Raw genomic sequence first — 46,406 nt, forward strand, 5'->3', positions numbered from 1 at the left:
CTAAGCGCGATATCTACTATCTCATTGCTGAATTAGCTGCACAAGGCAAAAGTGTACTCTTTGCTTCTAGCGAAATGAACGAAATGATCGGAATTACAGATCGGATGTATGTAATGTACGATGGACAAGTGGCAAAAGAACTTATTACAGCGGATACTTCAGAAGAAGAGATTATGTTTTATAGTACAGGAGGGCAATAGCAATGAGTGCAGTTGGGGCAAAAAAGAAGAGTTTTCAATGGTTCGATTTTCTATATAAATACGGAACATTAATTACAATTGTCGTACTGATTATATTTTTCGGTCTCGCTACAGACAATTTTTTTACTTCTAGTAATATTACTAGTATTTTGCGTGCAATTTCGATTGTGACGATTCTTGCGATAGGCTTGACGATTTCATTATCTGTTGGAGGATTTGATCTATCCGTTGGTTCGACAGCATCATTAGCTAATGCAGTCGTTATTTCTATGTTTGTGTGGCATAGTCAAAATATTTTCATTAGTATTATTGTTTCATTAGCGATATGTATTATTATTGGACTTATAAATGGTTTCCTCGTCACCAGCTTCAAAATACAAGATATGTTAATGACGCTAGCGATGATGTTTGTTATTCAGGGTGTGGCATTGACTTACACAAAAGGCGCGACTATCTCACAAAATATGATTATGCCTAGTGGTGATTATGCACAAGGCTCTATACCGAAAATTTTTGGACTATTAGGGAAGGTGCCGTGGATCATTATTGTAATGCTTGCTGTTGTATTATGTGTCCATTTATTTTTAACATATACTAAGCACGGACGTTATATGTATATGATCGGCGGTAATCCAGAGGCTGCTAAATTATCAGGTATTCCTGTACGTAAGTACCGTTTTCTTGCATACGGATTAGCTGCTATCTTTGCTGGTATTGGTGGTGTTATTCTCGCAGCTCGTGTTATGACAGCAGAGGTTAATGCTGGGGCTCCTTTATTAATGGATGCTGTGGCGGCGGCATTTATAGGATATTCTGTATTAGGTTCTGGGAAACCGAATGCGTTCGGTACATTTGTCGGTGCAGTATTGATGGGGATATTATCTAGTGGACTTATTATGATGTCAGTACCTTACTATGCGATGGATATTGTGAAGGGTGCTGTGTTGGCGCTTGCCCTGGGCATAACATACTACAAACGCAAGCACTAGCTGTAGAGGTAGGGCGAAAAGATCGCTTGTGATCACGCGGTAACGCTCTGTAGCATATTCGGCATCTAATATGCCCTCCATCGAAAGCCTAGCATAAGCTTCCGATGTATGTTTCTTGCAGAAACATTGTGGTATACGCATTGGTCAGCGGAAGCAATTCATTAATGTTCTTATTGTCTGATAACTGATTAACACAGATCGTAAATATAGAAACATTTTAGAAGCTAGTGTACCAATAACGTACACTTCACTCCTCGTTTTCTAACTTGATGGTCTCACTCCTTACAAGCAAAATTTTTATCTTAAACTAATTCGCTATAAGGTATCAGAATTCCATTTTGGGGACCGTAGTAGTAACGATTTATGAACCTGTTTTTATCAATCTTTTTGAATGTAAACGAACTAAATCCAATATGTTACGTAATATATTACGTAACATATTGGATTTTTTGTGGTATACTTAATTCAAAGTTTGGCATACTATAACGTAATAAGGAGAAGATGGAGATGGTATCAACTATGGCAAAACCGACTTTTGACGTAGATCAGTTAGTAACTTCTTCCGACGCTTCCAAAAAGTTCGGAGAACTACGCAAAAAGGCTAAAGAAATCCCGCAATATATTACGGATAATGGTAATGTGGATACCGTTTTGATTGGGTATGATTTATTTGAAAAGCTCTATGATAGATTAACTAAATTAGAAGAAGCAGAAGAAGAACGCATCTTATTACAGCGGATTGAAAGAATTGAACGGAATCCAGAATCCGCGAAGTCTTGGAGAAATGTGCGCCGGAGCATTGCGGTAGATTAGTGCAAGAAGAACGATTTGATGTCCGTCTCGATGAAGATGCTGAAAAAGAGTATAACCGACTGGACGGTTCTGTACTTGAAATAGTGAACAAGGCAATTGATGGGCTTATATTTCGAGCGGATGAAATAGGTAAAACTCTTAGTAACTATACAAATACAAAATTAGCTGGTTGCAAGGAAATTAAGCTTCGTAATGCAGGGATCCGTATTGTGTTCAGAGTGACTAACGAAAAAGTAGATGTACTAAGGATTGTTTATGTTTTAACTATTGAGCGACGTACACGAGACATGGTATTTAAAATCGCCGATGGAAAATTAAGAACTTATCGTAAACTAACGAAAGAACAAACTCTACTTTTACATGCAAAGCAAACGAAATGGTCTCCAGGCCGAAAATGAAATGTTAGTTATCGCTTTTGGGTCTACCATAATAAAAAGTCATCCCCAGCAGCTACGCACTCAAAAGTGCTATTACTAGGGATGACTTTTTTGTTACAGCTGAGCTTCCTCTAAGTAGAACTCTTTATAGCGATCGTAATCAGCGACACTACATTCCATTTCTATGCGAGTGCCTTGTTCTTCATATTCTGTCGCAAAGATTTGGGCATGTTCATTAAAGTAGGACACGATGCGCCCTTGATCGTATGGAATAAGAACAGAGCATTTCACATAATGGCTGAATAGCTGCTGACGAATGCATCCGACAAGTTCATCGATTCCTTTGGCTTCACGAACGGACATATAAATGTTTTTGCCATGAACTTCAGGATATGGATGATCGGTCAGATCGCATTTATTATAGGCATAGATCATCTCGATGCCTTTCGTACCTAGATCTTCAAGTGTTGCATTGGTTACATCAATTAGCTTCTGATAATCTTCATGTGCATAATCAACAACATGAATGAGAAGATCTGCTTCCGCTACCTCTTCCAGTGTAGAACGGAATGCTTTAACTAGATGATGGGGGAGCTGGCTGACGAAGCCGACAGTATCTGTTAACAGGAAGCTCTTGTGATCGCTAAGTTCAATTTGTCTTACAGATGTTTCAAGTGTTGCAAATAGCATGTCTTTCACGAAAACTTCTTTGCTTGTTTCAGGATCTGTATGCCTCAGCAAAGCATTCATCAGACTTGATTTCCCTGTATTCGTGTAGCCGACTAGACATACTACTGGAACCTCATTCTTCTTACGCTTCATACGCTGAATTTGACGAGTAGCTACAAGTTTTTCTAGCTCTTGCTGTAGCATGGCGATGCGATCTTCAATCCGACGACGATCAAGCTCCAGCTTTGTTTCTCCTGTACCTTTGTTACGTAATCCTGCACCACCACCACCGCCTTGACGACCAAGTGATGCACGTAAGCCGACTAAGCGCGGAAGCATATATTGCAGACGAGCAACTTCAACTTGAAGTTGTGCTTCTCTAGTCTGAGCACGTTCTGCAAAAATATCCAGAATGAGAATAGTACGATCGATAACTTTGCGATCAAGCTCAGCTTCGAGATTACGAATCTGGGAAGGTGAAAGCTCATCGTTGAAAATAACCGTTTCTGCTTCATGAGCTTCTGCAAGGAGACGTAATTCTTCGACTTTCCCTGTTCCAAGGTAATGAGAAGATGTGGGCCGTTGTGCTTTTTGTGTAAGTTGATCTACAACTGAAATATGACAAGCATCTGCAAGTGAGGCAAGTTCTTGCATTGAATAATTAAAGTCTGCCTCTTGGCGTTGACTAAGGTGCAAACCGACAATAATTGCACGTTCTAAAGGTTGTTCCATCATAATTATTAACCTCCAACTGAGTTGGGAACAGTGTAGCATATGGCACGTAGTCTTTCAATAAATTACCTTTAATCTACGCTGCCTGAGCTATGAAAATATAGCAACTCATGCTATTCTTAAAGGTGATAAATGCAGTAATGATTGGGGTTAGAAGAACAACATGAAAAAAAGATTACGTAAAAGTAAGTTAACAATAGTTCATGTTCAAAGTCTGCTTTTTGAACGTCCTTCTATATTATGCACGATGCTGCTAATAATTATGTTAGCAGGTTGCTCAATGAGCAATAGTCAAGTGAATGATGCTAATCCTGTTAACGCTGAGAATGGAGCTGTAACATCTAAGCAAGCTACATCTCAAAAGAAGGAGATTGTTGTGTCTGCGGCTGCAAGCTTGAGTGTAGTTATGGATGATATTATTGCTCAATTCGAAGCTGAGCATGCTGATATTGTAGTTAAAGTCAATTATGGTTCTTCGGGTACATTACAGAAGCAGATTGAACAAGGTGCACCAGTTGATCTATTCGTATCTGCAGCAATTATGCAGATGAGTGCTTTAGAAGAGCAGGGACTGCTTGAAGCCACTAAGCCGCTATTGAACAATGAAATCGTTATTATCGGCAATAGAGAGCTAGTTGATGTAGCGCTTGCCGAATCAGCGACGATTGCGCACTTGCTGAAGCAGGTCAACCCAACATTTATTGCAATGGGGGAGCCGGATACCGTTCCTGCGGGACAGTACGCGAAGCAAGTGTTACAGCAGGAACAATTATGGGATGTATGGACGAAGCACTATGTGTATGCGAAGGATGTTAGACAGGTGCTAACTTACGTTGAACAAGGTAATGCTGAACTTGGTTTTGTCTACTTATCCGATGCGATTTCTTCTAATAAAGTTAATATCATTCACCATATTGATTCTGCAACACATGATCCGATTACTTATCCTATAGCCATCTTGAAAAGTAGTAAGCAAATGGATGCTGCCCAGCTATTTTTCGATTATTTGTTACATGAAGACCGAACTGTTCTTTATGAGCAACATGGCTTTAAGAGAGCTGAATAGTGATGAATGAATTTGATTGGGGAGCATTTATTGCACCGATTGTCACCTCACTTAAAATAACGATAATAGCTAGTATTATTGTTTTTATATTAGCGATTATTGTGTCACGTTATATGAGTAGAGCAAAATTTCGTGGTAAAGTACTGCTAGATACTTTATTTATGATTCCGTTAATATTACCTCCAACAGTAGTTGGATTCATTTTACTATTTGCCTTTGGTAAAAAAGGCTTGCTTGGTCAATTGACGGAAATTATTTTCGGTCAATCACTTGTATTTACGTGGTGGGCAGGCGTTGTTGCTGCTATAGTTGTTGCATTTCCGCTCGTATATCAGACGATCAAGGCTGGATTTGATTCTATTGATGCTGATCTAGAGGATGTTGCACGTTCACAAGGTGCCACGGAATGGCAAGTATTTCGCTATGTCGCACTACCGCTCAATCAGCGGATGTTGGTTGTTGCTTTTATTTTAGGTTTTGCGCGTGCGTTAGGTGAATTTGGGGCAACGCTTATGCTTGCGGGGAATATACCTGGTCGCACGCAGACAATTGCGACTGCGATCTACGTAGCGATTGATGCAGACCGAATAGCACTTGCGATAGCGTGGGTTGTCATTATGATCGTGTTCTCGTTCATAATGATGTATATTGTACGTCAGCCGTCTAAGGGATAGCACGATGTAGAGAGTGTCCGGAACGGAAAGAGTTGTTATTGCTTCATTAGGTAGGCCATATTATACTTAACTATTAACTTCACCGAGGATGTTCCAAAAGCTAGCATTGGAAATAGACAAGAAGTTGAGAGAACATTCATGAGAAATGGGGAGACGAGATGAGCTACAAAATTGCTTTCTTTGATATTGATGGAACTTTGGTGAATGAAGAAAAGGTTATTCCACAGGATACGATTGATGCCATTTCCGAAATGAAAGAAAAAGGAATCGAGCCTGTTATTGCGACAGGGCGTGCACCATATTTCTTGCAAGATTTACTAGAGATTGTAGGTATTGAATCTTATGTTTGCTTGAATGGAGCTCTTGCTGTATATAAAGGCGAAGTTATTTATCGTAATCCAATCTCACCGACAACATTAGCGAAATTAGTTGAGCAATCTACTGTTCACGGACATGCTCTATGTTTCGAAGGAGAGTCACAATATTATACAGATCAAGATGAACATGAATATATGCTAGAATCGGTCAATTCGTTGAAAGTAGCATTGCCAAAAGTTAACGCGAACTTCTGGAAGGAAGAGCCAATCTATCAAATGTTTTTACACACTCTTGCAGAGGACGAGCATTTGTATGCAGCGTTAGAAGATTCCGTTACATTTATTCGCTGGCATGATAAAGCATTAGATGTATTACCAATCGGAGGTTCCAAAGCTAAAGGAATTGAAGCAATGTTGAATCAGCTCAACTTGACCAAGGAAGAAGCGATTGCATTTGGCGATAATTTGAATGATAAAGAAATGCTTGAATACGTTGGCTTCGGTGTTGCAATGGGCAATTCACATCCCGATGTTATTCCATATGCCGACTTTGTAACGACGCATGTAGATGAGAAGGGTATCCGCAATGGACTTATTAAAGCAGGAATCTTAGATAAATAATTAGGCAAACGTTCACCAATTAGTAGGTGCGGGCGTACACTAACCTAACGATGCATAGGCGTAGGAGGTTATGAATGTGATCGTACTTACACAAGGCTCGATTGATGAGCTTAATATTGAGAAGTTGCCTTTGATTGAGCAAAATATTGTTCGCTGGAAGCTGGCGAGTAGAAACGTTTATCAATACTCCTCATTGGATGCTTTATTATTCGAGTTAACGATGAGAAGACATACGGTTGAAGCATCATATGCAATGTATGAGAGTGGCGTTCAATTTGCCGTATTTTCAAATTCGAGATGTAATCCACGTTACTGGAATAGAACACCCAACGGAGGCTTTTTATTACGGAGTGATGTAACACCGGCGGATGCTATTCGCGATATATTTGAAAATGGAGAGCTATATGCGTTCGAATGCTCAGGAGCTATCATTATTTTATATTATAAAGCTGTGCTGGAGACGATAGGTGATCCGACCTTCAATTATTATTTCCAAGATTTATTTTTGCGGGAATGGCAGAAGGATTATGATCTTCGTCTAGTAGCAAGCTATGATCTTAATGATGTATATCCAGGGGATGTGTGCTATTTCCGTAATCCAGACCATCACCCTCGTCATCCTGAATGGCAAGGTGAAAACGCAGTGATGCTTGATAAAAATTTATTTTTTGGTCATGGAGTAGGCATTCAAACGAGCGAGGGTATTATTGAAAACTTGAATCGGGCACGTCGACCATTTGCACGTCGCTCGGCATATCAAGAAAATCTTATTGTTCGGCCTGATTTTGAAATGCTGCGTGATCTCATTATTCATGAGCAGCGTATCGCAATAGCGATGGGGCAATTAATACTGGTGGATGAAAGAGAACTGCAATCTGCTCAGTAGTAACTGCGTCTAGCGGATCTGCACAAGACAATAGATTTATACTGTTAATAATGTAAAATGCATCTCTTACAATAAACGTTGGTGCGCCATGAGCGTAACCAATGAATATTCTAGAGATGCATTTTTTCTATATTATTGTGATTTTGTCGTTTTACGCAGTGCTTGATATTTCTTGTACTGGTAATAGATTGTACATCCAATACAATAGCCTAATAATGCGCTAAGTGCCGCTAATGCCATTGCACCTGCAACAATATAAGCAGCTGTTGCCCAATTTAGAGAAAGACATATTAGTGATATTGATAGAAATGTAATTCCTAATGAAAGATTGAATTTCTGCAGTTCTGCAGCTTCGGTTACTTTCTTACCATAAATCTTTTGTGCAATCGGTTCTAATATAATGACAAATGTATTCGCACCAGCACCAAGTAAACGGGTCATAACTTGAACAAGCCATACAATGGCGATTAGCCAAGGCATTTGTGCAATAATCGCAATTAATAATGTAATGACAATGCCGATCTGATTGCTTCTTACTTTTGCAATAGGAATTTCATTCATACCGGTATTCTCCCCTCATCTACATTTTCTCTGGTTCTGCTAGCTCAAGACCTTTCGTATCAACGGTTACTTTAGTCATTACTAATGGTTCAAGTGGCTTATCTTCCCTATCTCGTTTCTGTGCAACGATTTCATCGACGACATCTAAGCCCTCTGTTACCATACCGAATGAAGCATATTGACCATCTAGGCTTGAAGCGTCTTCAGCCTGGACTATGAAAAATTGGGAGCCTGCGCTATCAAATGCGCCATCAATATGATTAGGAAGACGCCCCATAGAAATAACACCGCGTGCATGCGGCAATAGATTTTCAAAACCATTTGCAGTAAATTCACCTTTAATGCTGTAGCCAGGACCACCTCCGCCAGTACCTTCGGGATCGCCACCTTGAATCATAAAGCCAGGTATAACACGGTGGAAGATAAGACCATCGTAGAAACCTTGTTGTACTAGTGAAACAAAGCTGTTCACCGTGTTAGGAGCAATTTCAGGATATAGTTCCAGCTTAATAATTCCACCATTGCTCATCTCTATTGTAACTTCAGGATGCTGACTTGAATCAAGTAATTCAAGTTCTGGCTCAGGAGTAGGTGTTGCAGTTGCTGAGTTAGAGCCAGTAGTTCCTGTGTTATTGTTGCTTGGAGCAGGTTTTTCACCGCATGCACTAAGTACAAGCAGCATTACAATTAATACGGTTAATTTTTTCAAATGCATTGAGTATTCTCCTTTATGTATATGCTAACTAGTATTTTAACACAAATGAGTATCCGAATCCTAATGCAGTTATATGACCATGGCGAAACTTGTTCCAATTTCATATCTTATTATGAAGCTATCTGGGGAGGGGACAAAATGTTTATGATGAATTGGGGAAGGCAAGTACGAATAACAGCTAAGAGAACTAGACGGAAATCTGACAAAATGATTAAAACTAATATTTTATTAGGTAATAGCTATATTAAGTCACATATTCCTGTGACGAAGACATATTCTCATTCAACGCTACAATTAATGCTAGCAAAGTATGGCATGGTATATATTAAGCCGAAAAATGGCTCACTAGGTAGAGGGGTCATTCGGGTCACGAAAAAAAACGGTGTATATAGTAGTCATATTGATAAAGCAATAGTAACATATACTAATTTTGAAAGCTTAATACGGGCGTTAGCACTTCATATAAATGGTGAAACCTATATTGTTCAGAAAGGAATCTATTCCCTTCGATATCAAGGAAGATTATTCGATTTTCGTGTAGTCGTTCAGCGTAGTCCATTTGGCGGATTTGAAGTTACTGGAATAGCGGGACGTATCTCGCCACGTGGACGTGTTGTAAGTAATGGTGGAAGCGGCGGAGCGATAGGAACTATAGATAGTCTACTGTCTCCAAGACAACAGAGAATTGTTATTCCGCAAATTGAAAAGTTAAGTCTAGCCGTTATGCATCAAGTTCGCAAACATTTCAAAGGACAAAATGAGATTGGGATTGATATAGCGATTGATCATCATCTTCGTCCGTGGATAGTAGAGTTTAATACTCATCCAGATCATCGGATGTTTGTTATTATGCGCGATCGAGTTATGTTAGCGAGGATTATTCATTATGGGGCTAGGTATGGCAAGAGATATCGATTAAACATTTATTGATGGAATAAGATAAATACGCCAACTGGTATGGAGGACGGTTATCCTCTCTATCAGTTGGCGTATTGTATGTTCAATAGTTATCGTAATTAGTCAAGTACAGCGGCGATATGTGCTTTTGTTACTGACCAATGTGTAGTGCTCCATACTTTTTCTTTTTTATCGAGCATCATAATTTGTGGAGATTCATGTTTGATACCTGTATCCTCAGCAATTTGCAAAGAAATTGGGCGAGATTCGATAACTTTTACCATTAGATATTCAACGTCCTCACGAGGCTTGTCAGATAAATATTTGTTGAATTCATCATGAGCGTTAGCGCTAACAGGACAAGTTGTACTATGTTTCAGGATAACGATGGGGTGGTCTTTGGAGCGTTCAAAAGCTTCTTCCCATTGTTGTTGTGATGTAATTTCATTATATGTCATTGATATTCTCTCCTTTGATGTGAAATAGTATATGTACATTATATCGTTATTCATGCATAAGTGCCAATGTGCAACTGCTGTTAGAAAATAATGAACAAAGATTATGAAAAGCATTGAAAAAAAATGAAATACAATATATAATAATACCGGTTGACCAATATAGTTATTCGGTCATTCGGTCTAGTGATCATTCAGTCATTAGTCTACTAAGTCAACAAATAGACAGCATATTACGTTATTGTAACTCATTAATTCGGAGGTGATAACTTGTCCATTGATAGGCGATCATTAATTGTAGATGCCGCTTCAAAGTCATTTTCTTTATTTGGCTACAAAGGAACGACAATGGAACAAGTAGCCAAAATTGCTAATGTTGGTAAAGGTACGATCTATACGTTTTTTGCTAATAAGGAGCAATTGTTTCAAGAGGTAATGAATAAATTATTGTTAGAAATGAAATTTGTTGCTGAAAAAGTAATTAGTAATGAACGTTCATTTTTTGATAATTTAACAGAGGCATTGAATGAATTATTGGAATTCCGCAAAGATCATGAATTGGCATTGAAATTAACACAGGAAGTAAGAGAAATTGGTACGCCAATGGCCAATGAAGCGTTAGCGCAGATGGAGCAGGTTATCATTGAGCATATTGCAGCGAAAATCGAGCGCGCGATCGAGCGTCAAGAAATTAAAGCTTGCGATACGCAAATGACCGCATTTGTTATGCTTCGCTTATATACCGCCCTTGCTGTCGAGTGGAGTGCAAAACATGAGAAATTGCAGAAGCAGGAAATTGCTCAACATTTACGGTTTTACTTGGAGAAGGGCTTGGCTATCTCATAGAGAAGCCTTTTCTTTTGAAACAAAATGACCAATTGAGGGAAGTGGTCATTTGGACGAAAGAGCGTATAGAGCAGTATGTATAGCAAGAGCAGCACAGACGAAAAAGGTAGAGGTGGACGAATGATGTCAAGAGGAAGTCAAATCGGTTCAGAGCTAAATAGTATTGTTCGGAACAAAAAAGTTGTCATACCAGTAATAGCGGTAATGTTGATCCCATTATTATATTCCGCACTATTTTTAGGAGCATTTTGGGACCCTTATGTTAAGCTAGACAAAATTCCAGTAGCGATTGTGAATGAAGATGCTGGAGTAGAATATAATGGAGAGCAAATGACAATTGGTGATGAGTTTGTCGATCAATTGAAAGAGTCGGGAGATTTTAATTATGAATTTGTAAGTAAGCAAGAAGCAGTTACAGGACTGAAAGATAATTACTACTATATTATGATTGAAATTCCTCAAAAGTTTTCAGAACAAGCGGTATCACTAGCAGGTGATAATCCTGAACAGGCACAATTGATCTATACACCGAATGAAGGATATAACTTTTTAGCAGGTCAGATTGGCGGTACAGCCGCAGCTCAGATGACAACATTGCTTAATCAACAAATATCCAAAACATATGTTTCTTCTATCTACGATCAGATAGGAGAATCGCTTGAAGGTATGCAAGCAGCAAGTGAAGGAGCACATAAAATAGCGGACGGTACAGATTCTGCTAAGACTGGTGCTACTAAATTGCTTGATGGTCAACAGACTTTAGCGGATGGTTTGATTGAATTACAGACTGGTGCTGCTCAATTAAATACTGCTGGAACGCAATTATCAGGTGGCCTTGCTACTTTACAAGCTGGTGGTACGAATCTTAATAGCGGCATGTCTCAATTAGCTGAAGGTGCAAAAGACTTGGATGGTGGTATTTCTCAGCTAGCCAAGCAATATGCAAGCTTAGATACGGGACTTAATAATATTAGTGAAGGAACAACATCGTTGAAGCAAGGTGCGATGCAAGTACAAGCAGGTTTACAGCAGTTAGCAAGCGAAAATAGTGAATTAGCTGCTAGCGAGTCATTCCAACAATTAATTGCGGGTAGTGAACAATTGGTTAATGGTTTGTTGGCACAAGAGGAAGGTGAGAGTCAATTAATAACTGGATCCTCGCAAGTTGTTAATGGATTGAGTAGCTTGTCCGCTGGGTCAAATCAATTGGTTACGAAATTTACTGATGCTAAGCAAGGGGCCAATCAATTGGCTGGAGGAATCACTTCTGCATCAGAAGGATCTTCCGAATTAGCAAAAGGTTTGCAGTCACTTAAAGGTTCTAGTGATAAATTTGTATCTGGTAGTAAGGAATTGGTTACAGGTAATAAGGAATTAGTTACTGGTTTAACTACGCTCGATGAAGGAGCGAATGAACTTGCAACAAAATTAGGTGATGCTAATGGAGAGTCACTTAATCTTACATTAACTGAGCAGATGAAGGATCAATTCGTTGAGCCTGTCGTATTAACGACAAGTAGTTATTCTAATGTACCTAACTATGGTACAGGATTTGCTCCTTACTTTATCTCACTTGGCTTATATGTTGGATGTATGTTGCTTACTGTCGTATATTCTATGAGAGAGCCATCATTGAAACCGCATAGCGGTAGAAGCTGGTATGCTGGAAAAACAGCTGTTGTTGGGTTAATATCGATTATTCAAGCTATTATTCTTGGGCTATCTATTTTACCGATTCTTAATTTAGAGGTAGTAAATCTTGGAGCATTCTTCTTATTCACGATTATTACAAGTTTGACTTATATGATGTTAATTCAATTATTATGTGTGACGATGGATAATGTCGGAAGATTTATTGCAATCGTCTTGCTCATACTTCAATTAACTAGTTCAGCTGGTACATTCCCGATTGAACTTGTACCGAATTGGTTACAAGCCATTAATCCATTCTTACCAATGACATATACGGTAACGGGATTCAAACAAGCTATTTCAAGTGGCGATATGGGCATATTCTGGAGTAGTGTGTGGCCGTTATTAGCATTAATGATTGGTTGTTCATTATTAAGCTACATTTATATGAAGGTAAGCTTCAAAAAGAAATTTCAAACAATAACTGAATAGATTATTGAAGCGCCTCATCTCGGGCAGTACTTACTGCTCGAGATGAGGTTTTTTGCGAGCTTGTACCATTTAATGTGAAAAATAGATAAGAGTTTGTTGATTCGATACATGCTTTTGATGAATTATGTAGAAATTAAGTAAATAAAGAACGTAGCTGTCTAATAATGAACACAAGAAGTTCATTATCATGTATAATCACCTTAATTGCAAAGTTAAAGGAGTCAAAGAAATGGAACAAACGATTATTCGTTTTGAAGGTGTTTCAAAACAATATGCTGAACGTGATCCAGCCGTTCTGAAAAATGTCAGCTTTGAAATCGAGCGTGGTAAGTTTTATACGTTGCTAGGTCCTTCGGGCTGTGGTAAAACGACTATTCTTCGCTTAATTGCGGGGTTCACAGCGCCTACTCAAGGAAATATTTATTTCAATGGAAAAGTAATTAATAACTTGCCAGCCAATGAGCGTCAAGTGAATACAGTGTTTCAGGATTACGCTTTATTTCCTCATCTAAATGTGTTTGAAAATGTGGCATTTGGTCTACGGATCAAAAAAATGAAGGAAGCAGTTATCAAGGAAAAAGTGGCAGAAGCTTTGAAATTTGTTAACTTGGTAGGCTATGAAAATCGTGAAATTACAGAAATGTCTGGTGGTCAACGTCAACGTGTTGCGATTGCTCGTGCCATAGTAAACGAACCACAGATTTTGTTGTTAGACGAACCATTATCTGCATTAGATCTTAAGCTTAGAACAGAAATGCAATATGAGTTAAGAGAGTTGCAGCGTAGATTAGGCATTACCTTCATCTTTGTTACACATGACCAAGAAGAAGCGTTAGCGATGTCGGATGAAATTTTTGTGCTCAACGAAGGGATTATTCAACAATCAGGCACACCTATCGATATTTACGATGAACCGATCAATCGTTTTGTTGCTGATTTTATCGGGGAATCGAATATTGTGAAGGGGAAAATGATCAAAGATTTCGAAGTCGAAATATCTGGTAAAGTACATTCATGTGTGGACCAAGGGTTGAGCGTCAATGAAACAGTCGATATTGTTATCCGTCCTGAAGACGTTGAGATTGTCGGCCTGGATCGTAGTCAGTTACATGCTCGTGTAGATTCTCAGTTGTTCCGAGGTGTTCATTATGAAATTTGTTGCTATGACGACAACAATAATGAATGGCTAGTACATAGTACTCGAAAAGCAACAGTAGGGGAACGTATTGGTCTATACTTCGAGCCGGAAGCGATTCATGTAATGCGACTTGGTGAGACAGAGGAAGAATTTGATAAACGACTGGAATCTTATGAAGATAGTGAAGTTGATCATAAGGAGTTAGCATCTCCGAGTAAGGAGATGAATCATGGAAACTAAAGCACGTAATATATATCTAGTTCCGTACATGCTATGGATCGTTTTATTTGTAATAGCACCGATTGTGCTTATTGTGTATTACTCTTTCTTCAATGTTGAAGGGGCATTCACATTCGATAACTATAAGAAGTTTTTCACACCAGTCTATATGAAAATGACATTAAGTTCATTTTGGTACGCCTTGCTCATTACAATTATTTCATTAGCGATAGCGTATCCTACGGCATATTTATTGACGAAAACGAAGCATAAGTCATTATGGTTATTGTTAATCATATTACCTAGCTGGATTAATTTATTGCTTAAAGCGTACGCATTTATCGGGATATTTGGTACGTACGGCGTTGTTAATGCTTTTCTCGAGACGGTTGGTATAGGTAATCGTCAAATACTATTTACGGATTTCAGCTTTGTATTTGTCTCAGTATATATCTTTATTCCGTTTATGATTTTGCCGATCTTCAATGCACTAGAAAAAATGAATCCATCGCTTATTTATGCAGCGCGAGATTTAGGCGCCTCTTCGATGGGGACATTCCGTAAGGTTATTTTCCCGCTGACAATAGATGGAGTTAAAGCTGGTTGCATTGCAGTATTTATTCCAGCATTGTCACTGTTCATGCTAACTCGTTTAATCGCGGGAAATCGAGTAATTACACTTGGTACCGCTATTGAACAGCATTTCCTAGTGACGCAGGATTGGGGCATGGGGGCAACCATTGCAGTATTTTTAATTATTATTATGGTCGCTGTCATGTTGCTTATGGGCCTTAGAAAGCGGGGGCTAGATCTTGTTAAACGATAAATTGAAATTTTCTCGAATATATCTCATTGCTGTCTTTATCGTGCTGTATGCTCCGATTGTATATCTAATGGTATATTCCTTTAATGTTGGCGGTACGATGACAGAATTTGAAGGCTTTACATTAGAATTTTACAAAGAGGTCATGCAAGATACACGTCTGTTAATCATTGTGCTGAATACATTCATTATTGCGTTGTTATCAGCAGCTATTTCCACGATTATCGGCGTATTTGGTGCGATCGCGATTCATTTTATGCGGAGCAAGTCGAAGCAAACGCTGCTTACACTTAACAATGTATTGATCGTTAGTCCTGACGTTATTATCGGGGCATCGTTTTTAATTTTGTTTACTATTGTAGGTGTGAAGCTTGGATTTGTTTCCGTATTGTTATCTCATATTGCCTTCAGTATTCCAATCGTAGTCATTATGGTACTGCCTAAGTTGCAAGAAATGAATGACTCCTTAATTGATGCAGCGCGTGACTTAGGGGCAAGTACTTGGCATGTGATTGCGCGTGTTATTATGCCGTTTATTAAGTCGGGTATTTTTGCAGGATTCTTTATGGCGTTAACCTATTCAATGGATGACTTCGCGGTAACATTTTTCGTAACGGGTAACGGTTATTCTACTTTAGCGGTAGAAATCTATTCTCGTGCGAGACAAGGGGTATCGCTTTCGATTAATGCACTGTCCACGCTTATATTCTTATTTACGGTATTACTGGTCATTGGATATTACTTCATTAACCAACGTAATAATCGATTAGAAGATAAGGGGGCAAAACAATGAAACAAATAGCACGAATGTTTCTAGTCGTTTTTATTGTCTGCTTCGGCTTAATCTATCTCGTTAATTATATGAATAAGAGTGCAGGATACTCTGGAGAACATACATTAACGGTTTATAACTGGGGAGATTACATCGATCCAGAACTAATTACACGCTTTGAATCAGAAACGGGTATCAAAGTGATCTATCAAACCTTCGATTCGAATGAAGCGATGATGACCAAGATTAAGCAAGGTGGCACGACTTATGATATTAGTATTCCATCGGAATACGCTATCGATAAGATGAAGGCAGAAGGCTTGATTCAACCGATCGATCATAGTAAGTTGCCTAATCTGCAATATATCGACCCGCGTTTCCTAGGTCTTTCATTCGACCCTGATAACGAATATTCGATTCCCTATTTCTGGGGTACTGTTGGGATTATTTATAATCCTAATCTCGTAGGCGATATTACGTTTGAAAGCTGGGACGATCTGTGGGCTGAAGAGTTGAGCAATAATGTGTTTCTACTTGACGGTGCACGCGAAGTGATTGGTATGGGGTTGAACTCATTGGGGTATTCCTTGAATGACACGAATGAAGCTCATTTACAAGAAGCCCTTAAGAAGTTATCTCAACTTACGCCAAATGTAAAAGCAATCGTCGGCGATGAAATCAAGATGTTGATGGCTGGTGAAGAGGCTGCTGTTGCGTTAGTATGGTCTGGAGATGCTAGTGAGATTATGGATGACAATGAAGAACTCGATTATATTGTACCTAATGAGGGATCAAACCTCTGGTTCGATAACATCGTTATTCCTTCGACTGCTCGTAATATTGACGGCGCACATCAATTTATTAACTTTATGCTTGATCCAGAGGTAGCGGCGCAAAATACCGAATATGTAGGATACTCTACGCCAAACTTTGCGGCACTTGAGCTATTGGATGAGGAGATTTCAGGCGATGAGCGTTTTTACCCCGATGAAGAGCTGACTGCTCGGTTAGAAGTCTATAAAAATCTCGGACCGAGGATGTTGAGTCATTATAATGAGCTGTTTCTAGAGTTCAAGATGCATCGCAAATAAGCGAGGAAGTTCAAAACGGCAGCTGTTTTGGACTTGATGATACGTAGCAAAATGCAAACTGAAGAGAACACTCCCCTAACATTAGTTGTATACTAATCGGGGAAGTGTTCTTTTCTTGTATGCTGATTAATTAGTTTCTATAAGTTTGCACTATTTGCATGAAGAATTTGGTGAGTTATTGAATTTGAACAAAATGTGAACAGTATGATCTTAAGTTGAGATAAAAAGAGCATCGTTGTATATAGCAGATGGATAGGTTTATTAGGACGGGTCACCTAATGAAGAGGGGAATAACGATAAATGACATTAATTACGATAAAAACCTAACATGAAACCATATAATATAGCAATTCCACATTGGATTTTCCATCTAAACAGGTTAAAGATAGATGAAATCTAGGAAGTTTATTGTTTTTTATGATAATTAATTACATAAGACGTAAGAAAAGTTTACAAGTAAATATTTATAAAAAAGTTTGCATTATATGCACACATTTTTCTTCCCAAAACATAAATATAGGAGTATGATATAAGAAACGACACAATCAGGTGATCGAATTCTAATATAAAGGGGCAGATCTATTATGACAGTATCAGTTATTCAAGAAACTCTAAATCCCTATGAGATAGCACAACAACAAGTTGATGCAGCGGCAGCATTACTTAATTTGCCAGAACATATTGCGAATGTATTGAAGCGCCCTATGCGCGTTCTTACAGTAAACTTTCCTATAAAAATGGATGATGGTTCTGTTCGTGTATTTGAAGGATACCGAGCTCAACATAATGATGCGATCGGGCCTACTAAAGGTGGAATTCGTTTCCATCCAGATGTGACATTGGACGAAGTAAAAGCACTCTCCATGTGGATGAGTTTCAAATGTGGTGTAGTTGGTCTACCATACGGTGGTGGTAAAGGCGGAGTTATTTGTAACCCTCGTGACCATAGTAAAAATGAATTAGAAAGAATTAGCCGTGGTTTCATGGAAGCCATTGTTTCTATCGTTGGTCCGCACAAAGATATTCCTGCTCCAGACGTTTACACTAATGCTCAAACTATGGGTTGGATGATGGATACGTACAGCAAGCTTACTGGTGCAAACGCTCCAGGTGTAATTACTGGTAAACCGCTAATTCTTGGTGGTTCAAAGGGTCGTAATGAAGCGACTGCTCAAGGTTGTGTATATACAATTCTTGCATCGCTTGCAGATATGGGCAAAACTGCTAGTGAAGCTACAGTTGCTGTTCAAGGTTTCGGTAATGCTGGCCGTATTGCAGCTCGTCTGCTTGATGAAGCTGGTTGTAAAGTAGTAGCGGTAAGTGATTCTAAAGGTGGTATTTACGATCCTAAAGGACTAGATCTTGCTAAAGTTGGAGAGCTTAAAGATAACGCTTCTATTCTTGACTATGGTAAAGAGTTCCACATCTCTAACGGTGATTTGCTTGAGCTTGATGTAACGGTTCTTATTCCTGCAGCTCTTGAAAATGTAATTACTGCTGCTAATGCAGATTCGATTAAAGCAACGATTGTTGCTGAAGCAGCTAATGGTCCAACTACTCCAGAAGCAGATCGCGTGCTTACAGAAAAAGGAATCATTGTTATTCCAGACGTACTTGCAAATGCAGGTGGCGTGACGGTTTCTTACTTCGAGTGGGTGCAAAACTTGGCGAATTATTACTGGAGCGAAGAAGAAGTACTAGAAAAACTAGAAGTTAATATGATTAACTCTTATAAAGCAGTTCGTGATTTGGCGAAAGAATACAATGTAAATCTTCGTAAAGCTGCTTACATGATTGCGATTAAGCGGATATCGGCAGCGATGGAAGCAAGAGGCTGGGTCTAAAGGGTAGTTCAAAAAGCGGACTTTGATAACGAAGATTAAGCTTCGAGGGTTACTCGACGTCGCATCTGGAACGAACTTGGAAAGTACGGTTCGCATGTACCAAACACGTACATTTGCGCTTCCGCCTTTCTCAAGTAGCGTTCCACCTGCTCGGTTCTGAAAGCCCGCTTTTTCAACCGTTATTGGAAGAGGAAGTTCAAAACTAACATGGCCTAACGGCCACCACCAGAAATGAGTCTTTCTGGGAAGACACCGTATAAAAAGCGGACCTTGATTAGCTCTGAAGTTTAGGGTAATTGAGCGCTCGTGTACTTTTGTTGTACACGTTGCTGGGTTTTGTTACATTGCCTGTGATTAGGCGTTAACGTTCGGTAGTATAATTAGAAGGGTGAGTTTTCAATATGACTAAGCGGATTCGCGTTGGAATTATAGGATACGGCAATCTTGGCCGTGGAGTTGAATTAGCCATCGCGCAAAATCCGGATATGCAGTTGGATGCAATTTTTACGCGAAGAGATCCTGCAACCATTTCTTCGAATACAAAAGCATATTCGATCGAAGATACAACAAAGTTTATTAATGACATTGATGTCATGATTCTATGTGGAGGATCTGCAACAGATCTTCCTGAACAAGGACCGCAATTTGCCAAATTGTTCAACGTAGTTGACAGCTATGATACTCATGCCAAAATTCCAGCTTACTTCGATGAAGTAAATGCTTCTGCTAATGAAGGTGGAAAAGTAGCGGTAATTTCAACGGGGTGGGACCCAGGATTATTCTCTTTGAACAGATTGTTGTTTGAATCTATTTTGCCTGAAGGTAATGGTTATACGTTCTGGGGCAAAGGAGTAAGCCAAGGTCACTCCGATGCGGTTCGCCGTGTTGCAGGAGTGAAGAATGGAGTTCAGTACACGATTCCTGCTGATAAAGCAGTACAACGTGTGCGTAATGGTGAAAACCCTGAGCTTACTACTCGTGAGAAGCATCTTCGTGAATGCTACATTGTAGCTGAAGAGGGCGCTAATCTTGACCAAATTAAAGCAGACATTGTTTCCATGCCTAACTACTTCGCAGATTACGAAACAATCGTTAATTTTATTACCGAAGAAGAATTAAAAGCTAATCACTCTGCTATGCCACATGGTGGTCTTGTACTACGTAGCGGTAAAACAGGTCAAAATAATAATCAAATTATGGAATTTGGTTTGAAATTGGAAAGTAATCCTGAGTTCACATCTAGTGTACTTGTCGCTTACACTCGTGCAGCTTACAAGCTGGCGCAAGAAGGACAAAAAGGTGCTAAAACAGTATTTGATATTCCTTTCGGATACTTGTCTCCAAAATCAGCAGCTGAATTACGTAAAGAGTTATTGTAATGATGAACGGAAATCAATTAGCAGCTTATATTGATCATACATTGCTTAAGGCTGATGCCACTGAGCAAGCGATTATTCAATTATGTGCAGAAGCCAAACAATATCGTTTTGCTACAGTATGTATTCATCCATGCTGGGTAAAGCTTGCAGCAGAGCAACTACATGCTGATAGCGATGTAGGTATTACAACGGTAATAGGATTTCCGCTTGGAGCAAATGCAACATCAAGTAAGGCGTTAGAAGCACAGCAGGCTGTAGCAGACGGCGCAACTGAAATTGATATGGTGCTCAATGTCGGTTACTTAAAAAGTAAGTTTTTAGGTGCAGTCAAATCGGATATTGAAGCTGTTGTAGATGCTACAGGTAATAAGGCAATTGTGAAGGTTATTCTAGAAACGAGTTTACTTACGAACGAAGAAATCGCTATTGCTTGTCAGTTAGCTGTAGAAGCAGGAGCTCGATATGTGAAGACTTCTACCGGATTCAGCTCAGGCGGTGCAACAACAGAGCATATTGCTCTAATGAGGCATACTGTAGGTGAGCATGTTGGTGTGAAAGCTTCTGGTGGTATTCGTGATTATGAGACAGCAGTAGCGATGATTCAAGCTGGAGCCACTCGAATCGGGGCTAGCGCAGGTATAACGATTGTTAATAAAGCAGAAGCAACAGCTAGTGATTACTAGTTCAATGAAAAAAAGCCGCAAAGTACGATTTGCGGCTTTTAAATATTGGTATGAAATACTAGCGAGCTGACTTTTCTTCCTCGTAAACGCGTTCGATCAAAAACTGCTTTATCAACGTCTGATATCCCATATGTTTTTGCGCTGCGACTTCTTGAATACGATCGAGTAAATCATGTTCCAAGCGGATGGATATGGTTTTTGTGCGACCGTTACGACGCGGTAAATCGTCTTCGATTGTAGAGGCTTCCAAGAACTCACTGCTCATCGCGTGAGTAGCCCAAAAATCGGCAGCATCCTCATCGTTCATGTTGGCAGGAATCTCTTCTTTGGACGTGATTTGTTTCATAGTGATGACCTCCTTTTGTTGTAGAGTCGTTTCTCATGATCAACAGCATTCCGAGCGGTAATCACCCGGATACGGTTGCCTTCCTTCTTGATGAAAATAACAACTAAACGTCGACCTTCTTCCGTTGCTCCAATAAGACCTCGATGGCCACTATGGGCATGAAATGGAAGTCGGTAATCATCCCAAAATGCCTCTTCGGCTTAGTCAGGGTAAACGCCGTGCCGCGCAATATGCTCGGTATTGTGATCGTCCCAAATAAAAAGATCATGTTCATCCTCAAACACAGTGGCCCTCCAATCTGTATATACTATAGTATATACATTATACAACGGAGTAATACATCACTCAATAGTTATCTAAACAATCTCAATTTTATATGGAGGGCATATTCGCCGCCAACTAAGCAACAGCGCGTTACATCGTGATCACAGTCGTACGTTTTGAACTACCCCTCTTAAATAAGTTTATGCTTATACCACTTGTCGCCTCGGAACCTCCACCAAAATATAACCCCGCGCACGGCCCATTCAGAAACCATTGCGATCCATACACCGATCAATCCGTAGTTAAGAGTAACGCCTAATATATATCCGAGAATAATTCGGAATAACCACATTGAAAGCAGAGCAGTAATTGAAGTAAATTTAGAATCACCAGCAGCTCGTAAAGCAGATGGTAAAATAAAACTTATTGACCACACCAATGGCTGAGTAATAGATAACAGTAGAATAAGCTGGTAAATATCTGGAATGATCGATTCAGGCGGCGTATAAATATTTACGAGCATCGGGAACAGTAATAAAATTATGATCGTAATAAATACGAAGAAAATACTAGATAAGCCTATAAACGACTTAATAAATTTCCTGGCATCGCCAATTTCTTTCCGTCCCATACATTGTCCAACAACGGTAACTATCGCTACACTTAAGGCGGTACCACCAATTTGAAACAGCATAGATAATGAATTACTAATGGCATTGACCGTAATAGCTAGTGTACCAAACTGGACAATAAAGGTTTGTGTTAGCAGCTTTCCACCATTAAAGAACAGTTGTTCAGCAGCAAAGGGTAACCCGATATACATTATTTTTTTCAATAATGAAATATGGATCTTAAACATGCTTCGAAGCTTAATATGTAGTGTCTGGTTAAATCGAATCAAATAGATAAGCGATACTGCCGCACCTAATACACGAGCAACAATTAAGGAAATCGCAAGCCCAAGCACACCCATATCGAGTAATGTAATAAGAATGATATTGAAGATAAAGTAGGAAAGATTAAGAGTTAATGATAGACCCAAGGAAGCTTTCGTATCACCGACACCTCTTAATACGCCGACAATCGATTGATATATGGCGATAAATGGATAAGAAATACAGCTGCCAATAAGGAAAATTTTAGCGTTGGCTAATACATCGGCATCTGCACCACCGAAAAGGCTATTTAGAATAGGTGAATGAAATATAATCGCAAATAGACTGATCACAATAGAAATAACGATAACTGATGATATCGCTTGTGAGGCGGCCAGAGACGCTTGCTTAGCATCTCGCTTGCCCTTATATTGCGCAACGATAACTGTACCGCCTGTAGCTACTGCGATAAATACACTAATAATAAACATATTCAATGAATCGACAACACTAACAGCACTAACGGCAGCGATACCCGAAGAGCTGATCATTGCTGTATTCAATATACTAATTAATACGATAAAGGCAGAATCTACAAATATTGGAATCGTAATGCCGAAGATCTGCTTGTAGTTCATTGAATTTCCTGTGAAATATTTATTCATAAGGAATAGGAAATTTCTTTGTACATAGGCATTAATCTTGAACATAGAATCATCTCGTTTCGATCTTGCTGAAGTGATCATAATTATTTAAGTGATCTTTGTTCATTATAGCACTGTTGTAAATCGTAAACATCATCATTTAAGAGGGACGGATCAATTATGTTAGAGGTTAATAACAGGATTAGTAAAAGGATCTATATCCTCTTCGTACTGTCTTTCATCGTATTCAATAATACTCCACACATTGGATTGGAAAATAAGATCGTCGACATAATTACTATAGTCTGAATAAATGTGATCATTAATTAGTTTAATTTCTATTGCATGCTGTACATTTTTGAATTGAGCAGGAATCGCTTGTTGATGCTCTGTTTTCAAAATAATGGTATAACCATAGTAGGTTGAAACGACATCACTTAATTCATTAATGCCTAGTGCAAATGCAACCTCTGATATTTCTTCATCCATCTCATCATAGGTGAAGTACCCCAAGTCTCCTCCATCTTCAGCAGAGTAATCTGTGCTATGCTGCTGCGCTAATCGGATAAAACTAGCACCGTTATGGAGTTCTGTTATTATTTGATTCGCTAGTTCAAGATCATCTACAACAATTTGTGAGGCACGAATGCGTTCAGGAGAAAGTCCAATTTTCTGTTTATTTTGTTCAAAGTAAGTAGAAATCTCTTCATCCGTTACGGAAATATGCTGTTGTAAAAGTAATCGTGTCATTGTTGGAATAACTAATGTTTTTTTGAAGTCATCCGTTGTCATTTCATAATAATCAAGATAATCCTGAAATTCCTCTTCTGTACCATAATCTATTTTCGAAGCAGCTAATTGATCGAGCAAATCTTGATCGGTAAGTGTAATTCCTTGTTTAGCGGCTTCTTGAGCAACAACCTCGTTCTCAATTAGAAGATCGATTTCATCAATCAATAGATCAGGATAGAAATCAATCAACGAATCAAGCAATTTCTCCTCGGAAATTTTAACTTCATTAACGATAGCTACAGGAGGATAGTCGTTTTCAGGAGAGACCCATGATCTAACAAGTAATAGTACAATCGCAAAAATTGCAATAATGAGTAAGCAGCTCAAAATAATCGTTGAGATGATCCAACCGTAGGATGGTGCTTTGGATGGAGCTTGATAATTGGGCTGACCATCGTAATGGTAGGGTTCATAATGGTTCATCGAACAGTACTCCCTTCACGGCATATAATGAGTTATTATATCGTCCATTTGATAATAATTCCAGCTTGAGTTAAGCCACCACCGAATCCATAAAGTAGTAAATGATCATCTCTTTTAATTTTGTTTTCTTTTACCGCGAGATCGATCGCTAGCGGAATAGTAGCTGACGATGTATTGCCATAATGTACGAGGCTATATAATGTATTCGCCAAAGGAAACTGGATACGCTCACAGATGGATTCTATCATTCTAAGGTTGGCACTGTGAGGAACAAACCAATTCATTTGATTGAGAGTCATATTGGCATTCTGTAGTAAGCTAGCTATTCCTTTTGGCACAGAGCTCACTGCCCATTTATAAACTTCACGTCCATTTTGTACGATTTTTTCCGTAGCTTGCAATTGCTCTTCATTCATAGAGGAAGAGAGACCAGTAACATATAGATTATGACTTTTATCGCCTTCTGAATCAAGATGATATGCCATAAAACTGGGATTATGTTCATCATACTCAACTAGCATGGCACCGCCTCCGTCTCCGAATAGGATACATGTTGAGCGGTCAGTATAATCAGTAACTTTAGATAATGTCTCGGCCCCAATAACAAGAACTTTTTTGTGTAGTCCAGATGTGATTAAAGCGTTCGCCATATGCAGTCCATAAGTAAAGCCAGCGCATGCAGCATTAAGATCGATTGCACCAGCTTGCTGTATACCTAGCTTTGCTTGAATAAGGTTAGCGGAACTTGGCGTCTTGAAATCTGGAGTGAAGGTACATGTAATGATCATATCTACATCGTCTATCGTTTTATTATATCGTTGCATTAGATCTAGTACAGCCTGGTAGCCGATATCACTTGTGTATTCATGCTTGCTAGCTATTCGTCTTTCACTGATACCAGTACGACTAATGATCCATTCATCATTCGTATCTACAAGTTTTTCTAAATGTTGATTTGTCATTATTTGCTCAGGGACATATGAACCGATCGCAGTAATTTTAGCTTTGGATTGATGCATAACAACACCTCCTATAACTTTTTGTAGCTTCCTGAAGTACATCCTGATAACAAAAAGTAGCAACGGAAGCATAACCTATAACTTTTTATTGCTTCCTCGAAGTGCTTCCTGCAACCAAAAGTCGCGTCGAAAGCATACGCTATAACTTTTTGTAGCTTCCTGAAGTACATCTTGATAACAAAAAGTAGCAACGGAAGCATAACCTAACTTATTCGTTGTAATTATTGTAGCACACATTTAGTACCAAGTACTAGTATCAAGTATTAATATTAAGATGGAAAATGTGAATCCCGTTAATAGTTATGAATAAGCTTGTCGTAAGCGGCTAATGTTTCGTTACGACTATAGCGTACCCCAACACAAAAAAACTAGCAGGAGTAAGAAGGAAGTAATGACTTCTCTCTTATCATGCTAGTTTTTTGTAATAAATTAATTGTTTTCAATTATTCGACAGGTGTACCAGCTTGTGCAGCTGGAGTTAAATTATTTGTAACTTTAGCTTTAGTTTTTAATTCTTCAATATAAGTGCTAATAGTTGGATAAACAGCTTCGTTAATAAGTTTAATTTTAATGGAATCTTTGATCATATCAAATGTAACTACAGTTTCTGGATTGTGACCTGTTTTCTTAATAATATGGTAACCATATGTTGATTGAACTGGTTCGCTTAATTCATCAACTTCAAGTGCGAATGCAACTTCAGAGAATTCAGGAAGCATTTTCTCACGAGCGAAGAATCCTAGATCGCCGCCAGCAGCTGCTGAACCAGGATCAGTACTGTTCGTCGCAGCAAGTTCTGCAAAATCAGCACCATCTTTCAATTGAGCTAGAATATCATCAGCAGTAGCTTTATCCTCTACAAGGATATGAGATGCACGAACTTGCTCTGGAGTGCCACCCAAAGTAGCTATGTTTTCTTCGAAGTAAGCTTCTGCTTGTTCGTCAGTAACTGTAACAGTCGATTGAAGTAATAAACGCAATAAAACAGAAGTTTCTAATTGTTTTTTCAAATCATCTTCTGTCATGCCATAATTAGCAAGGAAGGAATTGAATGCCTCATCAGTACCAATATCAAGTTTCATTGCTGCGATTTCATCTGTAACATCTTTATCTGTAAGGGTAATATTTTTTGCTTTAGCTTCTTGATTTAGAACTTCTTCAGTAATCATATTATCTAAAATGCTATTAACGTCTGCACTAGAGAGTTCTTGGAAATTATCGAAGAAAGTTTCTTTTGTAATTTTCGTTCCATTTACGGAAGCGATAGTTGTACTTTTTCCGCCTAATGGGAAAATTATAACGACAACGAGTACGATAGCAAGTACAATTGCTGCGATCATCCAAATCGGATTGCTACCGCCTTTTACTGGTGCTGCAGAAGTTAGTACTCCTGATGTTGAAGCCATAGCTTGATTAGATGTTACAGCTTCTTTTCCCGCAACCTCTTGGTTACTAGACACTCCTGAAGATTGCGTTTCTTTATTGTCCATTACTTAAAGCCCCTCTCAATATATAAAAGATATGCTATTACTATATCAAATTTTACAATGAAAAACATTAATATAACATTAAATTCAATAAAAGCTGGAACGGACGGGTTCAGATAGATATATTGCTTCCTATTAATATGATGTATAATTGGTCTAATACTTAGAGATAGATATAACTAGAGTGTGGGAGGAAATGCCGTGCGTTCAAGGAAGTTCGTGTTGTTACTCTTAGGAATGACTATGGTTTTTCCTATACTATTATATTTTTGGATAAGTTCACTGCAGTTAGCTAATCCATCAACTACTATTTCTTCATTAATAGTAGTTATAGCAATAGTTGCGATACTGGCTATTGTCATATCTGTAGCCATCGGAATAGTCGCCCAACAAGTGAGAAATATTAAATTAATATTTGTGTCGCTAGCGTATGCATCTTTGGCAGCGATGCTCTTATTACATGGTCTTGCTTTACCGGCATTGTTGAATGAGCATCTGCAAAATAGTTATATTTATGCTCAGTTAAGCTTGGTGCTTTCATCGATATGGCTATGGCTTAGTTCATTGTCTGCTGATCATCGCTTAGTTCGTTGGCTTACAACTAAAAAAACATTGTTACTACCAACATGGTGTGCGCTATTAGTTGTGCTAGGAACATTAATTTGGGTGTTTCCCGATCATCATTTGCTAGACTTTATGTATAGTGAATTTGGAAAACGTCTATTCACATTATCTATTCTATTGTTCAATACATGGACAGTATATCGACATCTTATTACATATATGGCTTCTCGATTTTCGCTTCAATTGGCGCTTGTCTATAGCACCGGTTGGATGAACACTGCACAGATCGTACTAATTACAACATCTCCAAGTAATTTGGGATGGTGGGGTTATCATATTTTATTATTCCTGTCTGTTATCGCTGTAACGTTAATGATTATTGGGGAATATAAACATGGAGAATCATTATCAGTGTCTGTTAAGAGATTGTATCGCGCAGATCCCGATAGTTGGATTCAGACGTATTTGACACCAAGCGTGAAGGATTTAGTTATAAAAACGGAGAGTAAAGACGCCTATACAGCTGGTCATAATTATCGAGTGACAGTATATGCTTTGAAGCTAGGAGAAGAATTAGGACTTTCTTCCACGCAGTTGAAATCTATTGCACAAGGTGGACTCGTTCACGATGTAGGCAAATTACATATTCCTGATTATGTATTGAATAAACCAGGGAAACTAACAGATTCAGAACGAAAGCTTATCGAGAAACACCCGGTTGATGGCTATAATATGTGTAAGCAAGTAGGATTTATGATTGAAGAGTTAGCGATTATACGTTCTCATCATGAAAGATGGAATGGAACGGGATACCCTGATCGACTTGGTGGAGAAGATATTCCGTTAGTAGCTAGAGTAACGGCGGTGGCAGATGTATATGATGCATTGACCTCTTCTCGTTCTTACCGAACAGCAATGTCACATGAAAAAGCGATGAATATTTTACTAGCAGATAGCGGAAGTCATTTTGATCCACAATGTATTGCAGCTTGGAAAAAGATTGTTGAAGATGAGAAAGAGTTTTTTACACAAATGCTTTCCAATCATCTCGATATGAAGCGAGTTTTAAGCTAAGCTACAAAAAGTTTACTAGATGTACATGTTCAAAAAGTGGGCTTTCAGAACCGAGAAGATCAAGCGCTACTTGAGGAAGGAGGACACTCCAATGTACGTAATGGGTACATGAGTCCCGGACTTCCTAAGTTCGCTTTATATTCGATGCCGATATAGCTTCCTGCATCACTTCGTTATCAAAGATTACTTTTTGAACAACCGCTATATGCTTCCGAAGTGACTTTTTGTTAGCTAAGAAGTTACATAGGCAGCTACAAAAAGTTTTAGGAGGGCTGCAATTGAATCGGTTATCCTTACGAACTAAAGGCATTATTATTGTTGTTATTATTTCACTAGTTCCACTACTGATTGCTGGTCTATATAATTATTATACAGTCAAGCAAGATATGATTCAGACAGAAATTGAAAAAGTACTGTTGAAGCAAGAAAGTCGCTCTTTTGTTACGAATGCTTGGCTTAATACCCGTATTGCTGAAGTACTTGTGATGAGTCGTACTGCAGCGATGAAATCGGGACAGGTCGATGAAATTATGAAATATTTAGCAAACGAGCAACAAAAAAACCAATTTTATTATGATCAAATTGGTTTTTTTGACATGACTGGAAAAGTTACAACTCTTAACGAAATACCCGAAAAGTTTGAAGATACATCCGCCTTTCTCCCAGTGCTTGACGGAGAGATTATTATTACTGATCCGTACTTGTCTGCGGTCACTAATGATCTGGAAAGCTTTCTTGCCGTGCCTGTATATTCTGATAATGAGAAAATTATCGGTGCGATGTATGTATCGTATAAATTCCGTGCTGCCAACTATGTAGAATCATTGCAAATCGACGAAGGTGAATTATATTTGTATAACAATAAAGGCGAGCTTTTGTTTGCAAATGATTCCGGTTCAATAGATCCGCATGTTATGGAGCAATTACATAGGCAACTGGAAAATATCACGATTGGTCAAAATGCTAATACTTCAGGAAGTATGAAATTCGATATAGAGGGTCAATCCTTTATGTTGTTTTATCAACAAATTAAAGATACGAATTGGATCATTATTGAAGTAATCGATTCTTCAGAATTAGAAGAGATGGCTGCACCGACGTTATGGAGAATAATGGTCACCATTGGTTTAGCTGTCATCATTATTGCACTGGTCTTTTATATTTATTTTGAATCTATTATTACTAGATTACAAGATATATTACGTGTGACGAAATTAGCGGCTGAAGGATCATTTGATGCTGAACATCTCGATGCAAACAGTAATGATGAAATCGGGAATTTAGCTAACTCTGTTAATGGTATGATGGGACGATTACAAGTTATGTTTAATCGACTGGATGCCGTTATTAATCAAAATAAAAGTCCAGTCGTCGTTATGGATGAACGATATTATATTACTTACATTAATAAGGCTGGGGAAGAACTTTTAGGCTATTCCAGTGAAGAGCTAGTAGGGAAATTTACACCACTACATTTTATGGATTTGGATGAAGTGAAACTAAGAGCAGAGGAACTATCTGAGCAGCTTGGCCGGAAAATTCAACCAGGGGTAGAATTGTTTATAGAGTTGCGCAAACAGCATTCTAATTATGATTTTGAACTATCGATATTCAGACGCGATGGGAAAAGAGTTCCAGTCTATAATCGTTCTAGTAGCTTGACGGATAGAAATGGGAAATTAACAGGAATTATTGCAATAATGACTGATCTATCAGAACAAAGAGCAATTGAAAATGTAAGAAATAGATTACAGCTTATTGTTGAAGCAGCGATGGATTTGATTGCATCTGTAGATCGACATGGACAACTTATCTATATTAATGAAGCAGGCAAAAAAATGTTAGGAATTGAACATAAAGAGTGGGAAATGCAAGCAATATCGAAGTATTTGCCTAGTCATTTGTACCGAATATTAGTACGAGGTTGTATACAGGCAAAAAAACATGGATTTTTTGAAGTAGACGCACAATTCCATAACAGTAAAGGTAAACATATTAATGTCTCAATAGTTATTGTCGCACATCGAGATTCGTATAATGGTGATTTTATGTATTCTTGTATTTCGCGAGATATTACAGAGCAAGTAGAAATTCAAGAGCAATTGGTACAAGCAACTAAATCTGCAGAAGAAGCTAGTCGAGCGAAAAGTAACTTCCTTGCGCTAATGAGTCATGAGATTAGAACCCCATTGAATGGGATTATTGGGTTGTCGCAGCTGCTACAAAAGACAGAATTAGATGCCCTGCAGAGTGAGTATGCTAATCGTATGAAAGACTCATCAGATATGCTATTGAATATTATCACTAGTATTCTTGATTTCTCGAAGCTTGAAGTGAATATGATCGAACCTGACTTTACTGTATTTAAATTACGAGATATTATGAATCATTTGGCAGATCAGTTAAGTGTATTTTTAGGTGGGAAGGAGCAGTTTGAATTCAAAATAGAGCTTGCTCCACAAATTCCAATCCATATGCTAGGTGATTCATTACGATTAGAACAAATACTATCTAATCTTTGTGTTAATGCGATCAAATTCACAAAACAAGGAATTGTTGAGCTAGATATTGTCATTACCGAGGAAACGGATGAGCGAATCGTACTGAAATTTTCTGTAAGGGACACGGGCATAGGGATGAGTGACGAGCAACTACAATATTTGTTCAAGCCATTCACACAAGCGGATTCCTCTACTACACGGAAATACGGTGGAACTGGATTAGGGTTGGTCATATCTCGGGATCTCGTTCAATTATTAGGAGGGCAATTAGTTGTCGAGAGTAAATATGGAGAAGGTAGTACGTTTACGTTTGAACTACCGTTCCTAAAAGTAGAACATCAACAGACGGTGGAAGAATCCCTCATTACTCAGCCATTAGATCGCTTAGTTTGGATCGTTGAAGATAGTGATATTATGGCAGATTATTGGAGTAAGTGGCTAGCCTTTCAGAAGGTTCCTTCTATTCGAATGAAAACATGGAAGCAGGCTTATTACAGATTACTTCGATCTGGTGAGGGCGCTTATCCAACCTTTATTATGCTTGATATGGAAATGAATGATATGTATGGTATGGAAACATGGATTGATTTTCATAACGAGGCATCAAGCAAAGGAATTACAATGATTGTCATTACAACTGCATTTGGTCGAGAAGAATTGCTATTGCTGGCTGGAGATCAACAGCCAGAACGAATATTGACGAAGCCGATTACGGAAATGCGATTTATTGAGGCTTTCCAACCTAAATTGGAGAAAGAAAGAGAACCGCAACGCATAAAAGCCCGGGTGATCGCGGAAGAAGATGAAGCTATCATTGCAACGAAAATTAACGTTTTACTTGCAGAAGACAATAAGGTGAATCAACTTGTTGCCGTTGAAATGCTAAAGCATTGTCATTGTAATGTGACGGTCGCGAGTAATGGTGTCGAAGCGATAGCATGCTTAGAAGAAGAAGATTTTGATCTTGTATTTATGGATATTCATATGCCTGAAATGGACGGTATGGAGGCAGTGCGACAAATTAGAAGTAATCCCAAGTATCATAATCTGCCAATTATCGCACTTACAGCTAATGTGCTCGTTTCTGATCATGAGCAGTATATGTTAATAGGTATGAACACTGTAGTTACGAAACCGATGTCGATGGAACAACTTCAGTATATTATTGATAGCTATACATCGACGCCAAATCTTGCGGCAGCTACTAATGAAAGTGGACATCGTATTTCAGAGCAAGAGCGAGTATTGCAACGATTGTTATTACTCACAGTCGTACAAGCTGATACAGCAATAGAGCGGTTGAATGGTAAAGTTAATATTTATATTCATATGTTAAAGCAATTTATCGAAGAATATACAGACTTTGTCTCTCGCATGCAAAACTATCTAGCACTAGAGCAATATGAGGAAATCAGTAGGGCATTTCATACGTTGAAAGGTGCATCGAGTTATTTGTCAGCACCAACATTATATGATCTTGCCTTGGTCGGCGAACAGCTAACAAAAGAAAAGAAAATTGACAAAATTGGTCGAAATTTGGAGATGATTGACTATGAAATCATCCTTTTTGAAGAACAAGTGAGTAAAGTGTTAAGTGAAACTAATAACATTTAACAATTTCCTCATAATAATCTAACAAATAGATTGAGGACGAGTGCAGGATATTGTATTATTATAGTTATAATCTATTAACCTATTTACGTTTTATAATGTGCAACATACTGTGAGGGTGACGTGAATGTATAAGGTTCTTATTATTGAAGATGACGTTATGATGAATAACATGTTGTCGATGTACTTAACCGAAGAGGGCTATGAAGTACAGCAAGCATTCAATGGGACAACTGGTCTGCATACGACATTTCACTTTAGTCCACATATTATTTTATTAGACCTTATCTTGCCAGATATTGATGGTATTTCAATTTGTACGGAAATACGATTAACTTCTAACGTGCCTATTATGATTCTATCTATGAAAAGTGAAGTTTCTGAACGAGTTCAAGCATTAAAGGCTGGAGCAGATGATTATTTGTGCAAGCCGTTCAGCATGCATGAATTAACTGCAAGAGTAGAAGCACTCATTCGGCGCTCCATTCAAACAATCGATACACTAGCTAGTAATATGGAAGTGACTGTCGAAAAATATGCAGATGCGATCCGTCTAGATCATGAACGTCGTCTATTAATTGTACGTGAAGAGCCAGTGGAAACAACTTTTTCAGAATATGAAATTATGAGATTATTTTTGTCGGCACCTAGAAAGGTGTTTAGTAGAGAAGAGTTAATAAGTACATTAAGAGGCTTTGATTCATTTGTAACGGATCGATCCATAGATGTGCATATTGTTAATTTAAGAAAGAAGATAGAACAAAATCCAAGAGAACCACAGCTTATCAAAACAGTATGGGGATTTGGTTACAAGTATTCCCCGAGTATATAATGAAAATAGCGCTAGAAGTTTACTTTCTCTTCTTAGCGCTATTTTCTATCAAAACTATGAAACCTCCAAGTAAAGCTTCGTACCGTCATTATATTGCAGAATAGCTACATCACGTACCATTTCCACAGATTTAATAGATTTCCATTTTTTGCGGAATGCAAAATCAAATTCAAGTTCATTTAATTTATTGTTAAGTCTTTGATAGTTATGTGATTTCTCAGCTGCACAGAAGACAGGCACGGATTGACTTTTATAAGTAATTATTTTAACCATATACGATGGCCTCCTAAATCTTTATATCTTTATTATATGTAAATAGATTTAAGAGGACATGAATATAGAGTTTAAATAGTGTTTATTATTCTAATACTAATCTAACAAATGAATATAGTAATTTATGAAAGCTAAGATAGCGAGATGAAGTGGGTAGAAGCTTCGCCATAACCAGCTTGGGGTACGCCATTGATTAATCATCTGAATTATATTCGGTTTGAACGCTATAACATAAGTGATGATCATACTAAAGAATTGTACCAGCCACGAATTGTAAACCATAAATATGATCTCAGCGATAAAATGAATGGTTATCATTGCTGTTGATGACAAGTAACGATAAATCAGCATAAGAACTAAAGCATATGCGCCATAATCAAACGGAATCAATTCTAGCAATACAACTCCAGCAATTGTAGCTAGTACTCTAATAGTTAGCGGCAGCTTCTTCATATCTAGCATTTTTAATGTAAGAAGACATATTAATAATGTGGCAATGACATTAAGGTGTAATACATCAAAAGCAAGTTGATAAGGAAGCTGAGAAATAAGAGCGAGTAGACCAATGCGCAGCACATATTTCTTAAAACTTCGAGTGCGTTGATAGCCGACAACCATCAGATACACGTAGAGCGGGAACGATAGACGGCCTATTATTCTTAGTGTATGCTCTTGTGGAAAAAAAAAAGACTGCTCCTATATGATCGATCAGCATGGTGAGCATAGCAAGCCACTGCATAGTATAATCTCCTTCCGTAAGATGTAGTTCAAAAAGCGGACTTTGATAACGATGATTATGCTGACGTAGGTTATTCGACATCGAATATGAAGCGAACTTGGGAAGTATAGCATAAGCTTCCGATGTATGTTGCTTGCAGAAACATTGTAGGGCCGCGTGTACCAATAACGTACACTTGCGCTTCCTCCTCCCACAAGTAGCGCTCCATCTTCTCGATTTTCGAAAGCCCGCTTTTTGAACCTTTATTTGAAGAGGTATTTCAAAACATTCGCTTATGAGCACGATGATTGGCTTCGTAGCGTATTCGACATCGAAAGCTTGTAATAATTCAAAAAGCTGGAGGTTAACACCTCCAGCTTAATCAAAGCCTATTTATTGAAGCTATTTCTCTATTCTGTAATCGTTGAATTGACAAGATGAGACGTACAGTGCTTACAACGCGTTGCTTTAATAGGAACTTGGGATAAGCAATGAGGGCATTCTTTTTCTGTAGGAGCTTTAACTTCCGCTACCTTCTCTTTTTCCGTTATACGACGTAAATGATTAATCCCTTTAACCATAAAGAAAATACATAGTGCAACAATTAGAAAATCTAATATCGTATTAATAAATGAACCGATGTAAATTCCTGGTTGTACTCCGGCTGATCCATCGTCTAGCGATGGCGCTTCTCCAATCGGAATCATCAAATCTTTGAAATCTGCGTTATTAATAAGTGCACCTACTGGTGGCATAATAATATCATTAACGAGAGAAGTTACAACTTTACCGAACGCTCCACCGATAATAACACCGACAGCTAGATCAATAACATTCCCCTTTACTGCAAACTCTTTAAACTCTTGTAATATCTTCAACACAATTCCTCCCAAAACTTTTTATTAGCTAGTTAATGCGATTCTCGAAAATAAAAAGTAGCTGCGAAAGCATAATTCAAATTTTTTATTATCTATTTCCTCAATCTAGCATTGATAGGCCACTTTTTCAACAATTTTATAGTGTATCGGCTACTTAGATATGCGATACTAAGCTTTGGAATTGTATCGTTTTTCCAATCTTTTTCCACCCAGCCAAAGAATGATTATACCAATGATAGAGGCAACAATACGCCAAGGAGCTTCGAAGAGATTAGCGATATCGAAGCTAATTAATCCGATAAATAAGACCATCACAGCTTTACCTAATGCGAAGGATACGAGAAAAGTATGGAATGGTAATTTACTTAGCCCTGCAACGATCGTTATTAATACAGATGGTGTAAATGGGAAACATGACAATAGAAATAACGGTGTAAAGCCTTTATGCTCTACCCATCCGAAAATTTTCTTCATAGATGGGAATCGACGTTGCAAGCGATCTCCAAGTTTGTTGCCATACTTACGACAGATTAGAAATATACAAATTGCGCCTCCCATAATGCCTATCCAAGAAAACAGCATCCCGAAACCAATGCCGTAGATATTGACATTAGCTGCAATAATTACAATTAACGGGAGGAAAGGCAAGAAAGCTTCAAAGAAAGGGACGAGAATTCCTGGTAATGGACCAAGGCTGGACAAGCTTTTCAAAAATTGTTCAATTTGCTCTAAGGTCATGCTAAGTTTCTCCGTTCTCACACACAATTAGAATTTGATTCTTTAACTTTAGATTAGAAGGTTGAATAAGATGGGATCTTTGTTGAGATCAACAAACTGATAGCCCTTTGTCTGCATACGCTCAATTAATGAGGCGTAATCTTCGCGATACTTTAATTCGATACCAACGAGTGCAGGTCCGTTATCTTTATTAGATTTTTTCGTATATTCAAATCTTGTAATATCATCATTTGGTCCAAGTACTTGATCTAGAAATTCACGCAGCGCTCCTGCTCGTTGAGGGAAGTTAAGCATGAAATAGTGTTTGTAGCCTTCATAGATAAGGGAACGTTCCTTAATTTCTTGCATTCGATCGATATCATTATTACCACCACTAACGACACATACAATGGTTTTCCCTTTAATTTGTTCACTATACTGATCAAGCGCAGCAATAGTAAGTGCACCAGCCGGTTCAGCAACAATGGCATTTTCGTTGTATAGATCAATAATAGTTGTACATACTTTGCCTTCATTAACTGAAATTACATCATCGAGCAGTTCTTTGCAAATTGCAAAAGTATGGTCACCCACTCGTTTTACTGCGGCACCATCGATGAATTTATCAACCTGTTCTAATGTCACGACTTCATTACGAGCTAAAGCTAGCTGTAGCGATGCTGCGCCTTCAGGTTCTACACCAACCATTTTCGTAGAAGGAGAAATGCTTTTTACATAAGAGCTTACGCCTGCTGCAAGACCGCCACCACCAACGGTGACGAACACATAATCAGGACTATGTTCGATATCATTCAATATCTCTTGACCAACAGTACCATTACCTGCAATAATCATACGATCATCAAAAGGATGAACAAAGGCGTATCCACTACGCTCACATTCAATCATTGCTTCATTATAAGCATCGTCAAATGTATCACCTTTTAGTATAATTTCTACATTATTTCCACCAAAAAACTGCACTTGCTTCACTTTTTGGCTAGGAGTAGTGCTAGGCATATAAATTTTACCTTTAATTCCTAGAGCGTGGCAGGAGTAAGCAACGCCTTGTGCATGATTACCGGCGCTAGCGCATATTACTCCAACTAGTCCCTCTTGTTCTGTTAATGAACGAATAAGATGGTAAGCTCCGCGAATTTTGAATGAACGAATGATTTGCAAATCTTCACGTTTTAAGTACACCTCACAGTTATAGCGCTGTGATAATACACGGTTATATTGAAGTGGTGTGTGTGCAATAACATCTTTTAAGTGCATATGAGCTTGTACAATTTCTTCTAGTTGTATTTTGACGTTGGAATCATCCCATGAGTTCATCTATGAAAACCTGCCTTTATGTTAATTGATTTGAGTGTATACGATTGTACTATTATATCATTATGTATAACACAATACAGAGGAGTGAAAAAAGTTGAAGAAGAAAATTTTTATAACGTTTATCGTTATCATTGTTATAGTCGTAGCTACTATCTTTGCTTTGAAGCAGTATATAAGTCCGAGTCAACAACTGACGATGGAATATACATCCATTAATGTTGAAGAGAAGATAGTGAATATGGTTACTAATCTCAACAACGAGGTTCGCTTATCTGAGCAAGAAATTGATTCATTAATCAAACAAAGTATGGATCAACAGCTTAATGCTTATACGTATATTAATGGTGCAAATTTCTATGTTGAGCATAATATTTTATATGCAGTATTAAATGTGACGCTTTATAATAAGCTGGACGCTGAAATTTATGTTGCATATGACGTACAATGGGACGGCTCTGGGCTACAATTATTACCACAATCACTTTCAGTTAAAGATATCTCATTGCCTACTTCATGGCTAGAAACTATTGTCGTACCGATCTATGATGAAACGGATTCTATCGTTACCATTTCAAGTCTAATTAATGAAGGTAGAGAGATCGTCATTAAGCTACAATTAAATCTGTTTAATAGAGGTGGTTCAAAAAGCGGACTTTGATAACGAAGTCATGCAAGGAGCTTAATCGGCATCGAATATGAAGTGAACTTGGGAAGTCCGGGCCGCGTGTACCAATAACGTACACTTGCGTTTCCTCCTTCCACAAGTAGCACTTCATCTTCTCGGTTCTGAAATCCCACTTTTTGAACTTGTACTTGTAGGTAAGCGAGAAAAATGATAAACGCTAGAATGAGAAGCTAAAGTTGACGTATTTTCATAGCTGTGGAAGTCAGTAGACAAATAACTAGTCATGCAGTAACATTTGTAAGGCAGACTATAATGTAAGGCATATGCAAGAGGAGAGATTGATCTGGAATCATCGTTATTACTCACGTTTAAGTCACCACCATTTCCATATTTTATTGAATCTAATTCTCATACTTACGAGGCAGGAGAAGAACATCCTAATCGTGCAAATATTGGTATTTTTGATATGTTATATGTTCGAGAGGGCTGTCTGTATATTGCAGAAGATGATCATAGATGGGAACTACATGCTGGAGAGGTATTAATTCTGCGTCCAGATGCTTGGCATTATTCGTACGAACCGTGTACAAGTCGTACAACATTTGATTGGCTACATTTCCAAACTGCTGGACCGTGGGAAGAAGTGGAAAGCTATGAGCAAGGGACATTACGAGGGGATTACTATACTTATGCACTTCGTGTACCTAAGCATGTGAAGCTACAAGCTACTACGGAAATGCGATTAATGCTAGAGGCTTTACATGAAGCTGCTAGAAATAGTTCTCATGCTGCCTTTTGGGATCGTCAGCAACGCTTTCTACATTTATTACAAATGCTCGATGAAGGCTGGAGAAGTGATACTGCTAAAGCATCCGTAGTTGTGGCAGAAAAAGCGGCTGCTTATTTGAAACGTCATTATCGTCAGTCAATTAGTAATCAAACATTAAGTGATGCGTTAGCACTACATATTAACTATATTACTCGTAGTATGAGTGATGTATTCGATTGTACGCCACAACAATATTTACTCTATTATCGAATCGACCAAGCCAAGCTATTACTTATTAAGACGGATTGGTCAATCGCCCAAATAGCAATCGAATCGGGCTTTAAGCAGACGGCACATTTCTCCAGACTGTTTGCCAATCAGGTGGGGTTATCACCGCTGAGATATCGTAAGAAGTTTACGCATTAGGGTTGCCATGAATAATTTACCTCCTTTCTACAAATACTTCCTACATCAACTCAGAATTGTACAACTTTTACACTTCTGATGAGGCTATTCGGTTTATTCGAATGGTATAGCGAAGTGTGAATAGTTCAGGAGGTTTTATTATGGTTCAACGATTTTCACTACAGGCAGAAATATACGATGTGATTGAACAATTTAAGGCAACCAAAGTATTACAAACTCAGGCACAGCGCTATAATGTAAGCCCTACTCAACATGTTACTATTGTTATGAATGATCGTCATGAGCAGCGTGTCCTGCAGGATGCACGTTGGGGACTGTTTCCTTATTGGGCGCGCGATGCAGTGAATACAACGAAGCAAGCTGTGCGCGGAAAGTCATTTCTGTTTGAACTAGTGATGCGTAATCGTTGTGTTGTTCCTTGTACAGGCTTTTATGGTGCGAAGCAAGTTGGATTAGAAAGAGATCCAAGGGCTATGCATATTGTGCTTCCAGGTAAACCGCTATTCGGTGTAGCAGGAATTTTTGATCGCTTTCGTAATGCCCAAGGAGAAGAGATACGAGTATTCACGATGCTAACTTCTGAAACGACTGGAACTATGGCGAGTTGGCAGCCTAGTTTGCCAATTGTATTAGATGAAGAGGGAGTCGAAGCGTGGCTCGATCCAAAGGCACGTAACTATGATCTGCTGCAAATGCATTTACCACATCTAGAAAGTTACATGTTAAGATCGTACCCTGTAACTAATGCTGTATATGATGATCAGTATGAATCTCCAGATTGTATACGTGAGCTTGGTATTGATTTTGCTTAAACTTCACGGATTTTAATTACGAACAAAAACCGTGAACAGGAAAATCAAGATATGTGTTGTTAATTAAAACTACAATAGGCCTTTAAGTGAGATACTTGTACGCGAGCAGCTCACTTAAAGGCTATTTTTGTTTGCTCCGTAATCCGCGCTGAGAGCTCATCTGGCGAAAATGCGCAGAAATCCAACGTATTCGCTTGATAGACTATAAAAACGGTTCGCCCCCCCTAAATTTGGATACTCATCAAGTTCAATCTCGATATGTATGTCTGTAGCGCCAAAATTGGCGTTACAGAGCGATAGTAGTTAGAAATATATGTCTGTAACGTCAAAATTGGCGTTACAGAACGATAGTAGTAAGAAATGTATGTCTGTAACGCCAAAATTGTTGTTACAGAGCGATAGTAGTTAGAAATATATGTCTGTAACGTCAAAATTGGCGTTACAGAGCGATAGTAGTTAGAAATATATGTCTGTAACGTCAAAATTGGCGTTACAGAACGATAGCAGTTAGAAATGTATGTCTGTAGCGCCAAAATTGTTGTTACAGAGCGATAGTAGTAAGAAATATATGTCTGTAGCGTCAAAATTGGCGTTACAGGGCGATAGTAGTTCGAAATATATGTCTGTAGCGCCAAAATTGGCGTTACAGAGCGATAGTAGTTAGAAATATATGTCTGTAACGTCAAAATTGGCGTTACAGAACGATAGTAGTAAGAAATGTATGTCTGTAGCGCCAAAATTGGCGTTACAGAGCGATAGTAGTTAGAAATATGTGTCTGTAACGCCAAAATTGTTGTTAAAGAACGATAGTGTTCGTTTTCTCCTCGGATTTATACTACTAATGCTATAACGATAAATCCGAGGACAACAGCGATTGTAACAGTGATTTGTTATCGTGGCGCCCCCCAATTGGAACAGCGAAGCACGCCTGTAGCAGTCTTAAACGTAGCCTTTAACCCACTCGTTCGTCGCATTAAACTAGCGCCATTACTGAGCTATAAGGAAACTGTAGTAGTAGCTTCAATATTTCTTATAGGAAAAAAGTTACAGTATTTATTGACCCTAGTTTCACTCTGTGGTAATTTGAAATGAGAGAATAATTCAGAGTAATATGCTAGGAATTAATTCATAGTATCGATGCGAGGTGTATAGATTGCAATTATTAGTCACGAACAGTCCGTTTTCAGAAGAACAGATTCAGCATTTGAATGTATTACTTCCTACATTAAGTGAAGCACAAATTCAATGGTTAAGTGGTTATTTAGCATTTTATCGTACGGGGACAGCACCAATCAATCTAAACTCTGTAGTAGCAACATCCGTTCAAGAAGCACCTGCTGCTCAGCCAGTAATTACTATACCGAAAGAAGCGACCATTATATTTGGTTCTCAGACGGGTAATTCACAGCGTCTTGCGGGTAGACTTTCTGAGAAGTTGAAAGCTATTGGTTTTGATATAACATTGTCTGCTATGAATAAGTTTAAGCCTAATGATTTGAAAAAAGCAGTTAACTTATTCGTGTTGGTTAGTACACACGGAGAAGGCGATCCACCCGATAACGCGATTTCATTTTATGACTTCCTTAATAGCAAGCGAGCGCCTAAGCTAGATAGCTTGAAATATTCAGTGCTTGCACTGGGCGATACATCCTATGAATTTTTCTGTAAAACAGGTCAAGATTTTGATGAGAAATTACAACAATTAGGAGCGGAGAGACTTACAGAACGTGTTGATTGTGATGTTGATTTTGAAGAAGCTGCAAGCGGTTGGATCGATGCCGTTGTGAACAATATACAAGCTGCAACTACTGTGGTCACGACTATAGGAAATACAGTCTCTGTTACTGTTCCTGTCTCAGAACAGTCGGATTATACTCGTAATCGACCATTCCAGGCGGAATTACTTGAAAGCATTAATTTGAATGGTCGTGGATCGGATCGTGAAACACGACATCTTGAAATATCATTAGAAGGATCAGGTATAACATATGAACCAGGAGATGCTGTAGGTATTGTACCTCATAATAATCCGAGACTTGTACAAGATCTAATAGCAGCTTTAAGCTGGTCTAGTGAGGATTCCGTTACGAATAAAGACGGTATTACTTCTACGATAGAAGAGGCACTAACTTCACAATTCGAGATTACAGTGCTTTCCAAAACTTTGCTTGAGAAGCTTGCACTATATGCGACAACTAGTGAATTTACTAGTTTATTAGCAGATGCAGCGTCAGTGAGAGAATACGTTAAAGGTCGTGATCTACTTGACCTAGTTCGTGATTATGGACCATTTTCATTGCAACCGAGCGATGTTCCAACAACTTTACGCAAAATACCTGCAAGATTATATTCGATTGCAAGTAGCATCAAAGCTCACCCAGAAGAGGTTCATCTAACGATCCGAAAAGTACAATATGAAGCTCATGGTCGAGCTCGTGAAGGCGTATGCTCAGTATATGTATCTGAGCGGTTGGAAGTCGGCGATCAAGTTTCTGTATTCGTACAAACCAATCCAAACTTCAAGTTGCCTACCAATGCGGATGCACCAGTCATTATGATTGGTCCAGGAACGGGAGTAGCGCCTTTCCGCTCTTTCTTAGAAGAAAGAGAAGAGACTGGCGTTGGCGGAAAAACATGGTTATTCTATGGAGATCGTCATTATGTGACCGATTTCTTATATCAGACGGATTGGCAACGGATGCTTGCTGACGGTGTACTAACGAAGCTTGAGGTAGCATTCTCGCGTGATATGAAAGAGAAAGTATATGTACAGCATCGATTATTAGAGCATGCTACAGAATTATATACTTGGCTCGAAGAAGGCGCTTATATCTATATTTGCGGTGATGAAAAATATATGGCGCATGATGTACATGCAGCTTTAATTCAAATCGTTAAGCAAGAGCGTAATGTTAGTGAAGAAGAAGCAGTAGCATATATAGCACAATTGCAGGAAGAAGAACGTTATCTTCGTGATGTATATTAATTATATAAACAATTAATCGGGTAAAAAATTAATGTGATAAAGTATGGTCGGCATAAGCTATCGGGAGGGATTCTCGCAATGACAAGCAAAAATAAGGTTGAACCAATTGGTGGAAAGCCAAGTGATGTAGAGGACTTAAAAGTAGAAAGTAAATATTTGCGTGGTTCATTAGCGGAACAGTTGAGAAATCGTGTGACTGGCGGTTTAACTGAACTAGATAATCGTCTATTGAAATTCCACGGCAGTTACATGCAGGATGATCGTGATTTGCGTAATGAACGTGAAAAGCAAAAGCTAGAGCCAGCATTTCAATTCATGCTGCGTATTGTTACTCCTGGCGGTGTAGCTACTCCTGAGCAATGGTTAGTGCTTGATGATCTAGCGCAAAAGTATGGTAATCATACGATGCGTGTTACAACGCGTCAAGCATTTCAAATGCACGGTATATTGAAATGGAATTTGAAATCTACGATTAAAGAAATTAATGATTCGTTGTTAACGACATTAGCGGCATGCGGTGATGTCAATCGTAACGTAATGTGTAATCCTAACCCGCATCAGTCAGAAGTACATGAGGAAGTATTCGAAATGTCGACAAAATTGACAACGCATCTTGCTCCACGTACACCTGCTTATCATGAAATTTGGTTAGATGGTGAAAAACTTGAAAATCCGAATAAACCTTATAGCGAACCGGTTGATCCGGTAGAGCCGATTTACGGGCATGTATATTTACCACGTAAGTTCAAAATTGGTATCGCAGTTCCGCCATCCAATGATATTGATGTATATTCTCAAGATTTGGGCTACATCGCTATCGTTGAAAATGGAAAACTTGTTGGTTATAACGTAACTGTCGGTGGCGGCATGGGGATGTCTCATGGTGATAATAATACGTATCCACAGCTGGGTAAAGTAATCGGTTTTGTTACGCGCGAACAAGTGCTTGAGATTGCCGAGAAAACTATTACGATCCAACGTGATTACGGAAATCGCTCTGTACGTAAAAATGCTCGTTTCAAATATACGATTGATCGTCATGGTCTTGATTGGTTTGTCGAAGAATTACAAGAGAGACTTGGCTGGTCCTTACAACCAGCGCGTGAATACCATTTTGAAAGTAGTGGTGACCGCTATGGTTGGTCGAAAAACTATGATGGAACGTGGAATGTGACTCTATTTGTACGTAGTGGTCGAATTGCAGATACAGAAGATTATGAGCTAATGACTGGTCTTAGAGAAATTGCTAAAGTATTGAAGGGTGATTTTAGACTAACTGCCAACCAGAATATTATGATTGGTAATGTACCAGCTAAGCAAAAAGCAACCATTGCGAAGCTGCTGAAGCAATATCGGATAACGGTAGGTGAAGAGCTGTCAGGTATACGTCGTAATGCACTATCTTGCGTATCTTTACCAACATGCGGATTAGCTATGGCTGAAGCAGAACGCTATTTGCCATCATTACTTGATAAACTTGATCCGATATTTGAGGAAAATGGTTTGCGAGATCAAGAGGTCAATATTCGTATGACAGGTTGCCCGAATGGCTGTGCACGTCCCGCGCTAGGCGAAATCTCCTTTATTGGTAAAGCAGCAGGCAAATACAATATGTATTTGGGTGCCGCATTTGCTGGTGAACGATTGAATAAAATGTATAAAGAGAATATTGGTGAAGAAGAGATTATTTCAACCTTAAAGCCAATTATTGAGCATTATGCGAAAGATCGTGAACCGAATGAAAACTTTGGTGACTTTGTTATTCGTACACAATATATTAAAGCTACTACAGACGGAACTAATTTCCATAGCGCATAATTAAAATGAAAAAAGGTGCCTTGTATAAAGTTGGATAAACTAAACCAACCCCAATTACAAGACACCTTTTTTATTTTTTGCAGATAAGATTTTCATCTAGACTATAAAAATTAATTACATAGAATTAATTTTTAAATGAGACTAAATGAGTTAAGTTATGCGTTGAGCAGACCATACAATACCATTACCAGTTCCACCCAAATCAAGTCCAATTGTTAGACCGTCAGCTTCATAGAATAAACCAACAGTTTCTCCTGCAGTTAATTCTACTTCTCCTGCCAATGTTACAGTACCATTTCCTAGAACTGCTCTTAAAGTTAGTAATAATGCGACGTTTACGTTTAATATAGGGAATAATCCACTGATTAGATCTGTAGTAGTAGGAGCTATTCGACGAATGACCAAGTAAGGATCTACGCCCGCACCTAGCGAAATTGTAAGCGCAGCAGTTGTTGAGTAGTTTATTGTTGCTTCGAAGTTGTATCTTCCTGTGGCAGGTACAGTAAAGGTTCCGGTAGTTGCGTCAAAAGCTCCTGAGTTGAAGTAAGGTGCAGCTACACTCCAGTCGTCAATTTGAGTCGTTCCGGCAACAGCGAGAGTACTATTAAAGGCTGAGAAACCTTCGATAAACCCAGTGCCAGTAGCACCAGTGGCGCCTGTCGCACCAGTAGGTCCAGCATCACCAGTAGGTCCAGCATCACCAGTAGCGCCAGTCGCACCAGTAGGTCCAGCATCACCGGTAGCGCCAGTCGCACCAGTAGGTCCAGCATCACCAGTCGCTCCAGTCGCACCAGTAGGTCCAGCATCACCAGTCGCTCCAGTCGCACCAGTAGGTCCAGCATCGCCAGTCGCACCAGTAGGTCCAGCATCACCAGTCGCGCCGTCAGCTCCAGTCGCACCATCCGCGCCAGTCGCGCCGTCAGCACCAGTCGCACCAGTCGCTCCAGTCGCACCATCGGCTCCAGTCGCACCAGTTGCTCCAGTTGCACCATCGGCTCCAGTCGCGCCGTCAGCTCCAGTCGCACCAGTTGCTCCAGTTGCACCATCGGCTCCAGTCGCGCCGTCAGCTCCAGTCGCACCAGTTGCTCCAGTCGCACCATCCGCGCCAGTCGCGCCGTCAGCTCCAGTTGCTCCAGTTGCACCATCCGCTCCAGTTGCTCCATCCGCTCCAGTCGCGCCGTCAGCTCCAGTCGCACCAGTTGCTCCAGTTGCACCATCCGCTCCAGTCGCGCCGTCAGCTCCAGTCGCACCAGTTGCTCCAGTTGCACCATCCGCTCCAGTCGCACCAGTTGCTCCAGTCGCACCATCCGCTCCAGTCGCTCCAGTCGCGCCGTCAGCTCCAGTCGCACCATCCGCTCCAGTCGCGCCGTCAGCTCCAGTCGCACCATCGGCTCCAGTCGCGCCGTCAGCTCCAGTCGCACCATCGGCTCCAGTCGCGCCGTCAGCTCCAGTTGCACCATCCGCTCCAGTTGCACCATCCGCTCCAGTCGCGCCGTCGGCTCCAGTCGCACCAGTTGCTCCAGTTGCACCATCGGCTCCAGTCGCGCCGTCGGCTCCAGTCGCGCCGTCGGCTCCAGTTGCACCATCGGCTCCAGTCGCGCCGTCAGCTCCAGTCGCACCAGTCGCACCATCCGCGCCAGTCGCACCAGTTGCTCCAGTTGCACCATCGGCTCCAGTCGCGCCGTCAGCTCCAGTCGCACCATCGGCTCCAGTCGCGCCGTGA

42 protein-coding genes and 1 pseudogene (1 of these 43 running past the window's edge) are annotated in these 46,406 nt (G+C 39.2%); 26 read left to right on the forward strand and 17 right to left on the reverse strand.

All coding sequences use genetic code 11. The features are described 5' to 3' along the window. From AC1TPB_RS14815 to AC1TPB_RS14830, 4 genes are all read left to right on the forward strand, one after another. Nucleotides 1-200 carry the 3' end of a sugar ABC transporter ATP-binding protein gene (locus AC1TPB_RS14815; RefSeq protein ID WP_482077211.1) on the forward strand. 1,315 nt of this gene lie to the left of the window's left edge, so only the last 200 of its 1,515 coding nucleotides appear in the window; the start codon falls outside the window, past its left edge; its stop codon occupies nucleotides 198-200. Nucleotides 201-202: 2 nt separating this feature from the next. After that, entirely contained in the window at nucleotides 203-1,189 is a 987-nt protein-coding gene (locus AC1TPB_RS14820) for an ABC transporter permease (protein WP_482077212.1), read from the forward strand. A gap of 507 nt (nucleotides 1,190-1,696) precedes the next feature. Further along, a complete protein-coding gene (locus tag AC1TPB_RS14825; RefSeq protein WP_482077213.1) occupies nucleotides 1,697-2,002 on the forward strand; it encodes a type II toxin-antitoxin system Phd/YefM family antitoxin in 306 nt (101 codons plus the stop codon). Next, nucleotides 2,002-2,400 (forward strand): type II toxin-antitoxin system RelE family toxin, encoded by a 399-nt coding sequence (locus AC1TPB_RS14830; protein ID WP_482077214.1) that lies wholly within the window; start codon nucleotides 2,002-2,004, stop codon nucleotides 2,398-2,400. The genes AC1TPB_RS14825 and AC1TPB_RS14830 overlap by 1 nt, the downstream gene beginning before the upstream one ends. Nucleotides 2,401-2,493: 93 nt before the next feature. Here AC1TPB_RS14830 and hflX read toward each other — a convergent pair whose 3' ends face one another. Continuing rightward, nucleotides 2,494-3,780 (reverse strand): GTPase HflX, encoded by a 1,287-nt coding sequence (gene hflX / locus AC1TPB_RS14835; protein ID WP_482077251.1) that lies wholly within the window; start codon nucleotides 3,778-3,780, stop codon nucleotides 2,494-2,496. Between the two features lie 163 nt (nucleotides 3,781-3,943). Between hflX and modA the strand changes: the two genes are divergently transcribed. The 4 genes from modA to AC1TPB_RS14855 all read left to right on the forward strand — a co-directional run bounded on the left by modA (nucleotide 3,944) and on the right by AC1TPB_RS14855 (nucleotide 7,344). Further along, nucleotides 3,944-4,846 (forward strand): molybdate ABC transporter substrate-binding protein, encoded by a 903-nt coding sequence (modA, locus tag AC1TPB_RS14840; RefSeq protein WP_482077215.1) that lies wholly within the window; start codon nucleotides 3,944-3,946, stop codon nucleotides 4,844-4,846. Between the two features lie 2 nt (nucleotides 4,847-4,848). After that, entirely contained in the window at nucleotides 4,849-5,520 is a 672-nt protein-coding gene (gene modB, locus AC1TPB_RS14845) for a molybdate ABC transporter permease subunit (RefSeq protein ID WP_482061998.1), read from the forward strand. Nucleotides 5,521-5,678: 158 nt separating this feature from the next. Then, nucleotides 5,679-6,458, forward strand: a complete 780-nt coding sequence (locus tag AC1TPB_RS14850; protein ID WP_482077216.1) for a Cof-type HAD-IIB family hydrolase — start codon at nucleotides 5,679-5,681, stop codon at nucleotides 6,456-6,458. Between the two features lie 76 nt (nucleotides 6,459-6,534). After that, entirely contained in the window at nucleotides 6,535-7,344 is an 810-nt protein-coding gene (locus AC1TPB_RS14855; protein ID WP_482077217.1) for a protein-glutamine gamma-glutamyltransferase, read from the forward strand. 132 nt (nucleotides 7,345-7,476) lie between these two features. Here AC1TPB_RS14855 and AC1TPB_RS14860 read toward each other — a convergent pair whose 3' ends face one another. Both AC1TPB_RS14860 and AC1TPB_RS14865 read right to left on the reverse strand, forming a co-directional pair. Continuing rightward, a complete protein-coding gene (locus AC1TPB_RS14860; RefSeq protein ID WP_482077218.1) occupies nucleotides 7,477-7,905 on the reverse strand; it encodes a DUF4395 domain-containing protein in 429 nt (142 codons plus the stop codon). Nucleotides 7,906-7,924: 19 nt separating this feature from the next. Next, nucleotides 7,925-8,620, reverse strand: coding sequence for a peptidylprolyl isomerase (locus AC1TPB_RS14865; protein WP_482077219.1), 696 nt, complete (start codon nucleotides 8,618-8,620; stop codon nucleotides 7,925-7,927). 138 nt (nucleotides 8,621-8,758) lie between these two features. On the opposite strand from AC1TPB_RS14865, the gene AC1TPB_RS14870 reads away from it, so the two are divergent. After that, a complete protein-coding gene (locus AC1TPB_RS14870; RefSeq protein ID WP_482077220.1) occupies nucleotides 8,759-9,550 on the forward strand; it encodes a YheC/YheD family protein in 792 nt (263 codons plus the stop codon). Nucleotides 9,551-9,636: 86 nt separating this feature from the next. Here the strand turns inward: AC1TPB_RS14870 and ytxJ are convergent, their stop codons facing one another. Continuing rightward, entirely contained in the window at nucleotides 9,637-9,975 is a 339-nt protein-coding gene (gene ytxJ, locus AC1TPB_RS14875; protein WP_482077221.1) for a bacillithiol system redox-active protein YtxJ, read from the reverse strand. 267 nt (nucleotides 9,976-10,242) lie between these two features. On the opposite strand from ytxJ, the gene AC1TPB_RS14880 reads away from it, so the two are divergent. The 9 genes from AC1TPB_RS14880 (at nucleotide 10,243) to deoC (ending at nucleotide 20,891) form a co-directional block, all read left to right on the forward strand. Beyond that, nucleotides 10,243-10,818 carry a TetR/AcrR family transcriptional regulator gene (locus tag AC1TPB_RS14880; protein ID WP_482077222.1) on the forward strand — a complete coding sequence of 192 codons (576 nt, stop codon included), beginning with the start codon at nucleotides 10,243-10,245 and terminating at the stop codon, nucleotides 10,816-10,818. A gap of 120 nt (nucleotides 10,819-10,938) precedes the next feature. Next, on the forward strand, nucleotides 10,939-12,942 hold the full coding sequence (locus AC1TPB_RS14885) for a YhgE/Pip family protein (protein ID WP_482077223.1): 2,004 nt from the start codon (nucleotides 10,939-10,941) through the stop codon (nucleotides 12,940-12,942). A 229-nt stretch (nucleotides 12,943-13,171) separates the two neighbouring features. Further along, nucleotides 13,172-14,320, forward strand: a complete 1,149-nt coding sequence (locus AC1TPB_RS14890; protein WP_482062007.1) for an ABC transporter ATP-binding protein — start codon at nucleotides 13,172-13,174, stop codon at nucleotides 14,318-14,320. Beyond that, entirely contained in the window at nucleotides 14,310-15,125 is an 816-nt protein-coding gene (locus AC1TPB_RS14895; protein WP_482077224.1) for an ABC transporter permease, read from the forward strand. Before AC1TPB_RS14890 ends, AC1TPB_RS14895 begins: the two co-directional genes overlap by 11 nt. Then, complete coding sequence (locus tag AC1TPB_RS14900; protein ID WP_482062009.1) at nucleotides 15,112-15,915, forward strand: ABC transporter permease; 804 nt, start codon at nucleotides 15,112-15,114, stop codon at nucleotides 15,913-15,915. Before AC1TPB_RS14895 ends, AC1TPB_RS14900 begins: the two co-directional genes overlap by 14 nt. Beyond that, on the forward strand, nucleotides 15,912-16,985 hold the full coding sequence (locus AC1TPB_RS14905; protein WP_482077225.1) for an ABC transporter substrate-binding protein: 1,074 nt from the start codon (nucleotides 15,912-15,914) through the stop codon (nucleotides 16,983-16,985). The genes AC1TPB_RS14900 and AC1TPB_RS14905 overlap by 4 nt, the downstream gene beginning before the upstream one ends. Nucleotides 16,986-17,569: 584 nt before the next feature. After that, nucleotides 17,570-18,829, forward strand: coding sequence for a Glu/Leu/Phe/Val family dehydrogenase (locus tag AC1TPB_RS14910; RefSeq protein ID WP_482077226.1), 1,260 nt, complete (start codon nucleotides 17,570-17,572; stop codon nucleotides 18,827-18,829). 401 nt (nucleotides 18,830-19,230) lie between these two features. Next, nucleotides 19,231-20,208 carry a diaminopimelate dehydrogenase gene (locus tag AC1TPB_RS14915; RefSeq protein ID WP_482077227.1) on the forward strand — a complete coding sequence of 326 codons (978 nt, stop codon included), beginning with the start codon at nucleotides 19,231-19,233 and terminating at the stop codon, nucleotides 20,206-20,208. Nucleotides 20,209-20,210: 2 nt separating this feature from the next. After that, entirely contained in the window at nucleotides 20,211-20,891 is a 681-nt protein-coding gene (gene deoC, locus AC1TPB_RS14920; RefSeq protein ID WP_482077252.1) for a deoxyribose-phosphate aldolase, read from the forward strand. Nucleotides 20,892-20,949: 58 nt separating this feature from the next. Here the strand turns inward: deoC and AC1TPB_RS14925 are convergent, their stop codons facing one another. From AC1TPB_RS14925 to AC1TPB_RS14945, 5 genes are all read right to left on the reverse strand, one after another. Next, nucleotides 20,950-21,237, reverse strand: a complete 288-nt coding sequence (locus AC1TPB_RS14925; RefSeq protein WP_482077228.1) for a CopG family antitoxin — start codon at nucleotides 21,235-21,237, stop codon at nucleotides 20,950-20,952. A 454-nt stretch (nucleotides 21,238-21,691) separates the two neighbouring features. Beyond that, a complete protein-coding gene (locus AC1TPB_RS14930) occupies nucleotides 21,692-23,014 on the reverse strand; it encodes an MATE family efflux transporter (protein ID WP_482077229.1) in 1,323 nt (440 codons plus the stop codon). Nucleotides 23,015-23,203: 189 nt separating this feature from the next. Next, nucleotides 23,204-24,235 carry a peptidylprolyl isomerase gene (locus tag AC1TPB_RS14935; RefSeq protein WP_482077230.1) on the reverse strand — a complete coding sequence of 344 codons (1,032 nt, stop codon included), beginning with the start codon at nucleotides 24,233-24,235 and terminating at the stop codon, nucleotides 23,204-23,206. Nucleotides 24,236-24,270: 35 nt separating this feature from the next. Then, complete coding sequence (locus AC1TPB_RS14940; RefSeq protein ID WP_482077231.1) at nucleotides 24,271-25,254, reverse strand: beta-ketoacyl-ACP synthase 3; 984 nt, start codon at nucleotides 25,252-25,254, stop codon at nucleotides 24,271-24,273. 443 nt (nucleotides 25,255-25,697) lie between these two features. Next, complete coding sequence (locus AC1TPB_RS14945) at nucleotides 25,698-26,744, reverse strand: peptidylprolyl isomerase (protein ID WP_482077232.1); 1,047 nt, start codon at nucleotides 26,742-26,744, stop codon at nucleotides 25,698-25,700. A gap of 198 nt (nucleotides 26,745-26,942) precedes the next feature. Between AC1TPB_RS14945 and AC1TPB_RS14950 the strand changes: the two genes are divergently transcribed. The 3 genes from AC1TPB_RS14950 to AC1TPB_RS14960 all read left to right on the forward strand — a co-directional run bounded on the left by AC1TPB_RS14950 (nucleotide 26,943) and on the right by AC1TPB_RS14960 (nucleotide 33,323). Further along, entirely contained in the window at nucleotides 26,943-28,379 is a 1,437-nt protein-coding gene (locus tag AC1TPB_RS14950) for an HD-GYP domain-containing protein (RefSeq protein ID WP_482077233.1), read from the forward strand. A gap of 278 nt (nucleotides 28,380-28,657) precedes the next feature. Beyond that, the gene (locus AC1TPB_RS14955; RefSeq protein WP_482077234.1) at nucleotides 28,658-32,494 is read left to right on the forward strand and encodes a response regulator; all 3,837 of its coding nucleotides are present in this window, start codon (nucleotides 28,658-28,660) and stop codon (nucleotides 32,492-32,494) included. A 124-nt stretch (nucleotides 32,495-32,618) separates the two neighbouring features. Beyond that, entirely contained in the window at nucleotides 32,619-33,323 is a 705-nt protein-coding gene (locus AC1TPB_RS14960; protein WP_482077235.1) for a response regulator transcription factor, read from the forward strand. A gap of 54 nt (nucleotides 33,324-33,377) precedes the next feature. Here AC1TPB_RS14960 and AC1TPB_RS14965 read toward each other — a convergent pair whose 3' ends face one another. The 5 genes and pseudogenes from AC1TPB_RS14965 to ilvA all read right to left on the reverse strand — a co-directional run bounded on the left by AC1TPB_RS14965 (nucleotide 33,378) and on the right by ilvA (nucleotide 37,247). Beyond that, nucleotides 33,378-33,596, reverse strand: coding sequence for a hypothetical protein (locus AC1TPB_RS14965; protein WP_482062019.1), 219 nt, complete (start codon nucleotides 33,594-33,596; stop codon nucleotides 33,378-33,380). Nucleotides 33,597-33,692: 96 nt separating this feature from the next. Continuing rightward, nucleotides 33,693-34,268 (reverse strand): annotated as a pseudogene (locus tag AC1TPB_RS14970) (TraX family protein); the annotation flags it as partial. A gap of 456 nt (nucleotides 34,269-34,724) precedes the next feature. Continuing rightward, on the reverse strand, nucleotides 34,725-35,195 hold the full coding sequence (gene mscL / locus AC1TPB_RS14975; RefSeq protein ID WP_482077236.1) for a large-conductance mechanosensitive channel protein MscL: 471 nt from the start codon (nucleotides 35,193-35,195) through the stop codon (nucleotides 34,725-34,727). A gap of 165 nt (nucleotides 35,196-35,360) precedes the next feature. Then, entirely contained in the window at nucleotides 35,361-35,930 is a 570-nt protein-coding gene (locus AC1TPB_RS14980; RefSeq protein WP_482077237.1) for a TVP38/TMEM64 family protein, read from the reverse strand. 48 nt (nucleotides 35,931-35,978) lie between these two features. Next, entirely contained in the window at nucleotides 35,979-37,247 is a 1,269-nt protein-coding gene (gene ilvA / locus AC1TPB_RS14985) for a threonine ammonia-lyase IlvA (protein ID WP_482077238.1), read from the reverse strand. Nucleotides 37,248-37,341: 94 nt separating this feature from the next. On the opposite strand from ilvA, the gene AC1TPB_RS14990 reads away from it, so the two are divergent. Then, entirely contained in the window at nucleotides 37,342-37,905 is a 564-nt protein-coding gene (locus AC1TPB_RS14990) for a hypothetical protein (RefSeq protein ID WP_482077239.1), read from the forward strand. Between the two features lie 8 nt (nucleotides 37,906-37,913). Here AC1TPB_RS14990 and AC1TPB_RS14995 read toward each other — a convergent pair whose 3' ends face one another. Next, nucleotides 37,914-38,045: a hypothetical protein gene (locus AC1TPB_RS14995; protein WP_482077240.1), complete on the reverse strand. Its 132-nt coding sequence runs from the start codon at nucleotides 38,043-38,045 to the stop codon at nucleotides 37,914-37,916. A 293-nt stretch (nucleotides 38,046-38,338) separates the two neighbouring features. Here AC1TPB_RS14995 and AC1TPB_RS15000 point away from each other — a divergent pair, with 293 nt between their 5' ends. Next, nucleotides 38,339-39,067 (forward strand): helix-turn-helix transcriptional regulator, encoded by a 729-nt coding sequence (locus AC1TPB_RS15000; RefSeq protein ID WP_482062025.1) that lies wholly within the window; start codon nucleotides 38,339-38,341, stop codon nucleotides 39,065-39,067. Between the two features lie 140 nt (nucleotides 39,068-39,207). Next, a complete protein-coding gene (locus AC1TPB_RS15005) occupies nucleotides 39,208-39,879 on the forward strand; it encodes an SOS response-associated peptidase (RefSeq protein WP_482062026.1) in 672 nt (223 codons plus the stop codon). 224 nt (nucleotides 39,880-40,103) lie between these two features. Here AC1TPB_RS15005 and AC1TPB_RS15010 read toward each other — a convergent pair whose 3' ends face one another. After that, a complete protein-coding gene (locus tag AC1TPB_RS15010) occupies nucleotides 40,104-40,667 on the reverse strand; it encodes a hypothetical protein (protein WP_482077241.1) in 564 nt (187 codons plus the stop codon). A 365-nt stretch (nucleotides 40,668-41,032) separates the two neighbouring features. On the opposite strand from AC1TPB_RS15010, the gene AC1TPB_RS15015 reads away from it, so the two are divergent. Both AC1TPB_RS15015 and cysI read left to right on the forward strand, forming a co-directional pair. Then, entirely contained in the window at nucleotides 41,033-42,865 is a 1,833-nt protein-coding gene (locus AC1TPB_RS15015; RefSeq protein WP_482077242.1) for an assimilatory sulfite reductase (NADPH) flavoprotein subunit, read from the forward strand. A gap of 78 nt (nucleotides 42,866-42,943) precedes the next feature. Next, a complete protein-coding gene (gene cysI / locus AC1TPB_RS15020; RefSeq protein WP_482077243.1) occupies nucleotides 42,944-44,683 on the forward strand; it encodes an assimilatory sulfite reductase (NADPH) hemoprotein subunit in 1,740 nt (579 codons plus the stop codon). 150 nt (nucleotides 44,684-44,833) lie between these two features. Here cysI and AC1TPB_RS15025 read toward each other — a convergent pair. Beyond that, a partial coding sequence (locus AC1TPB_RS15025; RefSeq protein ID WP_482077244.1) for a collagen-like triple helix repeat-containing protein occupies nucleotides 44,834-46,406 on the reverse strand: 1,573 nt, incomplete at its 5' end.

Source organism: Paenibacillus sp. Y951, assembly GCF_056786395.1.

What these genes read in the sequence shown, in the direction of transcription:
- ilvA (WP_482077238.1), bottom strand. Translation starts at nt 37,247, where the DNA reads ATGAACTCATGGGATGATTCCAACGTCAAAATACAACTAGAAGAAATT.
- AC1TPB_RS14905 (WP_482077225.1), top strand. Translation starts at nt 15,912, where the DNA reads ATGAAACAAATAGCACGAATGTTTCTAGTCGTTTTTATTGTCTGCTTC.
- AC1TPB_RS14890 (WP_482062007.1), top strand. Translation starts at nt 13,172, where the DNA reads ATGGAACAAACGATTATTCGTTTTGAAGGTGTTTCAAAACAATATGCT.
- hflX (WP_482077251.1), bottom strand. Translation starts at nt 3,780, where the DNA reads ATGGAACAACCTTTAGAACGTGCAATTATTGTCGGTTTGCACCTTAGT.
- AC1TPB_RS15000 (WP_482062025.1), top strand. Translation starts at nt 38,339, where the DNA reads ATGTTATATGTTCGAGAGGGCTGTCTGTATATTGCAGAAGATGATCAT.
- AC1TPB_RS14960 (WP_482077235.1), top strand. Translation starts at nt 32,619, where the DNA reads ATGTATAAGGTTCTTATTATTGAAGATGACGTTATGATGAATAACATG.
- AC1TPB_RS14885 (WP_482077223.1), top strand. Translation starts at nt 10,939, where the DNA reads ATGATGTCAAGAGGAAGTCAAATCGGTTCAGAGCTAAATAGTATTGTT.
- AC1TPB_RS14930 (WP_482077229.1), bottom strand. Translation starts at nt 23,014, where the DNA reads ATGAACTACAAGCAGATCTTCGGCATTACGATTCCAATATTTGTAGAT.
- AC1TPB_RS14850 (WP_482077216.1), top strand. Translation starts at nt 5,679, where the DNA reads ATGAGCTACAAAATTGCTTTCTTTGATATTGATGGAACTTTGGTGAAT.
- AC1TPB_RS14870 (WP_482077220.1), top strand. Translation starts at nt 8,759, where the DNA reads ATGTTTATGATGAATTGGGGAAGGCAAGTACGAATAACAGCTAAGAGA.
- modB (WP_482061998.1), top strand. Translation starts at nt 4,849, where the DNA reads ATGAATGAATTTGATTGGGGAGCATTTATTGCACCGATTGTCACCTCA.
- AC1TPB_RS14860 (WP_482077218.1), bottom strand. Translation starts at nt 7,905, where the DNA reads ATGAATGAAATTCCTATTGCAAAAGTAAGAAGCAATCAGATCGGCATT.
- AC1TPB_RS14820 (WP_482077212.1), top strand. Translation starts at nt 203, where the DNA reads ATGAGTGCAGTTGGGGCAAAAAAGAAGAGTTTTCAATGGTTCGATTTT.
- AC1TPB_RS14910 (WP_482077226.1), top strand. Translation starts at nt 17,570, where the DNA reads ATGACAGTATCAGTTATTCAAGAAACTCTAAATCCCTATGAGATAGCA.
- deoC (WP_482077252.1), top strand. Translation starts at nt 20,211, where the DNA reads ATGAACGGAAATCAATTAGCAGCTTATATTGATCATACATTGCTTAAG.
- cysI (WP_482077243.1), top strand. Translation starts at nt 42,944, where the DNA reads ATGACAAGCAAAAATAAGGTTGAACCAATTGGTGGAAAGCCAAGTGAT.
- AC1TPB_RS14895 (WP_482077224.1), top strand. Translation starts at nt 14,310, where the DNA reads ATGGAAACTAAAGCACGTAATATATATCTAGTTCCGTACATGCTATGG.
- AC1TPB_RS14925 (WP_482077228.1), bottom strand. Translation starts at nt 21,237, where the DNA reads ATGAAACAAATCACGTCCAAAGAAGAGATTCCTGCCAACATGAACGAT.
- ytxJ (WP_482077221.1), bottom strand. Translation starts at nt 9,975, where the DNA reads ATGACATATAATGAAATTACATCACAACAACAATGGGAAGAAGCTTTT.
- AC1TPB_RS14965 (WP_482062019.1), bottom strand. Translation starts at nt 33,596, where the DNA reads ATGGTTAAAATAATTACTTATAAAAGTCAATCCGTGCCTGTCTTCTGT.
- modA (WP_482077215.1), top strand. Translation starts at nt 3,944, where the DNA reads ATGAAAAAAAGATTACGTAAAAGTAAGTTAACAATAGTTCATGTTCAA.
- AC1TPB_RS14940 (WP_482077231.1), bottom strand. Translation starts at nt 25,254, where the DNA reads ATGCATCAATCCAAAGCTAAAATTACTGCGATCGGTTCATATGTCCCT.
- AC1TPB_RS14935 (WP_482077230.1), bottom strand. Translation starts at nt 24,235, where the DNA reads ATGAACCATTATGAACCCTACCATTACGATGGTCAGCCCAATTATCAA.
- AC1TPB_RS14980 (WP_482077237.1), bottom strand. Translation starts at nt 35,930, where the DNA reads ATGACCTTAGAGCAAATTGAACAATTTTTGAAAAGCTTGTCCAGCCTT.
- AC1TPB_RS14825 (WP_482077213.1), top strand. Translation starts at nt 1,697, where the DNA reads ATGGTATCAACTATGGCAAAACCGACTTTTGACGTAGATCAGTTAGTA.
- AC1TPB_RS14865 (WP_482077219.1), bottom strand. Translation starts at nt 8,620, where the DNA reads ATGCATTTGAAAAAATTAACCGTATTAATTGTAATGCTGCTTGTACTT.
- AC1TPB_RS15005 (WP_482062026.1), top strand. Translation starts at nt 39,208, where the DNA reads ATGGTTCAACGATTTTCACTACAGGCAGAAATATACGATGTGATTGAA.
- AC1TPB_RS14915 (WP_482077227.1), top strand. Translation starts at nt 19,231, where the DNA reads ATGACTAAGCGGATTCGCGTTGGAATTATAGGATACGGCAATCTTGGC.
- AC1TPB_RS14945 (WP_482077232.1), bottom strand. Translation starts at nt 26,744, where the DNA reads ATGGACAATAAAGAAACGCAATCTTCAGGAGTGTCTAGTAACCAAGAG.